The following is a 57,671-nucleotide window of genomic DNA, read 5'->3' as shown; positions in this document are numbered from 1 at the left end:
CAGGCCCGCCCCTAAACTCACCGTTGGCATCCCTGACTTTATACACTTGCCCGAGTACGCTTTCTGCAAAGCCAGTAGCCATGCCCAAAATGGCTATGACCCACATCCAAAATATTGCGCCACTGCCACCTAACGAAATTGCTACGGCAACGCCTGCAAGGTTTCCTGTGCCTACTCGTGCAGAAAGGCCAGTACATAAAGCTTGAAATGAACTGATTGAGTTTTTATCGGTGCTGCTACTCGACTTTAACAAGCTAAACATATGGCGAAACTTAACCAATTGAATTGCTTTTAAGCGTACCGAAAACCAAATTCCAGCAAACAGAAGAATATAGATAAGAATTTGGCCTTCTCCCCAAAGAAGACCATTTATTGTCGATACCGCAGTGTTAAACATGGCAAGCCTTTATTGTTCTTTTAGATAAAAAATCACAAAAAGTGAATAGCTAACCACTTTAACTTTATTTACGAATATCTCAAGTAGGCAATGGGATTAATTAACTGTGCATGCTACCGACTAATTTAGCAGTTGCTGCTGTAAAAAGGCACGACCTGCCGCTAAGCCTAATTTGTGATCAAAGCGCAGATCTGAATCTGTACTACCCAGCAACTTACTGCGTAGTTTATCACCTGCAAAAATTTGCGTGATCCGCGCATCACTTGGTGGGTTAGCGATAAAGTCGAGTTCGTCTTGATAAGCTTGTTCATGCTGAACTAAGTAATCGATTGTTTTAGGGCAATAGCCAGAAACGCGAACAAATGATTTAAATTTATTCACCCACTCCGACTGAATTTGAAAATCTTGGTCAACGGTACGAATTACTACAATGTCCCGTGCACCACGATTATAAGCTTCTTTAACTGGCAAAGGTGCTGCTAAGCCGCCATCTAAATACATATCATGAACTAAATCAGTATTCGAACTTTGAATAATAGCATCATTAGCCGCTTTGGTTGTCATCCAAGGCGTTAAGTTCACACCATCTTTATACAAAAACGGTAAAGCGCTTGATGCCTTTAACAGAGCTAACCATTGCGTATCTTCTCCATTTGGGCTCAAGTAATACGGTTTACGATCTGCTGCATTTGTGGTTGTGATCAACAGTTCGCGATTACCTAAACTTTGAGTCGCGGTTTTAAAATCAAGGGCACGGTTTACTTCTTTGGTTTTTTCAAAATACCAATCAAGATCAACGATGCTTTTTCCGATAAGACCTCGGCCAAGTTGAAAGAAACGCTTATGGCGCGAAAGACCTCTAATTAAACGCTTTGCGTAGCCTTTTTGACGCGCTAAATAACTCGTTAAATTTTGTGAACCAGCTGATGTACCAATGAATAAATCGAATGGATCGTAATTATTTTCTAACCATGCATCGAGTACACCTGCGGTAAAAATCCCACGTTGCCCACCACCCTCAGCGATTAATGCTGTTTTTGTTTGTGGCTCTACTGCGGCAATTGTTTGAGATTTCACGGTGCACCTTCCTAGGGTTATGATTAATAAATGTATTGTATTAAGTTAAATCCAATCCTTAAAACGGAATAATTAAATCAATTCAATCTAAAAAACCGTTTATTAAATAAGTAACAAGTTTTTATAAAGGCGCGTAATCGACTAATCACGCGCTCAAGTAGTGCAATGGCTGTTTATTTCATAATACTTGCTAGTATTTCCAGCGCATGCTGCCTGTCACTCAATTCATACAGGTCATTAGTAAAAATAAACTCATCAACCTGTAGCGTTTGTTTAATCATACTCAACTTATGCTTAACGCTCGCTTGACCGCCAACAACTGAAAGCCCTAAAAAGCTCTCTACTTGCATTTTTTCTTGTGCTGTCCATAACCCTTCCATAGTTTGAACTGGCTCTTTTAGCCAAAGTGGCTTGCCACGCATAAGTGCCAAAATACGTTGTTTTGCTGTGGTTGCTAAAAGCTGTGCTTGTTCGTCTGTGTCTGCTGCAACAACAGGTAAGCCAAGCATCACATATGGCTTATCTAACACGTCAGATGGTTGAAATTCTCTGCGATATAATGCAATGGCCTCTTCAACAAAGCGCGGTGCAAAATGCCCTGCAAATGCATATGGCAAGCCTTTTTTAGCTGCAAGCTGTGCACTATAAAGGCTTGAGCCTAGTAACCAGATAGGTATATTAGTGTCTTCACCTGGGATTGCGCGTACTGGAGAGTCACCTTTATATGGGCCAAGTAAACCTTGCAGCTCTGTCACTTCATTTGCAAAGTGTTCTGCCCTTTGCTCGCCTCTGCGCAGTGCGCGGCTGGTAATTGGATCACTACCAGGAGCACGGCCTAGACCTAAATCAATCCTTCCTGGATATAAGCTTTCAAGGGTGCCAAATTGCTCAGCGACCACCAGCGGTGGATGGTTAGGTAGCATCACCCCACCCGCACCTACGCGGATATTCTGAGTTTTACCTGCTATATGACCGATCAGTACTGAGGTGGCTGCACACACAATACCACGCATATTATGGTGCTCTGCCATCCAAAACCGATTAAAACCAAGCTTATCGGCTGTTTGCGCATAGGTAACACTGTTAGCGAGTGTTTGCGAAACTGTTTCGTGCTCTTTCATTGGGCTTAATTCAAGCAATGAAAAAGGTGTATTTGTAAGGTCTGACATCCGCTCTCCAAAATTTAACTCTTTATAGTTAGTTAATGAGAGCGAATAGCTATTTTTCAAATGCTAATTAGGCACGGCTTTGTTGCTGTTTTTCCACCTTTAGGCCATCGGCATCAATACCACGCTTCCAATAGGCAGATGCAACAATGTGCTCACGGTTAATTTCAAAACTGCTTGTTACTAAACGGCGAATTGCTTTTACCAAGCTTGCTTCTAGTGCCATAAACACCATTGGTTGCGTGTTATAACCTGCACATAAGCGTGTTGCTTGGTCGAGTAAATCTGTTTCTGGCTCATCTGTAACTAGCCATTCAACACTATGTTGAGTGTGTTCTTTAATTTGTTCAAGCTCAATAATGTCAGCTTTATCAGCAACATGAATAATGACATCGACAGTGGCATCTTGCGGCAGCGCTTGTAAATAGCCATTGATTGCATTTACAGAGGTTAAATCTGCCAGCATTAAATAATGTGTTTGCGTGAAGTCTGTGAGTTTTTTAGGGCCCGGGCCTGCAATACCCACCTCGTCGCCAACTCTCGCATTTTGTGCCCAGTTAGTTGCCACACCTTGATGTTGGTTAACCACAAAGTCGAGGGTAATTGCACCGTTAGCAGGGTTAATTTCGCGAATAGTGTAAGAGCGCATTAATGCTGGGTGTTCAGCGTGTAAATCAAGTTCAACCTTAGATTCACCGGCATGAGGAAGTAGTACCTTTACGTACGCACCTTTTGCGTCTTGTGGAAAATCGGCAAACTCGTCTGAGCCAACGACAATCCTTTGTAGATGTGGGGAAATACGTGTAGTACTTATTACGTTTGCACGACGAACTTTTCTAGCCATGTTGGTCTCCTAGCTGGTTAAATTGCACAACGCCCCAATAGTTGATATAGTCAACTATACACTTTTGATTGACTTTGTCAACTAACTCCACCAACTGAACTTAGGTGAACCATGCCACAAACCTCGCTTTCTTCTGCTTTATTTACACTGGCACAAAGTTACCGTGTTACTGTGCGCGAAGCCATTAACGCCAACGAGCTTGGCCTTAATGCGCTGCATGTACGCTGTTTACATATTATTGCCGAAACACAGCACTGTACCGCGAATGATATTGTTGCCAAAACGGGTCGTGATAAAGCACAAATAGCACGCTTATTAAAAGAGCTTATAAAACTTGAACTGGTGTCTAAATGTGCTGACGAAAATGATAAGCGCTGTTTAATTTTATCGTTTACTGAACAAGGTAACGCTCTGTTCTCGCGCTTAGAAGTTGCTGAGCAAGAGGTTGATGCCAAACTTTGCCAAGGTTTAACTGATCAGCAAGTACGTGATTTTATCGATATAGCCACAACCATGATCAAAAATATCAATAACAACACCCCGTGATCTTATTGGCAAGATAGCCACAAACCACTATACTGTACAAATATACAGTAAAGTGGTTTTATTATGCGCGTTATTCCTATTTATATCGAAGCTGGCGTGTGTGGTTTTGAATCACCAGCAGCACAATACAAAGAGCTTGGCCTATCATTAGATCAGCTGTTGATTAAACACCCTGATGCAACCTTTATTGGTATTGCCTCTGGCGAATCAATGCAAGGTGTGGGGATTTTTGATGGCGACTTATTACTGGTTGATCGCGCCGAAGACGTTAAAAATGGCGATGTCATCGTGGCGAATCTAAATGGTTTATTTGTTTGTAAACTACTAGATAAACACAATGCACAGTTATTATCAGCCTCGCCTAAATACCCTGCAGTGCAACTACGTCAATCTGATGAATTTCAATTAGAAGGCGTGGTCACCCGCTCAATTCGCTTACATCGCAGTAGTAAAGAGCTATTAGCATGTACGCCTTAGTCGATGCGGTGGCCTTTTATGCCAGTGCCGAAAAAGTATTTGATCCAGCTATTCGCAGTAAACCTGTAGTGGTACTCACCAACAATGATGGCTGTATTTGTGCTGTGTGTCCTATTGCACGAAAGCTTGCTATTCCAAAGTTTCAACCCTATTTTCAGGTAAAACAGTTACTCGAAGATAACCAGGTGGTGATCCGCTCATCTAACTATGAGCTGTATGCGGATTTAAGCGAACGGATGATGAACGTGATTGGCCGCTTTTGCGATAATCAGCACATATACTCTATTGATGAGTCGTTTTTAAACTTTACAGGTTTCAACAAGCTTGTTAATGATTGGCATAGTTATGGTCATCATATTCGCCGTACCGTATGGCGCGAAACAAAACTGCCTGTTGGAGTAGGTTTTGGCCCAACGGCAACCCTTGCCAAAGCCGCCAATCATGCAGCAAAAAAATTATCGGGCTTTGATGGCGTAGCAGTGATTGATTCAGAAGCGTCACGAATAGCCATTTTAAAAGCCATGGACGTACAAGATGTTTGGGGCGTTGGTCGACGCTTAGCTAAAAAACTCAAAGCAATGAATATAAATACAGCCTTTGATTTAGCTGAGCAAGACCCACGAAAAATGAAACGCCTGTTCAGTATTGTACTCGAGCGTACAGTAAACGAGTTACGCGGTAAAAGCTGTTTAGCCTGGGATGAAGTACGCCAAGACAAAAAAGAGATTTTTTCGACCCGTAGTTTTGGGGAACGTATCACCGATGCCACAGCGCTAAAAACCGCACTTATTAATCACGCCGTTATTGTTGCCCGTAAGTTACGCACACAAGGGTCACTCACACAACGTTTATTAATGTTTGTCGCCAGCTCACCTCATCAAGATGGCTATTATAAAAAGTCCTATATTTATGAGTTTAGTGTTGCCACAGCCGACAGCCGTGTATTTGCTAACGCTATCAGCGAAGTCTTTAAACACTTATATAAACCCGGCGTACCCTTTTACAAATGTGGTGTCGGTGCGCTAGAGTTATCGAGCCAAATGTTTCAGCAACCTGATTTATTTCAAGCACCTATCGATAACCCAAGCCTAATGAAATGTTTAGACAAAATAAATGCTCGTTACGGTGTTGGTACGCTTGCCCTTGCAAGCGAAACCACAACCACTCGTTGGCATATGAAGCGAGAGTATTTATCACCGCACTACACTACTCGCTGGCATAACCTACCAAAAATACACTGCTAAAAGTAATGGAAAAGCTGCAATTTAAATTGCTGTTCAGAACGTTGCCAATCTTGATAAATAGCTGAGCTTCTAAGCCCCCAATTCTGAGCCAACGCTATTTGCCAATGAGCAGAAAACGTTAGCTGATAATCAACACTTGGTTCATTCATCAGCCAAAAAGCCTGACCACTCAAAGCAAGCTTTTGTGAATCGGTAACTTGCCAAATAACACCTGCTTCGCTTCCTAGCCCAAACGACACAGAATCTATCAAATCACCTGATTGAACAACTGATGAGCCAAGCAAATAGCTTTGCAAGTGTGATGCATCACCAAAAGACTTGCCATAGCCCCCTTGTAAAAACAGACGACCTTCTCGCTTCGTCTGTGTTGGTTGACGGTCAAACCCAGCACGAACATTCCATGACCAAGAATTAAATAAGCCATTGTCAGGTGCTAATGACATTGCATCAATTAAAAGCAAACGCTCGAGATGAAGATTCTCGTTACTATTTTGGTTTACCTCTAAGTCAAAAAAACTAATTTGCGCACCAGGAATAAAACCACCGGGATTATCAAGTAAATCATGATAAGCAACACGATATGTTAAACCGAACCGACTAGCGGTATGCTGATAATCATTAAATATTACACCAACACGACTAGAGCCATGACCATTATCAGGACTCACTCGAGGCTTTGGCGCAGGCTTGAAAGGCGAAACCACATGGAATTGACTGCGTTGATGCAACAGCTTTGTTAATCGAGGAGCAATTGCATCACGTGCTAATCCTTGATCATAATATTGGTAATTTAACCACTCATACGCCATCTCAAGGACAGGCACAGCCTGCTCAGGTGCGAGCGATAATTCATCTAGCGCTACTCCATCACGCAGTAAACGAGCAAGGAAAACCTGCTGCTCTGTGAGTTGGCTTTCATAATTGATCAATTTAGTGCCCGATGCAGCACGGTATCGAGGCGGCTGTAATAATCCATGTTGCTTAAGAGCTGCAACCGTATCTGATGGGATCGCATGCGAAGAAAATGGAGCAGTTAAAGACAAATCATCTCGTGCAAGTTGCAGTAATGCTAACAGCTGATACGAGCAGTTTTCATCAACAAAAAAATAATCAAACGTGGCCCACTGCATTTCCCATAAATGTAATAACACACGCTGAATTTCTTGTTCAGATAATGAGAGTTTATATTCCCATATATCACGAGATTCTAAGTCATTATATTCACGGACTTTGCGATAATACGGCATTAAAGTGAACTTACCTGGATATTGACCAATAATACCTTTTAAAGCATATAAAGCGGCATTATCAGTAACATCAGGCTCTGCAGCAAAGTTAACAGCAAAAGCAATGAGCTCTCTACTGCGAGTTTGGTCCTTCGCATCAATACGTAATAGAGTATGACCAAACATCGAGGACGGATCATTCATAAACGCGGTCGGGAAGACTAGAGTCATACCTTTTGGGTTGATAAGCTGTTGCCATGTTTCAATTTCAGGGCAAGAAAGTGCAGGCCAATTTGTAAAGAAATGTTCTTTTAGCCAGTTATAGCGAGCAGGAAAACGGCACTTTGCTTGGTTATCATCATCGCTTTTAAACGCCGCTATAGTCGCTAAAAGCTCTGCATGAGGGTCTGTTTTCCCCACCTCAGAAAAGAAAAATTCTGAGCTATCCACTTCACTTTCATACATAGAAAGAAAAGGTTGATTATAATGACCGAGCTTAAGCCAATAAGGATGATGAGCTATTTCGAGTGTCGGTGTTGTTGAATATGCTAAACAGCTGAATAACAAACAAGAAGAAAGTAAAATACCACGCATAATAGAATAAAAGCCCATTAAGGGCTTTATATTTAAAAAGTACACGCTAGATTAAGATAGTGTGTAAGTAGCAAGTTGCGCATCGCTAGCAACAAGCGTATTAAGGTTCTCTAAAACTAATTGAGATGTCACATTTTCTGATGTGAATACGTTAGTAAACTGTGTTTGTACTAACTTATTGAATGCTGCTTTATCTTGCGCTTGAACGCCCCATACTTCAGCCAGCGTATCAAGAGTTTCACCTTCGCCACGTGACATATCACGTGCAAGTTGTTCCATATTGCCATCAATGAATGTCGCAACTTTAGTTGAAGCTGTCACTGTACCATTACCGTTACAGCCTAAAGTACCAAATGTAATACCAAATGTTTGGTTACCTGAAATACCATTTGTCGTTGCACCAAGAACTTTAACAACTTTACCTTGTTGACCAGCAAATAACATTGAACCTAAACCACAACCGATGTCTTGATCAGCCATTGCATTTGAAAGTGGAAGTAGAGAAAGTGCAGAAATAGCAATAATTTTTTTCATATCCTGAATCCTTTAAGATAAATCGTTATTCGAATTAATAACGCATTATTAGCTTAGCTAGATTCAGATTAAGGACAAACTCTTTTTTAAAAAAAAGTAAAATTAGTTACATTAAATGTTCAAAAATCAACCAATCTAGCATTTAATAGACTACACAAGTCATGGGGCTTAAGCGCAATTTCAAGGCCTCGCTTACCGGCTGAGACATAGATAGTATCGAAATTTATTGCAGATTGATGAATAAAAGTAGGTAAACGCTTCTTTTGGCCAAGCGGACTGACTCCCCCCAAAATATAACCAGTTGTGTTTTCTACTTTCTGCTGAGGGGCCATAGTTACTTTCTTTACTTTTGCTGCCTTAGCAAGCATCTTCATATTTACCTGTTGACTCACAGGGACTACTGCAACCAAAAGCTGTTGTTCGGCATCTTCAAGGACTAAAGTTTTAAACACTTGCTCAGCGGGCAAGTTAAGCTTTTCAACCGCTTCAAGGCCAAATTGGGTATGTGCAGGATCGTGATGATAACTCAGCACATCATAAAAAATACCTTTGTTTTTTAATAAATTGATTGCAGGTGTCATTAAAAGTTCCTTTAACAAAAAAGCGCCTGAACTTTATCAAAGTTTTGGGCACTTGGCATAGTAAGACAATACAGGCTTTGCATAGTAAATATCCCGAAAAACCACACTGATAAGCTACACTAAAAGTATGAGCAATAGATAAAGCGTGGCAACTATGTCAAAACACATTAGTCTCTATTTGGCGAAACAATGTTTTATCATCATCACACTCTTGTATTCAATTAATTTTGTTTGCAATGAATACGTAGCATGGACCGCGTTTATAGATTGCCAAAGTAAATGCAAAACACTAGGAATAGAAAAAGGTCAGATCCAAGAAACAACCTTTAAGGACGATGTCATATTATGCCGATGCCTAGCCGAAAATGATTACTACGTAGTACTAAACTGAATCTGAAAATACCCACTAGGAATTAAAAAAATATAACGTATTATGAATTCAGTATTAGTTAAGGAAAGGAAACTACATGTTTTTAGACTACTTTGCACTAGCCATGCTAGTGTTTGTGACCGTCGTAATATTTTATGGTGTGATAGCCATTCACGATATTCCCTACGAAATTGCCAAAAAACGTAATCACCCCCACCAAGATGCCATCCATTATGCAGGCTGGGTTAGCCTATTTACCCTACACGTACTATGGCCATTTTTATGGGTTTGGGCCACCTTGTGGCGTGATGACCGCGGCTGGGGTTTTAACCAAATTCAAAAGGAACAAGAAGACTTAGCTGAGAAAGTGACTAGCCTGACAGCCACAGTGGCAGCACTACAAGCACAAATTAATGCTCAATCGAATAATAAAGAGAAATAGAATATGGATTTGTTATTAATACTTACATATACCGCATTGTGCATTGGCATCTTCAAACTCTTTAAAATCCCCCTTAACAAATGGACAGTACCAACCGCTGTTCTTGGTGGTGTAGTACTGATCGGCGCATTAATTCTATTAATGAACTATAACCACCCACATTCAAATATGGCGAGTAGTGCGTATGTTACAACGCCGATTGTGCCAAATGTGCGTGGTACAGTAGAAGAAGTTGCGGTAAAGCCGAATCAACCAGTTAAAAAGGGCGACTTATTGTTTCGCCTAGACGACACCTTATATCGAGCAAAACTAAATCAGGCTATTGCAGCTTTACAAGATGCAAAACAATCGGTACTTGGTTTAGAAGCTGCCTATAAATCAGCACAAGCCAGTGCGCTGATGGCTAAAGCTGAATATGACCGTAGTAAGAAAGAATACGAACGCTATGAAAAAGGCGCAAAAAGCGGCGCCTATTCAAAAGGCCAAGTTGATAATAAATTAGGAGTGTATTTAGCGGCAAAAGCAAGTTACGAAGCAGCACAAGCCGAAGAGTTACGTCAGAAACTAGCATTTGAGTCAGAAATTAACGGCGAACAAACAAAAATAGCCGCTGCTCGCGCTAATTTAGAGCAAGCCCAATTTAACTTAGACAGCACTAGCGTGCATGCACCCACCGACGGCTATGTCACACAACTGACATTACGTCCGGGGATGATTGCCGTGCCTATGCCACTGCGACCAGTGATGACCTTTGTGCATAAAGAAGACACTGTTTATGTTGCGGCATTTCGACAAAATTCATTATTAAGACTCGAACCTGGTTATAAAGCTGACTTTATCTTTAAAGCGATTCCAGGCAAAACCTTCGCTGGCGAAGTAATCGATGTGTTACCCGCAATTGGTGAGGGACAAGTACAAGCACAAGGAACACTGATGGGCACTGAATTTTTTGCCCGTCAAGGCCGCGCAATTGTTACTTTAAAAATCACTGACGATATGAGTGAATATCATCTGCCACAAGGAACAAGCACTGAAGTAGCTGTTTATTCAGAACATTTTGAACATGTTTCTGTGATGCGCAAGGTGTTGATCAGAATGAAAAGCTGGCAAAACTACTTATTCTTAGATCACTAAACTCAAAATTGAAGCGTAAAAAAAGGCGCTGAATAGCGCCTTTTTACTATCTAACTCAAGTTACTTAACTAGGAGTTACTTAGTTAGATCATCGAAGAATTTCTTCACACCGTCAAAGAAACCTTTTTCTTTTGGACGGTTTTTAGAGCCATCTTTACCCATGCTTTGCTCAAGCTCTTCAAGCAATTCACGTTGACGGTCATTTAAGTTCACCGGTGTTTCAATAACCACTTTACAGATTAAGTCGCCTTGTGCGCCGCTACGAACAGACTTAACACCTTTACCGCGCATACGGAACATTTTGCCTGTTTGGCTTTCTGAAGGGATCTTCAGTTTTGCGCGACCATCCAAAGTTGGTACTTCAATTTCGCCACCTAGTGCAGCTGTTGTAAAGCCAATAGGTACTTCACAGTACAGATTGTTACCATCACGTTGGAAGATTGGGTGCTCACGTACTGACACTTGTACATATAAGTCACCTGCCGGTGCGCCATGCATCCCCGCTTCACCTTCACCTGATAAGCGAATACGGTCACCTGTATCAACACCTGCTGGGATCTTCACTGATAAGGTCTTCGTTTTTTCTACGCGACCTTGGCCATGACAGCTGTCACATGGGTCAGAAATAATTTGACCGGTGCCCTGACACGTAGGACATGTTTGCTGAACCGCGAAGAAACCTTGGCGCATTTGTACTTGGCCAGCACCGTGACACGTAGTACAGGTTTTTGGCTTAGAGCCCGCTTTTGCACCGCTACCGTCACATGGTTTACAGCTAACCCAGGTTGGCACTTTAATTTCAACATCTTTACCACGAACCGCCTCTTCCAGGCTTAAGTCCATGTTGTAACGTAAGTCAGACCCACGCTGTTGGCGCGATTGTCGACGACCACCACCACCAAAGATATCTCCAAACACATCACCAAAAATATCGCCAAAATCACCATGACCGCCGCCGAAGCCACCGCCATGACCACCACCACCTTGTTCAAAGGCTGCATGGCCGTATTGATCATACATCTGACGTTTTTGTGGATCAGTTAGTACTTCATAGGCATCTTTTACTTCCTTGAATTTAGTTTCAAGGTCTTTATCCCCTGCGGTACGGTCTGGATGATATTTCATCGCTAAGCGCTTATACGCTTTTTTTATGTCTCGTTCGCTGGCATCTTTGCTCACGCCGAGAACTTCATAATAATCGCTTTTTGACATATCTATCACACTACTCTTTTTACTGCAGTTACACTGCGTAAGGTAAGTCGAACGACTTTACCGTTCATATACATGCAAAAGGCGCGTCAAGCGAAATCGCTGGCGCGCCTCAATCATTTCATCCTAACTTAATTGGCTAAACAAAGCAGCCATTATCGCGTTAGGCAGAAGCGAAACGAGCAATTACTTGTCGTCTTTCACTTCTTCGAACTCTGCATCAACAACATCGTCGTCTTGTTTTGCAGAAGATTGCTGTGCACCTGCATCAGCACTACCTTGCTGTTGTGCTTTCGCTTGCGCAATTTCCATTAGGTTTTGTGATTTTTCAGCAAGAGCTTGTGTTTTCGCTTCAATCTCTTCTTTCTTATCACTCTTAATCGCCGCTTCTAGCTCAGTAAGCGCAGCTTCGATTGCTTCTTTATCTTCTGCTGGTAATGCATCACCCGCTTCTTCGATTTGCTTACGTGTACCGTGAACCATTGCATCAGCTTGGTTACGTGTAGCTACTAGCTCTTCGAATTTTTTATCTTCTTCAGCGTGTGCTTCAGCATCACGAACCATTTTTTCTACTTCTTCATCACTTAGACCTGAAGAAGCTTGAATCGTGATCTTCTGCTCTTTACCTGTATCTTTATCTTTAGCAGATACGTGTAAGATACCATCCGCGTCTACGTCGAATGTTACTTCGATTTGTGGTGTACCACGTTGCGCTGGGCGGATACCTTCTAGGTTAAATTGACCTAGAGATTTGTTATCGCTTGCACGCTTACGCTCACCTTGTAGTACGTGAATCGTTACCGCTGATTGGTTATCTTCAGCTGTTGAGAATACTTGCGATTTCTTAGTAGGAATCGTCGTGTTTTTCTCAATTAGTGCTGTCATTACTTGACCCATAGTCTCGATACCTAGTGATAACGGAGATACGTCAAGTAGTAGTACGTCTTTAACGTCACCAGCTAGTACACCACCTTGAATCGCTGCACCTACTGCAACGGCTTCATCTGGGTTAACATCTTTACGTGGCTCTTTACCAAAGAACTCAGCAACTGTTTTTTGTACTAGAGGCATACGTGTTTGACCACCAACAAGGATGATGTCATTTACGTCGCTTACTGATAAATCAGCATCAGCTAGTGCGCGCTTAAGTGGCTCGATTGACTTAGTTACTAAGTCTTCAACAAGAGACTCAAGTTTTGCACGAGTAACTTTAACGTTCATGTGCTTAGGACCAGTTGCGTCAGCAGTCACGTACGGTAAGTTAACTTCTGTTTGCTGTGCAGAAGAAAGTTCAATCTTCGCTTTTTCAGCAGCTTCTTTAACACGTTGCATTGCAAGTGGGTCGTTCTTAAGGTCGATACCTTGATCTTTCTTGAACTCTTCAACTAAGTAGTTGATAACACGGTTATCGAAGTCTTCACCACCTAAGTGAGTGTCACCGTTAGTTGCAAGAACTTCAAACGTGTGCTCGCCTTCTACTTCATCAATCTCGATGATAGAGATATCGAAAGTACCACCACCTAAGTCGTAAACAGCAACAACGTTTTCACCTTTGTTTTTGTCCATACCGTATGCAAGTGCAGCGGCTGTTGGCTCATTGATGATACGTTTAACTTCAAGACCAGCAATACGACCAGCATCTTTAGTAGCTTGACGTTGTGAGTCATTGAAATAAGCAGGTACTGTGATTACTGCTTCTGTTACTGGCTCACCTAAGAAGTCTTCTGCTGTTTTCTTCATTTTCTTCAGCACTTCTGCTGAAATTTGTGGTGCAGCACGTTTTTCGCCACGCGCTTCAACCCATGCATCACCGTTATCAGCTTTTACAATTTTAAAAGGCATGATACCGATATCGCGTTGTACTTCTTCGTCTTCAAAACGACGACCAATTAGACGCTTGATGGCAAATAATGTGTTAGTTGGGTTAGTTACTGCTTGGCGTTTTGCAGGTTGACCAACTAATGTTTCACCGTCTTGCGTGTATGCAATGATCGATGGTGTTGTGCGATCGCCTTCCGCGTTTTCGATAACGCGTGCTTTATCACCGTCTAGTACTGCTACACAAGAGTTAGTAGTACCCAAATCGATTCCAATAATTCTACCCATGAATCTTCTCCAACTTCAAAATTCGTTAAAACGTTCGATGACTAGTAAATAGGGGTGCAGGAAACTGAATTCAACTGTAAAAATGAAAAAAATTTACTTTTTTTTGAAATATTTTCCAAATGAGTATTTTTTCCTCAAAAAGAGGGGTTTTTTAACACTTCTAGTAATACAAACAAACTGGTCTGATGACTTTGGCTGTGCTATAACCTTGTCCATAGCAATAAATGTTAAGGAAAATTATGCATTTTGATCAATTACTCGCCATGGCAACAGAACTTGGCAAAGACAAAACAAAAGTAATGCAGTTTCCAGAAAACTGGTGCCAAGGTCGCACTGCGTTTGGTGGTTTATCAGCAGCTTTATTATATCAAGCAATTCGTCAACATATCGACAACTCTCGTCGTTTACTATCTTTAAGCACTAACTTTGTTGGTCCGTTAATCGCTGACTGCGACTTTTCAATTGATGTTGAAGTTTTGCGCGAAGGTAAAAACAGTGCGCAAGTACTTGCTAAAGTAATTCAAAATGGCGATGTTTGTGTTATCACACAAGCCTGTTTTGGCGCTAACCGAGAATCAGCAGTACGCGTAGATGTGTCAAAAAGCATGCTGCTTAAACCAGTAGACGAACGTTTTACTCTGCCTTATAAAGAAGGTTTAATGCCGGCATTTTTCCAGCACGTCGCGCTATGCTTACAAGACGGAAATATGCCATTTTCTGGCGCTGACACATCACATTTAGGCGGCTGGATGAAATTTAAACATAAACCAGAACACATGAGCGAAGCGCATATCATTGCCCTTACGGATGCATGGCCGCCTACCTTATTACAAATGTATAAACAGCCAGCCCCAGCCAGTAGCATGTCGTGGTATATCGAGTTTGTTGAAGAGCCAAACATCGCTGATGATGCTTGGATTGGCTATGAAGCTGTTACACATCATAGTAAAGATGGTTACGGTCTTGAAGATGGCTGTATTTGGAGTGATGATGGCAAGCTCATCGCACTAAGCCGCCAAACTGTTGCTTTATTTGCGTAATTCATTGCTGCTTATTTGCGCATATTCAGTGCCATCAAGGCGAATTATCGCTTGATATTCGCCAGATTCTACAATTTGGCCTAGACCTGTATTAAAGGTATCCTTTAAAACTTCACTATTGAAAAATGCAGGTCGAGGTGCTTCATTAAATATTGGATGCACAACGAAAGGTTTTATTTCGGCTGTCTGCTTATATTGCTCAAGATAATATAAAAAAACACGTCTTTCGAGAATGATAACGTCAACCCATCCCTTCATTAAATGGTCAACTTGTGCTTCTTGGTTTACTACCTCATCATAAGAACGAAGTATACGTGTCACCGATTTGAAAGGTGCTTCAATAAAATTGGTCGCATTTTGAAAACCCAGCACACTTTTACCAGCTAAATCATAAATGCTGTCTATTTTTAAATTTTGTTCAGCCAAACTTATCGCTACATTTTGATAGCGTAATAGTGGTTCACTTTGGTAAATATTTGTACTCGCTCCAGAAGCGAAATTTAAAGCTATATCAACTTTTCCTTGCAGCAACTGCTGCTCTACACGCTTGTTAGGCATGTATTGCACAACAATGTTACTGATCCCTTGAGATTTAAACGCTGCTTTTAATATTTCTAATTGAATACCACTATCGTTATCTTTAATAACATAAGGAGGGAGATAAGAACTGGCTGCAACAACAATAGGGTCTTCTCCAGCTTGATCTGATAAACATAGCCCCTTACAACTTACAAACAACAAAAGGATAAAAAAATGTTTCACTACACACCTTAATAGACAGTTGCATAGTTAATCTATGCGCCTTTGCGTAAATTCTAGCCTATTTTAGGAAAGGGTGCATTTGAATTTATCGAGTTATTGATGCAAACTAAACTAAGTTCTTGTTTATGAGACCCTAAGTTTGCAAACAGCCTGTCCTAGCTGCGACCTTGTCGTTGAGATCCCACATTTAAGTGCGAAACAAGTAGCGGTTTGTCCTCATTGCAAAACCAAACTGTCTTCTTCGCAAGCAAATCAAGATAGTGCTGTCGTAGCGCTGAGCTTAAGTGCGATCTTAATGCTGTTAAGTAGCATGTTTTACCCTTTTTTATCTTTTTCAAGCAGTGGCATCACCCAAACTATAACCTTACCTGATGCGGCACGTATTCTGTTTAACTACGACAATGACTTTTTAGGATTATTCATAGATATCAGCATCATAGGCTTACCTATGTTACTGCTTGTGCTGATAATCCCATTACATTTAGGGTTACTTAAGATACTCCCTTATCAATGGGGGAAAAGGCTCTTAAAAACAACATTTGCACTGCAGCCTTGGATTATGTCAGAAATATTTTTAATTGGTGTCATGGTCAGTATGGTAAAAATAATGTCGATGGCTGATATTGAATTCGGTGTGAGCTTTTGGGCTTATGGCGCATTTGTTATTAGTTATATTGCCACTACTGCTAAGCTCAATAAACAAAATCTATGGTATCAACTCAAAGAGCCTGTTTTTATAGAGCAAATCAAGCCGAATACTCGTGCAATCGACCAAGGCCTTAGGGCTTGTCATGTATGTGGTCAACTATGCGACAGTGAAATCTGTTCTCGTTGTGAATCTAAAACATACACTCGTAACCCTTTTAGTGTACAAAAAGCGGCAGCATGGCTGATCACTTCCGTTGCCTGCTATATACCTGCAAATATTTACCCAATCATGTACACCACTAGCCTAGGTGATGAAACCCCCTCTACCATAATTGGTGGGGTGATGATCTTGTGGAATAGTGGTTCTTATCCTATCGCAATGATCATCTTTTTAGCGAGTGTTGTCGTACCACTTGCAAAAGCTCTCATTTTGAGTTTTTTATGCTTTATGGTGATGCAGCCGGCAAACAGACAAACCAAAAGCTACACACGAATTTATCAATTGACTGAATTTATTGGAAAATGGTCAATGATCGATGTATTTGTTGTGGCAATTTTAGTAGCCTTAGTACAGTTAGGAAATTTGATGTCAGTAACGCCTGGTATAGGTACTATATTCTTTACAACAATGGTGATTTGCCAGATGCTGGCAGCCCATGCATTTGATCCACGTTTATTGTGGGATTCCCCTAATAACTTAAATAAAGTAAAACAAGAGACCTTGGCATGAGCGAAAAAGCAAATATAAAAACAGCGCCAAACATATCGGCAATCTGGATTATTCCTGTAATCGCTTTATTAATCGGCGCATGGATGCTGTATCAATACCAAGCAAATAAAGGTACAACAATCTTTATCAAAATGCCCCATGCTGAAGGTATTATCGCAGGCAAAACAGAAATAAAGGTACGCAGTGTAAAAATTGGTCAAATTGACCATGTAAGACTCTCAGATGAACAAGATAGTGTAATTGCACGAGCACAAATAGATAAACACTATGAAGACCTTTTAACGGATGATGCGAAAATTTGGGTTGTTAAACCTCGCATTGATGATACCGGTATTAGTGGGATGAGTACCCTATTGTCGGGTGTTTATCTGGAGTTTGCTCCAGGCGAAAGTAAAGAAACATCCGAGCGATTTGAACTACAAGATGAACCTGCGCTAATTGCCAATGATGTAAAAGGAGGTCGCTTTATCCTCCATGGCTATAACGCTGAAGTGCTCGATGTGAGTACAGGTATCTATTTTAAGGATTACAAAATCGGGCAAATAGAAACGGCTACTTTTGATTGGAAAAATCAAGCCATGAAATATGGTATTTTCATTAATGAGCCTTATCAAAACCTGATCACGCTTAATTCTATCTTTTGGGTTAACTCAGGTATACAAATTGATTTGTCTGCTGATGGTATTAATGTCAATACGGGCTCTTTGAGTAAGTTACTTAAAGGAGGGATTTCTGTTGGTATTCCTGAGCAACAGAAACCAGGGGAAATTGCCACAAATGGCTATAGCTTCTCACTAAGTAATAGCTACAAAGCTGCTCTTGAAGAGCGATTTTATGACTTTGATTATTATCTAATTGACTTTGAACAATCAATTCGTGGATTACGTCCTGGTGCGCCAGTTGAATATCGAGGGATGCGCATCGGTACTGTTGTTGAAGCACCTGCAAATGTCATTATAAATGGCAAACCAGCCCACTTTAGGGTCGATAACACTGCAGTGCCAGCGCTGATTAAAATTGAGTATGGAAGACTCTACCATGACAATGTTGCAGCCAGAGAGTTCTGGCAGTCAAGTTTAGATGGCTGGATTAAAAGTGGTTTAAGAGCCTCATTAAAGCCAGGAAACTTATTAACAGGTGCAGTGTATGTGGACTTGGACATTTATGATAATGCTGAACCTGCAGAATTAACAACTATTGCTGACTATACAGTATTCCCGAGTGTTTCAAGTGGAATTACCGTCATTGCTGATCAAGTCTCTGATGTATTAAATAAAGTCAATAATCTCAAAATCGAAGACAGTTTGGCACAAATGCAAACGACCTTTGCAGAATACCAAGCACTTGCACATGACATGCGTGAATTGCTTAATAAACAAGATACTCAAGACTTACCGGGTGATATTAATCGCAACTTTGCTGAGATGACCAAAAGCATGCAACAGTTCGATAAGACAATGAAGCAATTTGAAAAAACTATGGCAAGTTACGAACAAGGATCAACATTCCATGAGCAATTACAAACAACCTTGTCTGAATTTAAACGTTTAAGTGAAGAGCTACAACCACTTACACGTGGTTTAAACCAGCAACCGAATATGTTGATCTTTGATAAAGAGCTACCTGCAGATCCAACGCCGAGGAAACAATAATGAACTTTAAACTCTGTGCTTCAATTGCATCAGTGCTGTTACTTTCGGCCTGTAGCCAAACTTCATTCTCAACCATTGAGTATTATCAATTTTCGCAGCCGATAGTGGCAATGCAACGCTTAGCGGAGAATACCCAAGCTCAGCTCAGAATTAACACAGTAAAGTTACGTGGTGCGCTAAATAATCGTGGTATCGCCATGGTGCTTGATAACAACAGAGTGAATGCTGCTAACTATCATTTATGGAGTGAATCTCCTGATTTGATGTTAACTGCCAGTGCTCATCAACAACTTTACACTGAGCTTGATAATTGGATGGTTATAAAAGGCTTACCTGTGATCACCGATTTAGACCAGCAAAGCTTTTATGAATTAGAGTATGAGCTACATCACTTTAACGGTGATGAGCAAGGTAATGCCAATATTGCAGGGCTTTGGCGCTTGTACTATACAACTCCTGAATCTGGCAGAAAGTTGAAGGCGGTCAATTACTTCAATGAGCTTACACCTTTACAAGCAAGTGATTACGAGGGACTTGTAGCCACCCTTGAGTCAACTTGGCTAAAGGTTAACAAACAAGTTGCAAACGAAGTGTCAAAGCTTGCTATTTAGTAAGAGTTTAAGTGGCTGATTGTCATCGTTAATGATGACATCGCCTATAAACTCAAAGCCTAGTTTTTGTAGTACCTTTTGCGAGCCAATATTTGTTTGCGAGGTTATTGCTGCAAGCACCCCAAGATCTAATACGTGTTTTTTGGCCATCAACAACCTAGCTGCCGATGTAATAATGCCCTTACCTTCATAGTTGGCTAACAACGCGAACCCTAAATCAGGAATAGCTAATGCATCACGCTGAAACAGCCCCACCATACCAACCGGTGTACCATTAGCTAAACAGACAATATAACTACCAAAGCCATATTGCTGGTGACTATTTATAAAGGTTTGTTGAATATAATGCTCTGCTTGTGCTGGTGTATTTATATTTTTATTTCCGATATGCTCTAAAAATGTTACTTGGTTCAAAAGCTCAACAATAAATGCCGCATCATCAGGCAGGCCAGCACGTAAATATATATTCGTCATATATTAAAATACCTTACTTACCACATCATTGGTAAAATTAAGACAATCTAAAACACGCTCTTTTTGCACTGCTGAGAGCTCATCAATGGCGAAATAAGCATACTCAGTATGCTCATTACTCAACACTATCTGGGCATCATTAGGCAGATATGCTCGAAAAATAAACGCATGAGAATTAAATGCAGTGTGATAATAAACACCACTTAAATAAGCGATATCTACCTCACTATTAAGCTCTTCTTGGCATTCGCGAAGTAACGCTTGATGAATTGTTTCGCCTTTATCTAAAGCGCCGCCAGGTAATCCCCAACTTTTTTGACCATAATTAGCTTTAAGTAATAGCACTTGACCTTGGTTGTTAGTTATAACCGCGTGACTACTGAGTCTGTATGTATCTGAAAATGCCATAAACCCTTGCTTAATTAAATTAAAAAAGTAACACCGTTGAAGAGTGTAAAATAATTATCATCGCAATAAAAATTCTTATTGACTAAATTTATATTCAAGATTATTTTTCTTTCGATGTTTTGGGCAAAACAAAAGCAGTATACCCTCTATACTGTCTGGCGCCAGCCAACGCAGGCACTTTCCCTACAGGGTCCATAAAAGTGTGTTCGCGTAAAGCAGTTACTTGAGTCGATAGACTTCGGATTTCTGTAAGCAATCTCGCATTGCTTAACTGTGTGAAAAATATAATGCAAGAACCTTCTGCGTTAAGTTTACTACCGCCAGTATTGGTGGTTGTTTTGGCCGTGTTTTTACGCCGCCCTATTTTATCTTTACTTGTTGGAGCTTTGTTTGGTTTAGCCATGCTTGGGCCAACAGCTATACTGTCAAACTTTGCTGATATATCGTTAAAAGTGATGCAGGATGAAACCATTGCCTGGCTAATTTTAGTCTGTGGCGGGTTTGGTGCCTTGATTGCCTTATTGGTAAGAACCGGTGGAGCAAGTGCATTTGCTGAATTAGCGTTAAAGTTTGCCAAAGGTCAACGCTCATCTTTGCTAATGACCTTTGTGTTAGGTGTGATTATTTTTATCGATGATTACCTCAATGCATTAACGGTTGGTGAAACCATGAAGCGTATCACCGATAAGTTTAAAATTAGCCGCGAAATGCTAGCTTATGTTGTTGACTCAACTGCCGCACCTATCTGTGTTCTTGTACCACTCTCTACATGGGCGGTATTTTTTGGTGGCCTATTAGTCGATAACAATGTTGCAGCAGAAGGCCAAGGTATTGCCGTATACATCGAAGCAATCCCTTATATGTTGTACGCATGGTTTGCAGTACTTGTTGTATTGCTTGTCAGCTTAAATGTGATCCCTGCTTTTGGGCCGATGAAAAAGGCACAACTACGTGCAATGAATAATCAAATCGAGATCTCAAATAGCCAATACACCGATGTACAAACAGCGGATGAATACGCTGTTAAAGCCGCAGAAGAGAACTTTGAAACAGCAGCATCCAATGGCAAACTCTATAACTTTTTAGTGCCGATTATTTTACTTGTTGCGTTTACTGTTTATTTCGACATTGACGTATATAAAGGATTGCTTGCAACCTTTGCTGTGGTGTTACCGTTCTATATGTTGCAAAAACTAATGACATTGTCAGAACTAGTGGAGCGTATGTTAGATGGTTTTAAAAGTATGATCCCAGCAATTGGTACTGTCGTTGCGGCCTTTATATTTAAAGATGTGTGTGACCAATTAATGCTTCCGCAATATGTCATTAATACTTTAAGCCCTTATATGACAGCACAATACCTACCTGCCGTGGTGTTTTTAGCAATGGCAGTACTTGCTTTTGCAACGGGTTCTAGCTGGGGGATTTTCGCAGTAACTATTCCAATTGTGATGCCACTGGCTTATGCAATTGATGCCAACATTCCTCTAGTAATTGGTGCTTTGTTGTCGGCGTCATCGTTTGGTAGTCAAGCATGCTTTTATTCTGACTCCACAGTACTTGCTGCACAAGGCTCAGGGTGTGACTTAGTCAGCCATGTGGTTACTCAATTACCTTACACCTTACTGGCGGCAACCGCTGCATTTATAGGGTTTTTGTTCATCGCCTAAATTAAAAAGCCCAAGCAATTGCTTGGGCTTTTGTTTATCAACTAATAAGTTACTTTTGGAATTTAATTCCTTTGTAATAAGTTTCTAAGTTTTCAACTTTTGTTTGATTTTTAAGATCTGCAAATGGCTTATCAGCGAACTTGCTACCACGCATTTGAATGTTCAAGCGTGGTGCTTCACTGTTCAGCATGGTTTTCTTGTAATAATCTTTCAAATCAGCCAAGGTTACTTTTTCAACTTCAGCAATAAGCTTTTCTTTAGAGTCAAAGTTAAAGTTTTCACGATACCAATCTGTGATAAGTGGTGACATTTCATCACTTAGATTCTTAGGTTGCTCTTTTAAAGATACCAGCGTTGCATTTTTAAGTTGTGAAAATGTTTCTTCTGTCATGTTATCAAGCTCTACTGCGTATTGCTTTTTAAACTCATCAAAGCGTGCTTGCATTTCTTTAGGGCCTTTAACTGGTGTTTGGATATAAAGACCTAGTGCAGAGTAATCTTCAATCGGACGGGCTAACGCACCAACAGCATAAGCAAGCTGCTCTTCGGTACGAAGCTTATCAAAAGCAATCGTTCTGAAGTGGCTTTGTAACACTTGCGCTTGAGCCTTTTGCTTGTAACCCGGTGTTGGATGAACAACCATATCGATAATCGCTACATCAGCTACATCAATATCCTTTTGCAATACAATACGTTCACCTATTTGTGGCAACCAGGCTTTGCTGCGAGCAAACTCAGTAGATTTATGAGCCTTAGGTAATATAGCTGTTAGCTTATTAGCAATAGATTCAACATCATTTTGGTTGTAGTTACCAAACGTGAATACACGTAAATCATTTGCAGCAAGAGTTGATTTCTTAATAGCAATAAAATCATCAAGAGTTAGCGTATCTGCCGCCGCAATTAAGGTTTCGGTATCAAATTTACCACTTCGTGTTAGCTTAGAATATTCACCAAATGCTTGATAGAAAGGAAATTGCTTTTGTTGATTTAGTAAATCACGCTTATAACGGTCAATCGCTTGTGCAAAACCATCTTCTGATACATTTAAAGTCAGATTTTCAAGCGCCTGAGCCAATAATACGTCCTGCTTATCAGTAAAACCACTCAGTGATAATATAAGACCATTGCTTGGCTGTAACCCCAAACTCATACCTGCTACAGCCGCTTCAGTGCTTAATTTACTTTGCTCTAAGTTATACAGATCAGCCCAAATTGAGTAAAGCACCTGTGCTTTTACATCAACTAATGCATCAGGTGTGTTAATGTAAACTTCAACAAGCCCTTTAGGTTGCTCAGCAAATTGCTGACTTGCTTGGCGCCAAACTTTGACACCTTGCTTATCAAAGACCAGTTTAGGATGTGCTTGCTGTTTAAATTCCGCGGTCTTAATAGCAAAACTTTCTGGCAGTAACCGGTTTACAGTAGGTAAAGCTAAAGGGTATTCGCTCGGTTTATTCCAGCTTGCAACTTCTTCGTCGCTGATATCTTCAATACGATATTTACCATCGTAAAAATGTAGCTGCGAGTCTGTCTCTTCTTGCTTTGAAATATACCAAATACGTAGCGTCTCTTCGTTTAACTGTGAAAGCACGTTTTGCACAGCGTCAGCATCAAACTTTGCATAATAGTAAGGTGCATTAATTGCGTTGTTCACTGGGAACTTTTGCATACTATCAGTAAGGTTACTTACATAGCCAAACTCATCACCTTTTTCAAGAAATTGAAACTCATTGTTTAACGAAGTACGAATTTCATTAAAATACTTGCTATCAACACCCTGCTCTTTAATTAACGCAATATACTGCATTACCATAGCAACAATTTCTTCACGGTTTTGCATGCCGGCGTCAGTTAGTTCAATACTTACTGTTAAGCTGCCGTAGTTACCATATTGTGTAGGTGCATCAGAAGCAGATAAACGTGATACCCAGCCTTTATCACGTAATATTTGTGCCGGGCTGCCTTGCATTTCATTACTTAACAAGTAAGACACAAAGCGATTAGGTTTAACTGCAAACTGTGAACTGTTATCGGTGATCGTAAATTCAAGTTGTAATTGTTTTACGTCTTCATTTGGTGAATAGTAAACACGTTTGCCACCGGCTTTATCAAAATCAAGTTTATCTGTTACTGTTGGTTTTTCGATATGTTTATTTTCGATATCTGCAAAATACTGTTTAGCTTTTGCTTCCATTTCAGCTAGCGGACGGTTAGAAATCATCGCCACTTTCATGATATTAGATGAATAGTATTTATTATAAAAAGCAACCGTTTCTTTATGTAAATCACTGCCTTCTTTATCACCTAGCGTTTCTAGGTTACCAATTAAGAAACGGTTTGCAGGATGGTCTCCCATCATCTTGCGTGCTAATTTAAATTGTCCAAAAAAGTCCATTTCACGGCGCATTGACCATTCAGCATTAACCGCATTTTTTTCTTTATCAGTGTATTCAGGGTAAAGCTTAGGTGCTTTAAAAAAGTCAGAAAAGCGGTCTAAAGCTTCATCATAGGCATCGTTATTCACTTTAAACATATAATTAGTGATATCTAACCAAGTGTAAGCGTTGTGCGCACCACCGTTTTTGGTCATAAAATCACTATAACCTTTGGTATCAGGATAGCGGTCTGTACCTAGGAAAAGCATATGTTCTAGATAATGTGCCATACCTTGTTGCGACATAGGGTCGTGTAGTAAACCGACACCAACACTAAGTGCAGCTGCTGACTTTTCTACACTCGGATCTGAGATTAAAATAACATCAATCTCATTATCTAGTTTTAGTGTTTTATATTCTCGGGCATCATTTGGACTGACAACCAAAGAATCAGGTATAAGGCTGCTATTAGCTGTAGATGAAGTCATAGTAGATGTTGAAGAACACCCAGCTAATACAGCAAATGCGATTGCACTAAGGCCCATTATTTTTTTCATTATTATGTATCCATTAGATATTGAATCAATTTTTATTTATGATGAATTTTCATCAGCCGCAATTCAATGCTTTTTAACAGACTAACACTAAAAGTTTGTAACACATTGTGAAAAAGCAATGCAAAAGGCTAATAATCATAATAATTACAATATAAAAGGATGAGTTATGGAAAAGTGGCTAATCGTAGCGATGTTTACTCAGGTATTACTTACATTCATAGTAATGTACATTATGGGCAAGCGCCGCTTTAGCGCGGCTAAGAAAAAAACCATAGAAATGAAAGACTTTCTTACAATGGATTTAGAAAAAGCAGGTGCGCACGTGCGTGTTGCAGATCGTAACTTTATAAATCAGTTCGAAATGCCTGTACTGTTTTTTATTGCGTGTTTAACTGCACTACAACTAAATGCTGTAGGTACTGTTTTTGTTGGCTTTGCTTGGGCTTATGTCGTTTTGCGCATAATCCATAGCTTTATACATTTAACCTCTAATACGTTAAAGGCTAGATATTATAGCTTTGTTATCAGTAGCTTTATTATGCTGATTATGTGGGTACTGATATTAATAACAATCTTTTAATACTCAGTAATACTAAGAAATAAGGCGCTTTTAAGCGCCTTATATATACCCAAGCCACCTCAAGATGCAGAATTCAGCGTTTCACAGGAGCTTAATATCAAGGCGTTACTTTGCAAGAATGGCATCCCCTTTTAAGAAGTAACAACGATGAGAGTAAGTGCCTGTGAAGCGCCCAAAGGGTTGGTTTAAAAGCGATTTATACTGCGTTATTGATTTTAACAATAGAACCACTATTACTTGCAATCAATGCATTGCCTAAATCGCTTTTAATTCCAACTGAAACTCGCATCTTGAGGTGGTTTGGGTATACTTTGTTGGTTGGAATTATTTACGACGACAAAAGCCAAACAAAGCTAGTAAAGACAGCATCCACGCCATACTACCACCTGAGCCACTGTCTAAATCACCTGAAGGCTTATCTTGTTTGATCAGCGTGTTTTCTTTTGGTTTTAATAATTGAGAAGAGTTCGGATCATCGTCAAGAATTACCACACTATTAATAGTTACTAAATTCTCACCATTAAAGCCTGAGGTATCTGTTGGACATTGATCGTTATTCAAACCAACAACAGGAATATCACCACAGTGTGTGAGTTCAGTGATTTTATCTAACACCATTTGGCTTTCAGCTGTAATTTGGCCGAACACAGTAAAACCACCATTTTGAAGATCTAAATTAGCGCTATTGTCTTTTAAATTGAAAAACCATTGGCTAGTTGCACTATTTGCATTACCACCTTGCTTAGCCATCGCAATGGTGCCTTTCACATTAGATAGTTTAGGCTCATTTTTTATCGCATCATTTGTTTCAATAGCTTTAAAATCAGAATCAAATTTAAATCCTCCGCCTTGTAAAACAAAATTCTCAACAGAGCGATGAATGACACTACTATTATAAGTGCCCTCTTCTACATAGTTTAAAAAGTTTTCTACAGTTATTGGGGTGTGTTGATCAAATAGATTAACTGTAATCGTGCCTTGGTTAGTTTGCATTTCAATGATAGTTGAGTTGGCGCTGTAGCTTGCTGCACAAAGTACAGAGGCAATTAAATATTTTTTCATTTTTATCTTTCCTGATATTTTTATTCTAAAACTGCAGCAAGACTAAACAAAAACGCTAGGCGCTTAAATAGCAAACAAAATAGTTACACAAAACGCGCCAAATCAATTACAAGTTAGTTACATTTATTTACACTGCGTATTCATTATGGTTATAAAAAATATAAATCTTAAATCAAAATCGTCTTATCAAATAGACTGAGTTTGTTAGTATTTGCATGACAACAAAGAACACACAGGAATAAACCATGGCGAATGAAGAAAACGCAATATGCGATTTTGGCTTACACCAAGGTGAGCCGTATAGTAAATTACCAGCGAGCTTCTTAAACTGGATGGTTGGTAATAACCATCAAAAATCACATTATGCAGAACAAGAGTTAATTCGTAGGCAACTCGCTGCGACTGGACAATTGAATACCGAAAATAGCAATAAAAATCTATAAAAGACATTTAATTTAAATATAAGTCGTTTAAACTAAGCGCTTAATTAACTACTGCTTTTAACAGGCAAACAATTATGCGCTTTTTTTTATCTTCTTTTTTACTGCTTACCTTAGCGGCTTGCAGCTCTTCTACTCACACTGATTCAGTACAATACCTCACATTACTCCATACAAACGATAACCATGGTCGCTTTTGGCACAATGAGCAAGGTGAGTATGGTATGGCAGCTCGTAAGACCTTAATTGATCAATTAAGAGCTGATGCTAAAGCAAAAGGTCATGCAGTATTATTACTCTCAGGTGGCGACATCAATACAGGCATTCCTGAGTCTGACTTACAGCATGCAGAGCCTGACTTTAAAGGTATGTCTATCATTGGTTATGATGCCATGGCTATAGGTAATCATGAATTTGATAATCCACTGGCAGTACTTGATCAACAACAAAAATGGTCTAACTTCCCATTTTTATCTGCCAATATTATAGATAAGGCAACTGGCGAGACACGTTATCAAGGATATAAGATCTTTGAGAAGAATGGCCTAAAAATAGCCGTAATCGGTTTAACAACCACAGATACAGCTAAAATAGGTAACCCTCAATATATTGGCAACCTTGAGTTTAAAGACCCAACAGCAGTTACAGCAAAGCTAGCTCCTGAAATCGATAAACAATACAACCCTGATATCACTATTGCAGTTACACACATGGGCCATTATGTTGATGCAAACTTTGGCATTAATGCACCGGGTGATGTAACAATGGCTCGTAACCTACCAAAGGGTACACTTGACATAATTGTTGGTGGACATTCACAAGAACCGGTATGTATGAAAGAGGCCAACGTCGCAGATGAGAGTTTTATACCAGGCAAAGAGTGTAAGCCAGATCAACAAAATGGTACTTGGATCATGCAAGCACATGAGTGGGGTAAATATGTTGGTAAAGCTGAATTCAAATTAGAAAATGGTCAACTAACACTACTTAATTACGCGCTTATTCCGGTAAACCTTTATATCAATGATGAAAACGGCAATAAAAAGTTGGCAGCTGATTACATCGAACCAAACAAAAACTTACAAGATGTACTTGCTGTTTATCAAGCAAAAGGGGCAGCGCAAATTGCTGGAAAGATTGGTGCAGTTGATGAAAAGCTAGAGGGTGACCGTAACAAAGTTCGTTACGAGCAAGTAAACCTAGCACGGGTAATAATTGCTGCACAAATGCAATCTGTTGGTGCTGATTTTGGTATAATAAGTGGCGGTGGTATTCGTGATAGCATTCAAGCTGGCGATGTGAGCTATAAAGACATTTTAAAAGTTCACCCTTTTAAAAACCGTATCACCTATATTGATATGACCGGGAAAGCATTATTTGATTACCTATCTGTTGTGACTTCTTTCCCACCTGATTCAGGTGCTTACTTACAATATTATAAATTAAGCTTTAAGCGTGAAAACGACACATTAGCTGATGTTAAAATTGCTGGTAAACCACTTGATATGACTAAAACATATCGTATGAGTATTAACAGCTACAACGCCTCAGGTGGTGATGGCTACCCTACTCTTACAAACAAAGAAGGCTTTGTCAGTACAGATGATACTGACGCACAGGCATTAAAACGTTTCTTTGAGCAAAATAGTCCTGTTAAAGCGGCCGATTTCGCGCCTAAATAAACAAATTAAAAGTAAAAAGGGAAGTCAATGACTTCCCTTTTTTAGTTTTACTTACCTATCACTTCAATATTTTCTAACGTTATGTTCTTTAATCCATAATGATGTAAACGTGAACGCGAACCTTCACCATGCGCTTTCGGTGGGTAATAAACATCTTTAACTTCTGGTTGATCTTGCCAAACATCATCAAGCGCAGCGCGGATTTCACTCAAGGTTTTTTCTAAACTATTGGTAAAATTTGGTCTTTTACGGACTGTATGACCTAATTCAACTAACCGGTAAAAATACTTATTAGCAAGTGTAAGTAACTCTTCAGGAACATCCTTATTCTGATTGAGCACTACATCAGGATTTTCAGTACAAAACTCAACCAAAGCCAAATAAAAACATAACGGCTTATTGGCTAATGCAACAGGTTTATCAGGGCTACAATTCGCTGCCAATGTTTTATTTTGAAGATCGACAATCAAAATAGGTTTTGTTTTACTATTCGGTTCAGGTTCGGGAAGTTGTTTTGCAACTTGTAATTTTGTGCGTTCATTTAAGAAGACTAAATAACTAATCGCAAGTGAAAACAAACATACCAAAATAAATACTGCAATATCATTTTTATTTAAAATATTGTTATTAATAACAAAACTAATAGTAAAAACTTTTTGTGGTGTTTGAAGTTGCTTTTCAATCAGATCAGCTCTTGCTGGAAACTCTGTAATTCCTTCGATGGAATAAACAAAAATCGGGGTTTCTTTGAGCTGCGAATTAAGCTTAGCAAGGTAGTCAATAACAGCCTCTTTACTACCAGAATGCTTTAAAAAGTCATCAGGAAGGTTTAAATGCGTTAAATCTAAGGCGATTCGCTTCTCTATATTTGCCAAGCTTAATTGATTATTCTCTGTTGACTTAACCGCTTTTGCAATAATATAGCTACCAAATAAGACCAGACAAATAACGAAGAATAAACAACCATAAATTAGCTTTACTCTAATTGGTAGCATTGTTTACCTCAGCATTTATTCGCATCGAGTGTTGCGTTTTACAGTTAAAGAATGATTGAACGTGATTGAAATAATGAGAATTTTGTTCATGCGCTAAATCAATTAAACGTTTTTGAACAGCACAGAGAAGATCTGTGTTTTCGTCTTGCATTTTAAGGTACCAACGGCTGCCACTAATGTTGTCACTGATGGGAGTAATATAATTGATTGAAAAACGTTGCTGGTCTATGTCTTGCCAATAAGAAGAAATTAGATCAACTTTACCGCTTGCTAGTAATTCTCTCAGCTCTGAATGAGAGCCAGCATAGATAATGTCTAAGTTCTCTAAATTTATATCTAACTTTTTGAACAACTGTTTTGGCAAAATATGACCAGAACGGCTTGTAGGGTAATCTAAAAGTCCAATTCGTTTGTCAAGAAAATAACTTTTATCTAGCCGCGGCTTTTCTTTGCTTGAAATAAAGTAGGCGGTGTAATCAGGAAAACCAACAACGGCTTTATAGTTGTAAGTTGATTCTGCCATAAAAGCGTTAATTAAGTTTTCTTTTGCAAGGATCAAATCTGCTAATCCTTTACCCAAAAACTCAACTGTATCAGATGTCTTGTAACCCCAATAAGAGGTAACCTTGCCATATTGCTTACTGATAGTGTCGTCTTGACATAATGAAAACGCGACATCTTCAGCTAGCCGTTTACCAGATGAATATACGACAAGTTCATTAAGATTAACCTCAGATTTAGTATCACATTGAAAAGAAGTTTCAATAAACGTATCGATATCAGATATAGGCTTATTTGCTTGTAAAATTCCCACAAAACAAAACAAGCCAAACGACAGAAACAAAAATGTAACAATCAAAGATTTTTTTATTAGTATTGTTCTTAAATTCAATTTTTATAGCCAACAACGCACCCTTGCCTCTATTTGAACAATTATTCTTACTTATTACAACAGGTAATTTTACCTGAAATAAATAACCCATTGTTTTTAAACATATATGAACAAGAAATTATGAATCTTATTGAGTCCTTTCTATTTGTTTTAAAATTCAGGAGAATTAGCACTAAGTAATCGTGCTTCAGGGCACATTCATTTTTGGACACTGAGTCAATGTTACAAAAAACAATAAAGATGTTGCTGTTATCGACACCTGTTATTTCAGCGGTGTTAAGTACTCCGGCTAATGCATGGGGACAAAATGGTCATCGTATTGTTGGTGAAATTGCATCTAAGCATATTACTGACACCACGAGGCAAGCATTAATTCCTTTACTTGATGGCGAGTCACTCCCTCAAATTGCCACTTGGGCCGATGAAATGCGCTCTGCCCCTGAGCAATTTTGGCAAAAAAAGTCATCTCGCTGGCATTACATCAATTTCAAAGAGGGTGATGCTGATCCCCATTTCGACTCTCATGCCCACCACAATAAAGACACAGTGTCTGACATCCTTGAAGGGATGGAATATTCAATTTCAGTTTTACAAAACCAAAAAGCATCCCTTGCAGAAAAACAGTTTGCTTTACGCTTTTTAGTTCATCTTGTTGGTGATAGTCACCAACCATTCCATGCAGGTCGCAGTGAAGATCGTGGCGGCAACAATATTTCTGTCACATTCTTCGGGCAAGATACCAATTTACATAGCCTATGGGACTCAAAACTCATTGAAAATGAAAATTTGTCCTATACTGAATTTGCGCAATTTATAAATACAACAAATCAAGCGTTGATAATGGACTACCTTACCAGTTCACCAAGCGATTGGTTAATCGAATCACATAATATTGCAAATTCAATCTATAAAGAAAATGAAACAAACGTAAGTTATAGTTATATCTATAAAAACTTACCAATTGTTAAAACTCGCCTACAGCAAGGCGGGATAAGATTGGCCGGTTTATTAAATAGTTTATTTGATAAATCAGCAAAACCGTTAGTAAAGGCACTTAAGATGCCAACTGACAGCAAACTATAAATGAAACATAACCTCTAACACGGGAAATAACATAATGAAAATCCAACTCCGCAAAACAGCTCTATCACTTGCTATTGCAGCATGTGTTGGTGTGAGTGGTGCAGCGTTAGCAAATGAAACAACATCTGCTATCAAGGGTCAAATCAAAGGTCCTAGCGGCAACCCTGCTGCTGGCACTAAGATTACTATCGTTCACTTACCTTCAGGTTCAACTAAAGAAACTGAAACGAACGATGCGGGTTACTTCACAGCTAAAGGCCTACGCGTAGGTGGTCCTTACCGCGTTGTTGTTGATTCTGACGTATTTGCAGATCAAACTTTCAACAACATTAACCTACAAGTTGGTGCTGACTACCCTGTTAATGTTACGTTAGAGCCGCAATCAGACATCGAACAAATCGTTGTTACAGGTCGTCCTATCAGCCGTATGTCTGGTGGTACAGGTCCTGCTGCGACTTTCACACTTGAAGATTTAGAAAACCAACCAGCTATCAACCGTGACTTAAAAGATATCATTCGTATCGACCCACGTGTAACAATCGATGATAGCCGTGGTTCAATCAACTGTGGTGGTGGTAACCCACGTTTCAACAGCTTAACGCTAGACGGCGTTCGTATGAACGATAACTTCGGTCTAAGCTCAAACGGTTACCCAACAATCGGTGCTCCTTTCTCTTTCGATTCAATCGAACAAGTAGCTGTTGAACTAGCGCCTTTTGATGTTCAATATGGTGGTTTCACATCATGTAATATCAATGCTGTTACTAAATCTGGTGGTAACGAAGTACACGGTGGTGTTTTCTTCGATTACACAAATGATTCAATGAAAGGCGATAAAATCGAAGGTGAAGACTACGATAACGGTGATTATACTGAAAAACGTTACGGCTTCAACGTTGGTTTACCACTAATCAAAGATAACCTTTTCTTATTCACATCTTATGAGAAAGTTGAAGGTGTTAAACAGTACGAATACGGCGGTTTAAATACAGGTAGTGTTTCAGCTGCAGACGTAGCTCGTGTACAACAAATTGCTCAAGATGTTTACGGTTATGACGCAGGTGGCATGCCATCAAGCGCACCAGTTGAAGATGAAAAAATCTTAGTTAAGTTAGACTGGAACATCAACGACGATCACCGTGCAAACATAATCTATAACTATAATGATGCTTTCACGCTATCTCAATCAGATGCATACAGCGATACAGTAGCTTTAGAAAACCATTTCTTCAAGCAAGGTGCTGAGTTTACATCAATCATCGGTTCACTTTACTCAGATTGGTCAGACAACTTCTCTACTGAAGTTCGTATTGGTAAATCAGAGCTAGATGCAACAGTACAGTCTTTAGATGCAGCGAGCAGCTTTGGTGAAATGCAAATTGATGCTGCTGGTGGTGGTACTATCTATATCGGTCCAGATGACTCTCGTCAATCAAACGACCTAGACTATGAAACAACAACTGTAAAAGTTGCTGGTACATATTACCTTGATCAACATACGATTACTGGTGGTTATGAGTACGAAAAGCTAGACGTATTTAACCAATTCGTACAGCAAACTCAAGGTGAGTGGCGTTTTGATTCTGTAGATGATTTTGAAGCTGGTCAAGCTGCACGTATTTACTATAACAATGCTGCTGGTACTAACAACCCAACTGATGCTGCTGCAAGCTTCTCATATGCTCAACACACTTTCTATGTTCAAGATGAGTACAGCTTCACAGATTTAGATGCGACATTAACATTTGGTCTTCGTTACGACAAATACACAAGTGACGACAATCCTAACTACAATGAAAACTTCACTAATCGTTATGGTTTTAGTAACCAAGCAACATTCGACGGTATCGATTTAATTCAACCACGTGTTGGTTTTGAATGGTATGCAACAGATGCATTAGAAGTACGTGCAGGTGTTGGCCTATTCTCTGGTGGTAACCCGAATGTTTGGTTATCTAACTCATACTCTAACGACGGTATCACAAACATTGGTACTTACCGTGAAGATGTTGATTTATTCAATACACCGACAGTGAATGGTGGTACACCAGGTTACGAAGTGCCACAAGATATGTTTGATGAAGTTGCTAATACAACAATTGGCGCGGGTGACTCATCTGTAAATGCTGTTGACCCTGACTTCGATATGCCTTCAGAGTGGAAATACTCAGTAGGTGCAACATACACAACTGAAGATGAGTATGTATTCTCTCTAGATTACTTATTCACTAAACGTAAAGATGCTGCAATTATCCAAGACATCGCGTTGCAAGATTCTGGCAACACAACGTTTGATGGTCGTCCAATTCTTAAGTCTAAAGAAGGCCGTAGCGGGGACTTATTACTTACTAATGTGAGTGGCGACAGTGGTGAGTCTCATATCATTTCTGCTGCAATGAGCAAGCGTTTTGATAACGGTATTAGCGTACAACTAGCTTACGCTTACACAGATTCGACAGATGTTAACCCAATGACTAGCTCTGTAGCTAGCTCTAACTACGGTAACATGGCGACATACGATCCAACTAACCCGGGTGCACGCACATCTGATTACGAGATCCCACATCGCTTTACTATGACATTAGGTTACACAACTGAGTTGTTTGATGGTTACAGCACACGTTTCAACCTATTCAGTGAAACGTACAAAGGTCTACCTTACAGCTACACATATAACGGTAGTGACAAAGTTTGGGGTGATAGCAACTCAAACCGTAGCCGTCAGCTAATGTATATCCCTGAAGTAAATGACCCTAACGTTGTTTATGATATGACTGCTGATGAAATTAATGAGTTTAACGAGTGGATTTCTGCTCAAGGCCTTGAGCGCGGTGAAATCGTTGGCCGTAACAGCCAAAACGCTGATTGGTTCACGAAAGTTAACTTCAAGATGACTCAAGAGTTACCTGGTTTCATGCCTGGTCACAAAGGTGAAGTATTCTTCGTTATCGATAACTTAACTAACATGTTAAACGATGACTGGGGTGTACTTAAGAAAGGTAACTTTGTTGGTAACCGTATGATTAAAACATCAATCGATGACCAAGGTCGTTACGTTTACTCAAACTTTAGCCCTAACAATGGTAAAACTGCAACACAAAGCAACGCATCAGTTTGGGAAATGCGTGTAGGTGTACGTTACACATTCTAATAACGAGTTAACCTTGTTATAAAGCAAAAGCCCGCCCCTACTGGCGGGCTTTTTACGTTTTGATGAAAGTTTGCAAGAGTAAAGCTACTAGGGGAAAGTGAGCAAGGGTAAAGTTAGAAAGTTACTAGTAGCAGCGATTTTACATCGCGTCATTGTAACTAAAGCCTAGAACCTAATACCTGATAAATTCTTTCGTAGGACTGGCTTTAGCCGGGAATAGTTGTAGGTATGAGTTACGAGTTTCAAGAGTAAAGTTAGCAAGTTAAGAAGTCGCAGCGATTTTACATCGCGTCTGAGGGCTGACAGCTGAAAGCTTTCTGAAAAATGCAGGCCAATTTGACCTGCACACAAAGTTTTATTTAAGCAGCGTAAACCGCAAGTGGATGGGTTGTATTGATTGAAACATGCACAGCATCACCCGGGCGCACTATCACTTCATGGCTCACACGGCTTGTCACCACAGTATCGCATGCCAGTTTAACAGCGCATAATCGGCTGCCCCCCTCATAACGTACCCAGGTCACTTCACCGTTATTTGTATTAGCATTATTAATTAGATGCACATCATCAGGGCGCAACAATACATCAACCTTTGCTGCATCATGATCTATTTTGATTGCTGGTGCATTGCCTATATCTGTTGTGGCTGTATCACCTACACAATTACCGGCAATGAAACTTGCCTCACCTAAAAAGCGTGCCACAAAACGATTACTTGGCAAGCTAAAGCAACGCTCAGGAGTATCAATTTGCTGAATTATCCCCTCTTTAAGCACCCCTACACGGTCACCGACAGATAAGGCTTCCTCTTGGTCATGGGTCACCCAAATAGCGGGAACACCTGCAGCCTTTAAAGCATTTCTAATATCCCATCGAAGAGTATCTTTTAGAGCTGCATCTAGGTTAGATAATGGTTCATCAAGTAAAACAAAGTCTGGTTCATGAGCAAGAGTTCGAGCGAGTGCGACACGCTGCTTTTGACCACCAGATAAGGTTGCCGGCTTTTTATTTCGAAATGCTTCAAGACCTAATAGCTTTATCCAATGATCGGCTTTAGAAGTATCGTTAAGTCTAAAGCAAATATTCTGTTCAACAGTTAAATGTGGAAAAAGGGCAAAATCTTGAAACACCATTCCAACTTTACGTTTTTCAGGGGGAACTTTTAGTTTTGGCGTAGCTCGCCATGAACCTAAATTTATTTCGCCTTCGCTAATAGGAATAAGCCCAGCTAGCGCTTGTAAAATTGTACTTTTACCACAGCCAGTTGGACCAACTAGCATGAGGATCTCACTTTCCCCAAGTGATAAGTTAAGTTCACTTACCACACGATTGCTACCATAATCGATAGACAGCTTACTAACTGATAGCATTAAACTGATCCTTAATGTTCTAATTGACTGCGCTTTTCACCAGAGAGCATTATAGCCAAGCCGCATGCTGATATCACTACCAACAATAAACCAGGAATAGCAGCACGGCCAAAGTAACCGGCTTCATAAACACGCCACAAATATGTTGAAAGGGTTTCAAAACCCGTTGGGCCAAGTAAAAGTGTTGCTTCAAGTTCACGCATTGATTCTAAAAATACCAAAGCAGCACCTGCGATAATACCGCGCATAGTTAAGGGTAAAGTAATTCGCATAAATGCTTCACGAGGGCTGGCACCCAGTACTCGTGCTGACTTTATTAAACTTGAATCTAGATGCTCAGTACTGGTTCTTACAGAGCCAACTGCAAGCGGCAAAAAGCGCAGCACATAAGCAATTACTAATAGAGCTAAGGTTTGATAAAAGAGTGGCAACTGTAGACCGCCATATACCAATGCCGTTCCCATCACAATACCCGGAATACCAAATCCAAAATAAGTTACACGCTCCATAATACGCCCTGCTTTACCGCTTAAGGCAGCATGAGCAACAGGTACAGCAACAACAACAGCAACGATAGCAGCAATACCCGATGCATAGGCTGAATGCCAAGCAATACTGAAGTCAAAATCTGCAACTCCATCACGGGCAAGCCAAAGTGAAAAAATTGCCAAAGGTAAACAAATCGCAAGTAGCAATACTGGTAAAAATGTCAGTAACATCGCAACTTTTTGACCATTCGATGGAAATAACATCAATGAACGGCCATGGCGTTCTGAAGCTGTTTTAATTTGTGACTCGATAAACAATAAAAATCCGACGATAACCATCAGTTGTAGCGATAACATTGCCGCACGACTCAAACCAAAAGCGTTGTATTCTACATAAATAACCCGAGTGAACGTATCTAAACGCATCATCGCCGGTGTACCAAAGTCTGATAAGGTATAAAGCGCAACCAGTAAAGAGCCTGCCGCTATACCATTGATAACCCGAGGTAAAATAACTTTAAATACACTCATTGTCATCGACATACCTAAAGTACGTGCAGCATTAACCATGCTGGCATCTAAGCTAAGTAAAGATGATCGAGTTGTTAGCATTACAAAAGGAAACGTATACAGGGTCATTACAATGGCAGCGCCTGTTAGCCCATACATAGGCGGCGTTTCGAAGCCGAGCAGCTGATTTATCTCACCACCAGGGCCAAATGCAGCATACAAGGTAAACGCACCAATATAACTTGGGATTGCCAGAGGAGCAGCAAACAGAACAAGCCAAAGCTTTTTAAAAGGAAGTTGAACATAGGCACTAATAAACGCCAGTGGTACGCCAATTAAAATAGAGCCTATTACCGTTAACACCATAAGTGATAAGGTGTTACCAAGAATTTTTAAGTTATGACTATCAAATACAGCAGTCGCATCACTTGCTAAAGTGATCAGAATATAAACTGGCACTAACGCCAAAAGCGCTGCAAGCAGCGCCATGGGATAAGAAGCAGGTATACGCATTATAAAACACCGCTACTGCGCATAAGGTCGAGTGTTGGCCTTAAATCTGCCAATTGAGTTAAATCGATTTTCGGCGGTGACACATCCGTTAATGCTGGTAAGCCAGCTGGTTGTTCAATGCCTTGGATCAGTGGAATTTCATAGGCTTCACGGGCTAAGTAACCTTGTACTTCAGAACTTAGTAAGTAACGCATAAAATTCATCGCATTAGGGTTATCTGTTAACGATAAAACACCTGATGCATTAACTAAACAACCGGCATCTTGATTAGTAAAAGCAAGGTCAAGATTAGCATCTGGTTTACCTGACTTAAGTCGTAATGTGTAATAGTGGTTTGCAAAGCCAATATCGACTTCACCACGTTCAACTGCCATTACTACACCAAGCTCACCAGCGTAGGTTTTCGAACGTTTTTGAACTTTTTTAAGCCACTTAGCGGTTTTATCTTCACCTTCAAGAATACGCATAGCCGTTACGAATGATTGAAAAGATGCGTAAGCAGGTGCCCAACCTATTGATAAATCGCTGTCAGCAATCGCCATGATACTGTCGGGGATATCATCTTTGCTCAGACGCTTGGTGTTATAAGGTAGAGTTCGAATACGCCCGGTAACCGGTGCCCAACCAGGGTAACGGAATTGTGGCTGTAACTGTGCTGCTAAATCACTTGGTAATGGTTTAGCCAAACCCGCGTCGGTAATTAAACCAATCGCACCTGAGTCAACAGCCCAAAATAAATCAGCACGTTTAACTCCTGCTTTCGCTTCAGCGACAATCATATTGCCAAGCGCAGCAGTTGGACCACGGCGAATTGATAAATTCAATTTTGGATTATTCTTTTCGATCGACTGCAGTACGTTTTCGTACAAGCCGCCTTCGCCGCGGCCTAAATATAATGTTAAGTCACCCTCAAGGGCGGGTAAGTCTTTTACAGAAACGGGGCTTGCAGCACTGGCTGCGAAGGCACGAGAAAGAGGTAGTGGCATTGCGCCTACTACCCCGAACGCAGCAAGTCCTTGAATAAAGGTTCTACGCTTCACTAAAATACATCCTTACGAGCTTTTTCGGCTTCTTCTAATAACACCTTAGCGCGATCTAGCTTTTCTTGCATATCAACAACCACTGCACGTACTTGGTCAACAGACCCTTTATCAGAAATCGCTTTTGGCAGGGTTACATTAAAATCTTTTTCGAGCACTTCGACTAACTTCGCATCTTTTTCGATAAGTGTACCTTCAACACCCTCGAATAAATGCAAGTAAGTATCATGTACGATTTGTGTTGCTTCATCGCTTAAACGCTCTGCGTACTTTGCAACAACACGGTCTAATTTGTGTTTGATTTCATCGATGGTAGCACTTTGCGTCATTTCTTCTGAAGCAGTCGCTTTTACAGCTTTTAACAAGCCTTTTTGCTGGAAATCCGCGGCAAGTTTAACAGCTCCTAAACCTTGCCACAAGGCGGCATTCAACGCCTTTTGATGAGTGCGAACCTCAGCTGCAGGTTTTTTATCATCAATAGCCATTTTGATGCCATAAATACTTTGCCAAATTGATGCATAAACCGGTACATAGTTTGTTTCAATTGCACTATGGAACTTTACTGATTCCCAGTATTCGATTAGGTCATCACTTTTTACAGCTTTAGCACCTTTGATTTCGTAATCACTCACCATGACATCGACTTTGTTGATCATCCATTCAACGTCATCAGAGTAATCTTTTAAATTTTCTTTTAGATGATTAACGTGCTCACCAATTGGGCCATTTGCCAATACAGGTTGGGCAATAAAAGTAGATGCTAATACTAGGCTTAAACCTAGTGTCTTCACGGTGTTTAACGCTAATTTCATAACAGGAGACATCCAAATTGCTAATTGTAAATGATAGCCATTATCATATACGTATCGATTCCCTAAATCAATTGCTATAATGCATTGATTACAGATTTACACATTTTTATTTAAGTAATTGGAAAGCTTACTAAGAGTGTTCATAAATTGTTTAATTTCTTGGCTATCTAATTCACTCACTAAACTTGCTTGCCATTCGTTTGCTAACGGAACAATTTGTTTATGAAAACCTACTCCTGCCTCTGATAACGATAACAAGTTTGCGCGTTTATCAGTTGGGTTCGCTTTTGCTGCGATAAGGTTTCTTGTTAATAACGACTTTACTGCACGGGACACCGTTGATTTATCCATTTGTGCCATATCACACAACTGTTTAGCAGTGCATTCACCGTATTGAGCTAGGTTCGCGATTACTCGCCATTGTGGCACGGTTAAATCAAACTGCTTTTGATATAGCTCACTAAATTGCTCACTCATCTGCATTGCAATATTGGTTAATGAGTAAGGTAAGAACTGCTGTAAATCGAGCGTTGGATGTTTCTTTGTTGTCATTGCTTCACTACTGTCAAAAATTATTTACACAAGTAAATTCAGTGCAGTTTGAATTTAGTCTCACATGAGAGTATCTTACCTAAAACCTTTCAGGAGTCTAGTGATGAATAACGAATTACAATATATGACAGGCTTTGGTAATGAGTTCGAAACCGAAGCATTACCCGGTGCATTACCTATCGGTCAATTCAGCCCTCAAAAAGTAAAATACGATTTATATGCTGAACAGTTCAGCACAACAGCATTTACAGCGCCGCGTGCTGATAACCGCCGTACTTGGTTTTATCGTATTCGCCCGTCAGTAGTACAAGGTGATTATACACCTATAGACAATGGCCTTATTCGTACCGCTCCTATCACAGAAGTCCCAACGCCGCCGACAATGCTACGTTGGGATCCAATTGAAATTCCTGAGCAGCCAACAGATTTTATTGATGGTTTAATCACCATGGCAGCTAATGGCAGTGCTAATGCACAAACAGGTATAGGTATTCATATCTATGTAGCCAATAAATCAATGCAACACCGTTACTTTTATAATGCTGATGGTGAAATGCTGTTCGTACCACAACAAGGTGAACTATTACTAAGAACCGAGTGTGGAAAACTAACAGTCCGAGCTGGTGAAATTGCCGTAATTCCTCGCGGGATTAAATTTGCTGTTGATTTATTAACGGACACAGCCCGCGGCTATATTTGTGAAAACTATGGCCATGCCTATATTTTACCAGAGCGCGGCCCTGTAGGAGCTAATGGTTACGCCAATGACCGTGACTTCCACTACCCTGTTGCGGCTTATGAGGATGTAGAAGGTGACTTTGAACTAGTTGCAAAGTTTAATGGCAATATGTTCCGCTGCGATATTGGTCATTCTCCATTAGATGTCGTTGCATGGACAGGTAATAGTGCGCCATACAAGTATGACCTTGCTCGTTTCAATGTTATGAATACCGTGAGTTATGATCACCCGGATCCTTCAATCTTCACCGTACTAACGTCACCATCGGGTACAGAAGGTGTCGCAAATATCGACTTTGCTATCTTCCCTCCTCGTTGGATGGTGGCTGAAAACACATTCCGTCCACCTTATTACCACCGTAATATTATGAGTGAATTCATGGGGCTTATCGAAGGCGTATACGATGCAAAAGAGCATGGTTTTGTGCCTGGGGGTTCAAGTTTACATAATTGCATGTCGCCACATGGTCCAGAAGCAGATGTATTTGAAAAAGCATCAAATGCCGAACTTAAACCACAACGCTACGAAAACACCTTGGCATTTATGTTCGAATCGCGTTACGTTATTTCACCAACTAAATATGCTCTTGAAGGTAAAGAGCGTCAGCCTAACTATACTGACTGTTGGCGCACTATTAAAAAACATTTCACAGGTAAACAGGACGCATAATGAAACTTTATAGCTATTTTCGTTCATCAGCCGCTTACAGAGTTCGCATTGCTCTTAATTTAAAGAACATTGATCACGAGTTGGTCACTGTTAATTTATTAAAATCAGAGCAGCAAAGTGATCAGTACCTAGCAAAAAACCCACAAGGATTATTACCGGCACTTGAAACTGATCAAGGTGTGCTTGCACAATCGCTAGCTATTTTAGAGTGGCTTGAAGAAACGCACCCAGAAACACCGCTTTTAATAGGTGATGCATGGCAAAAAGCCCAGATCCGCAATTTATGTTATGCCGTAGCGTGCGATATCCACCCTATCGATAATTTGCGAGTATTAAAGTACTTAGCTAATGATCTTGGTGTTGATGAAGAAGCAAAAACGACCTGGTATAAGCATTGGGTAGAAGTTGGCTTTGAGAGTATCGAAAAGTTACTTGATGAAGCGAACACTTTTTGCGTTGGCGACAAACCAACACTTGCTGATGTCTGTTTAGTGCCGCAAGTATTTAATGCCTTACGCTTTAACGTTGATATGAGTAAGTACCCAAAAATCGCCACAGTTTATGAGCATTGTAATAAGCTAGATGCCTTTATTGATGCGGCTCCTCAGAACCAACCTGACGCAATCTAATTCGTTGTTATTAAAACTAAAGGCCCAATCATTTTGGGCCTTTTTATTATCTAATTTTTATCTCAGTGCGGAATTAATAACACTCACGTGATTGATCAAATCTAGCCCTAAATCCGTTAAATAGCCGCCATCAGGGCTATCAGTAATGCCTTTGTCATAAAGACGTTTTGCAGCATTTTTTACTGTTTCTTCTGCATCAGAGTGGATTTTAATGCCTTGCATTTGTGAGTCGCGGGGAAACTTAGCAAGCAGGGTTAATTCGTCAATCATATTTTTATTAAATTGCATGTGTTCACCTTTTTATTATCACGTCATTGTGCTTTTATAGAATACAGTCATAAGCTTAGTGTAGATACAAAAAACTGCACAATGAGAGGTGTATTTTGTTTAGAAAGATTTTAATCTTAACTACCTTGTTTATTTTATTGTTTTCACAGTTCGTTTTAGCAAAGGATAAAGCATTAGTTGTGCTAGATGGCCAAGAAGCACTTAACAACCACAAAGTGTGTTGGTATGAAAATAAGCGTTACACCGAAGGCGCTTATATTGCTGTTGGCGATATAACGTTAATTTGTGCAGCCAAACAGCCAAATTTTTCAAACAGCGACTTAGCGTGGTTAAGACTGGATAAAAACGGCGATATTGTCTATCCAAAACGAGACAAGAGTATAAACGTCAATTAGCTTAAAGACGCTAGATACGTTACTATTACTCTGTTTAGAAATAACCAAAGATTAAGCATGGACAATCAACCAAATAACCCTTTGCACGGTATCAAGCTTGCCGACATCGTAACCCAACTTGAAGAAAAACTTGGCTGGGAAGGCCTAGCTGAACATGTTGATGTGCGCTGTTTTCAAAATGACCCAAGTGTTAAATCAAGCTTAAAATTTTTACGTAAAACACCTTGGGCCCGTGAAAAAGTTGAACAACTATACATTGATACTTTCTCCTATCAAAAGGCCGATGATGACGCACCTTTTGAATGGAAAAGTATTAAAAAATAACTGTTAGGTTTCGGCCATTATCACCGAAAGTGACTTCGGTGATACCTCTACCACCAGCTTTTCTGCTGTTTTAACCTCACCATCAATTACATAACTAATGTCTTTTTCTGCACTTACAGAAACTCGTTTAGCATTTGTATGATGGCTATTAATGGCAAAGCTTGTTTGCGTTATGCTTGAAAATACTAATTCAGCAATACTTAACGTACTGGCTTTCGCCTCTGAGTTAGGCGTTAACCAATTAACATCAAGTAAACCATCATTATGATCTGGCTGACCTGCTGATTGAGCCAACAATGTAGTAAACGGCGCTGCATTTGCAATGATTAAACTATTGGTATTTATAGACTGAGGTTCATTGTCGTCTAATGTAACTGTATAATCTTGCGCTTCATGTTCGCTTAGTGCCTGCCAAAATCCTTGTAAATAAGCTAGTTGGCCGGACTCATTTTTAGCATCTCGATGCGCCTTTTCAATCATTTTCTGCTCAAACCCAATTCCTGCTAATAACAGCATTCGCTCGCCATTACACAAAGCGGTATCGATCCGACTTGCCTGTCCCTCAATAATAAGTTCACAAGCTTGTTCGACTGGGATTAACTTAGATTGGATCCCCATTAATACATGAGCTAATGCATTAGCAGTGCCTAAAGGGATAATGCCTAACTTACAGTCGGTATTGACTAACACACTGGCTACTTCTGTCACTGTACCGTCACCACCACATGCGATAACAACATCGGGATTTGTTTCTATAGCCTCTTTAGCTAATTGAATGCCGTCCACTTCTTCTGTTGTAGTGTGTACAGTTAAATCATAGTATTCACTTAACCTTGCGGTTATCTGCTTTTTCTTTTCTTGCCACAGCTTTGTACCAGAGACTGGATTAGCAATTAATACAGCTTTGTTTTTAATTAGTAAATCGCCTCGACGATGACGTTTTATTAAGTGACGAAGTTGGCGCTTGTTTAAATTAGCAGTTTCTCGAGTTTCTTTGATTTGCTCCAAAACAGTATGAACATCTGCATCTTTATCTTGGCTTAGTAAGTATGCAGCCATAACAAACACTGAACGTCCGCGACCTAATGCGCAATGCACAACAACACGTCTATCAGCCTTTACTTGATGGTGGATCCAGTTAATTGCTTGATGTAATTGCGCACGAGTTGGCACACTGTGGTCTAAAACGGGGATATTCAAATAGCGAATATTTTCTTGGGTCGATGACCATTCAAGGCCATCAAACTCACAGGTAACATCTAAGATTGCTGTAATCCCTAACTCTTTCATGGTGTCAATATCTGATGGAAAGAGCCTGCAAGCTAAAAACAGATGTTCATTTATTTGTTGTAAAGGAGGCACTTTATCATGCTTACGAGACCAAGCATTGTATATTTGAGCCCCTAGTAAAAAGGGAATAAACGCCCAACGAATGTAAATTGGTATTACACCGTTTTCACGCTTTCTGAAAATTCGCGCAATATTAAAAAAATAAGCGCCACTGACTAGTAGTAGCGACAATGCAGCCCAATAAAAAAATAGCGCAAAATAAACGAGCTCAACCCGAATAGCCACGATTATAAAAATAATTGCCAGCGCAAGATAGCTAATTGCTGCCCACATAGTCACTCCTTGTTATTTTAATCATATACATTAATGCAAGTTTCTTTCCACACAACAGATAAGCCCTAAACAGGCACTTTAGATGAAAAAATAAGCTCTTAACTTTATTTCCTATCAATAAGTTTAGGACATTTTTTCATTATGCTATGAATAACTTACACATTTTTGTACTTAACTTGATTTTCTGAGCTTGAGAAAACAGATTTCTATTTAAAGTGCTATATGTTGAACTTGCAAACACAACTAGTTGGTCAAAAATGATTAAATATTAACGCGGATTGGTATCAATGTGATGAAAGTGAATGCGTAATAAAAAACTTCACCGAATCACTTTACTGAACAGAAGTAAGGGAATAAATTACCTTGCAGAGCTTAATCTATTCCCTTATCAAATGGTAATAGAAGCGTTTTCATCGCTGGACGAAGTGCTTTTAAAAGCTCACTAATGTTTAAAGAAGGATTAAGCATTTTACGTAGTAGTAAGCCCCCCATCACAGAAAACATCACTTCAATACGGGCATTCACTTCTTCAAGTGCGGTACCTTGTAACGGCCCTCTTTCACCCACTAATAATTCGCGCATAGAATCACGGGCGTGGCTATCTGACTCACGCAGTAAGTTAGCGACTTTTTCATTACGTGCAGCTTCTGCGAGCATTTCTAAATCAAGCGCACCTTGATTTAAATCGGTATGGCGCTCAACACCTCTATCGAGTCCATCTAGCAACACGGTGACACGATCGCCCGGCTTATCTGCAAACTCTTTAAAGATTGAGAACATTTCTTCCATATCACGTTCAACAATCGATTCTATAATCGCTTCTTTACTAGCGAAATAATTATAGATATGGCCTGCGCTCATGCCTGCTGTTTTAGAAATTTCAGCCATTCCCGCGCCATGATAGCCCTTACGTCGAAAACAATCCGCTGCAGCACAAAGCACTTGATTACGTCTTGCCTCAGCAAGCGCAGGGTCATTGTGTCTTTTCGTTTTTTGCGTCATGGTTTCTCCAAGCTCTTTTGAAATGGTTAACTTTTACTTAAACAAGGTTTACAGGATCTTAATATCACAGGAGAGTCAAAACAACTAAGATCCTGCAAAACCTTAAATAAATTATGCTTTTGCTGTTTTAATGCACATTTTTTTGCGCATTCCAGCCACCACCAAGTGCTTTATACAAATTAATTTGGCTAGCAAGATACGCTTGTTTACCCAAAATTAACTGTTGCCCAGCACTGTACCAATTTCGTTGCGCATCCAACACTTGCAAGTAACTGTCTGCTCCTTTTTGAAAACGCGCATCTGATAAAGTAAAAGATAACTCATTACTTTGGTACAAATCGTTGAGTGCATCTAGCTGATGCATATAACCTTCTCGATCAGCAAGGGCATCAGATACTTCTTTAAATGCTTGTTGTATGGTTTGCTCATAGCTAGTAAGCGCCATTTCTTGTTGTGCCTTTGCAACATCAAGATTGGCTTGATTACGACCCATATTAAAGATAGGTAAGTTAATCGATGGTACAAAACTCCATGTACCTGAGCCCGAATCAAAAAGATTACTCAAATCAGCAGAGGCCGTTCCAGCATTGGCGGTTAAACTTATACTCGGATAGAATGCCGCTTTTGCCACACCAATATTTGCATTAGCTGCCAGTAAATCATGCTCAGCGGCCTTAATGTCTGGTCGTTGCGTCAGTAACTCTGACGGCAACCCCACAGGCACATCCGGTAAGTTCAGTACATCATCTATATTTTGATTTGGTAGTAAATCAGCAGTGACGGTTTTACCCACTAGAAAATCGAGAGCATTTTTATCACGCTTTAGTAAGCGCTGATAGTTTGCAATATCGACCTTAGCGGTTGCTACTGTACTTTCCAGTTGCGATAGCGTTAACTGAGACGCAGCACCAAGAGCAAATGTTTTACGGGTTAGTTCTAAAGACTCCTGCTGAGACTTTAACGTCTCGTTTGCAAGCGCCAATAGCTCTTTATCCGTCGCATAGTTAAGCCACGCATTCACTAATTCCGAAATCAAGCTAATGCGCACACTGGTTAAACTGTATTCAGCGGCATAGAGGTTTTGTAAAGCTTGCTCTGATTGGTTGCGCACTTTGCCCCAAAGATCAATTTCATAAGCAGTTAAGCCAACAGTCGCTGAATAGTTTTCAGAAATAGTCGCTTGACCAGTACCAGATAAATCTGCCGGAACACGCTGACGGGTTCCCGATGCATTTAAATCAATGCTTGGGTAAAGCGCAGAATCTTCAATCTGATACATCGCTCTTACCTGCTGCACATTAAGTGCAGCAGTTTTAATGTCTTTGTTGTTTTCAAGTGTTAGCGCAATCAGCTGTTGCAGCTGAGTATTAGTGAAAAATGACTGCCAATTAAGTTCATTGATATCACCTGCAGTACCTTGAACATCATAGTTTTGAGCAACGGGTAATTCACGTTGCTCCATATCTGGCGCCATATTACAGGCAGATAACATAAGTGCAGCAACAGACACTGAGATAAGTTTAGCTTTCATTATGCCAGCTCCTCTTTGGTTGACTTTGTTTTGCCAGGGAATACACGGCGCACCAATACAAAGAACAATGGCACAAACAACACAACGATGGTCGATGACGCAAGAGTACCGCCAATAACAGCAATACCTAGTGCGTTTTGTGCACCCGAACCCGCACTTGATGCAATTGCAAGTGGTAGTACACCACACACAAATGCCATTGATGTCATAAAGATTGGACGTAAACGAAGGCGAATAGCAGCAACAGCAGCATCGACAAGTTTCATACCCTCGTCCATTTTATGAATCGCAAACTCTACAATTAAGATGGCATTTTTTGATGCCAGACCAATAGTGGTTAATAGACCCACTTGTAGATAAATATCGTTTGATAAATTAAATACAAATGAGGCAATCGATGCACCAAATACCCCAAGCGGTACAATTAGCATAACCGCCGCAGGCACTGACCAGCTCTCGTATAACGCCGCTAAACAAAGGAATACAACTAACAATGAAAGTGCATAAAGTAATGGTGCTTGACCACCGCTTAAACGCTCTTCATATGAAATACCTGTCCATTCGAACGCCACACCTGGCGGTAACTTCTTAACCATTTTCTCAACTTCGGCCATCGCTTGACCTGTACTATAACCCGGTGCAGCAGCACCTTGGATTTCCATCGCTGAAAAGCCGTTATAACGCTCAAGACGTGGTGAGCCATAAGTCCAATAAGATTGAGCAAACGCAGTGAATGGAACCATATCGCCATTGGCATTGCGCACGTACCACTTGTCTAAATCTTCTGGCACCATGCGTGATTCAGGCGTACCTTGTAAATACACTTTTTTAACACGACCACGGTCAATAAAGTCATTTACATAGCGACTACCCCAAGCCGTTGATAACGTATTATTGATATCTGCTTGAGTCAGACCTAATGCTTCAGCTTTGGCTAAGTCAATATCAAGCTCCAGCTCTGGTTTATCTTCTTGACCATTTGGGCGCACACCCGATAACACAGGGTTTTGTGCCGCCATACCTAAAAACATGTTTCGAGCTTCAAGTAGTTTGTCATGCCCTAAACCAACACGGTCTTGTAGGTATAAAGTGAAACCATTTGCAGTACCAAGCTCAACAACCGCAGGCGGTGGGAAAGCAAACACAAATGCTTCTTTAATGGTTGAGAAGTATCCCATGGCTTTACCAGCAACAGCGCCTACTGATAAATCAGGGCGTTGACGTTCATCCCAGTGTTTCAAGCCAACAAAGCCGATTGCTGCGTTTTGCCCAGAACCTGCAAAGCTGAAACCTGTTACCGTAAAGATAGATTTAACCGCTTCTGATTGATCTTCTAAGAAGTGGTGTTCCATCTTTTCAACAACTTTTAAGGTTTGTTCTGTTGTTGCTCCAGCAGGTAGGCTTACTTGGTTAAACAAAATCCCTTGGTCTTCATCTGGTAAGAATGCCGATGGTAATTGTGAGAAAATAAACACCATGCCACCCACGATTAAACCGTAAATAAGTAAATAGCGTTTACTGTGTTTGATCATACGAGACACAAAACCTTGTGTACCCGAGTTTGTTTTATCAAAACCACGGTTAAAACCAAGGAAGAAACGACCAAATAAAGACTTATCATTATGAACATGACTTGGTTTTAGCATTGTTGCACAAAGGGCCGGTGTTAGAATTAACGCAACCAGCACTGATAAACTCATTGCCGTTACCAAGGTGATTGAGAACTGACGATAAATAACACCTGTAGAGCCCGGGAAGAACGCCATAGGCACAAATACAGCCGAAAGCACCATGGCAATACCCACAAGCGCGCCTTTGATTTCATCCATTGATTTACGTGTCGCTTCAAGAGGAGACAAGTTCTCTTCTGTCATAACACGTTCAACGTTTTCAACAACAACGATCGCATCATCAACCAGTAGACCAATGGCAAGGACCATAGCAAACATGGTGAGAGTATTAATTGAGAAGCCAAACACTTGTAAGATGGCAAACGTACCTAGCAATACAACAGGTACTGCAATAGTCGGAATAAGTGTTGCTCTGAAGTTCTGTAAGAATAAGTACATGACCAAGAACACCAGCACAACAGCTTCGATTAAAGTGCTTACTACTTTCTCAATCGAAAGTGATACGAATGGCGTCGTATCGTAAGGAACAACCGTTGTTAAACCTTCAGGGAAGAAAGGCTCAAGCTCAGCAAGGGCGGCTTTTACGCCATCTGCTGTATCAAGTGCATTAGCACCACTGGCAAGCTTAACACCTAAACCTGATGCCGGTTTGCCGTTAAAACGCGCAACAACACCATAGTTTTCACCACCTAATTCAACATCGGCAACGTCACTTAAACGAACAACAGAGCCATCAGCATTGGTTTTTACAAAGATATTTCTAAATTGCTCAGGTGTTTGTAAGCGGCTTTGCGCAGTCACTGTTGCATTCAGTTGTTGGCCACTCACTGCTGGCAAGGCACCAAGTTGACCTGCCGACACCTGTGCATTTTGGGCACTGATTGCAGCGCTAATATCAGCAGGAGTTAATGAGTACTTAAGTAATTTAGCTGGATCTAACCAAATACGCATTGCATATTGAGAGCCAAAAAGTTGTACTTCACCCACCCCGTTAACACGAGAAATAATATCAAGTACGTTAGATGAAACATAGTCACCGATATCGATGTTGTTCATGCTACCGTCTTCAGATACAAAGCCTACAACCATTAAGAAGTTACGAGCCGATTTTGCAACCGAGACACCTTGACGTTGTACTTCTTCTGGTAATAAAGGTGTTGCAAGCGACAATTTGTTTTGCACTTGAACCTGTGCGATATCAGGGTCGGTATCTGCACTAAAGGTTAACGTTAAAGTCGCAGAGCCGTTCGATTCAGAGGTTGACGACATGTAGAGCAAGCCATCGAGCCCTTTCATTTTTTGTTCAATAACCTGTGTAACCGTATCTTCTAAAGTACGGGCCGACGCACCAGGGTATGAGGCTTGAATACTAATTGCAGGCGGTGCAATTGATGGATACTGCGCAACCGGCAAACTTCTAATTGCTAAAATACCTGCCAGCATAACAACGATAGCAAGTACCCATGCAAATATGGGCCGATCAATAAAAAATCGTGACATTAAGTTTCTCCGTTACTGGCTGTTAGCTACTGATTCTGCTGGCATTGCGTTTACTGGGGCACCTGGGCGGATTTTCTGTAAACCTTCAACAATCAGCTTATCGCCATTATTTAGGCCATCTGTCACTAACCAGTTTGAGCCTACAGTACGGTCAGTTTTCAGCACACGTGCTTCAACGGTGTTATCTTTACTTACGACCATGGCAGTAGGTTCACCTTTGGTGTTTCTGCTCACACCACGTTGTGGTGCTAAAATCGCATCACTTTTCACACCTTCAACAATCACTGCGCGAACATACATACCCGGTAGAAGTAATTTTTCAGGATTAGGAAATTCAGCACGTAAAGTCACAGAGCCTGTACTTGGATCAACGGTTACTTCAGAAAATTGTAATGTGCCTTTGTGTTGATAAGTGCTGCCATCTTCCATTATTAATTCAACTTTTGAATGTAAAGCGGCATCTTTATCAAGCTCACCTGCGGCGATAGCTTTTTTCAAACGTGTTAGTTCACTGCTTGACTGTGTTAAATCAACATAGATTGGGTCAAGCTGAGTGATAGTAGCTAATGCTGTTGCTTGATTAGCGCTAACAAGGGCACCGGCAGTGACATCCGATTTACCAATTTGACCACTAATTGGTGCTAACACTTTGCTGTAGTTTAAATTAATTTCAGCGGTTTTAAGCTGTGCTTGAGCAGTCAATAAGTCGGCTTTTGCACTTTTGTATGCCGCATCCGCTTCATCATAATCTTGCTGACTGACAGCTTTGATATTCAATAGCTCTTTATAGCGTTCAGCTTTTGCTTTGGCATTAGCAATACTTGCTTGAGCTTTAGTAATAGCGGCTTTGCTGGTAGCGACCTCTGCTTCAAATGTAGATGGGTCAATTTGATATAAGGCTTGGCCCTTCTCCACTTCAGCACCTTCAACGAACATACGAGACTGAATAATACCGTTAACCTGTGGACGAATTTGCGCGATACGTGAAGCAGCCACACGACCTGGCAATTCTTTAGTTAGCGTAAGTGGTTTGCTTTGCATCTCAATAACACCAACAGGTACAGCTTGAGCTGCCTGCGATTGCCCTTGAGCCGATTCTGATTGGCCGCAGCCTGATAATAAAACAGCACCAGCCAAAGCTGACACTGCAAAAAATGGAATGCGAGAGCGCTGCATGTGTAGTTCCTTAATTTAGAATGAACGATCATTCTAAACTAAAAAAGGCACAGATCAACCACCTTTAAGTATCTTTACATTAAATATTTTGCTTGCTTTGCAGTGTGTTTTTTGTGCAACAAATAAGTTGCTAAATGAATAATTTAGCAGCTAGTTAAGAAAATCATTTTAAAACTATCAGTTAGAACTGCTTATTAGTCACCTAAGCACATACCCATTGCGCGGGCACTGCTTATTAATGAATGCTCTAAAGGGATAACACGATATTCAGAAGTTGCGGCTTTTAAACTGATTGGTTTAATTTCACCCTCTTTACTTACGGGGATAAAACCAAACTGGCCTTTCTTAACAAGTTCGAATGCTTGCACCCCAAACTCTGCTGCAAGCACCCTATCAAACGCATTGGGTGTGCCACCACGTTGAATATGCCCCAACACAGTGACTCTTACATCAAGGTCAAGTGCAATACGGATCTGTGAGGCTAGCTGCTCAGCAATTCCACCTAGCACTGGGTTTTCGTAGCCAAACTCACTTGATTGTTTACTTACAACACTTCCTGCAACAGGTTTAGCTCCCTCTGAAATAACGATATTTGCAAATCCATGGCCATTATCAAAACGTGATTTAAGTTTTGCTTTAATCGCTTCAATATCGTAGGGAATTTCAGGAATAAGTGCTACTTCAGCGCCTGCTGCAATTGCTGAATGTAAACAAATCCAACCCGCATCACGACCCATAACTTCCGTCACAATCACGCGATTATGACTTTGCGCAGTTGGTATTAATCGATCAATGGCTTCTGTTGCAGTGTCAACGGCAGTTTGAAAACCAATTGTGTAATCAGTGCCATATAAATCATTATCAATGGTTTTTGGCACGCCTACGATATTTAAGCCATGCTCAAATAAATGCTGAGAAATTCTGTGAGAACCATCGCCCCCGATATTAATGACTGCATCAAAACCCAATTGTTTAACAATACTTATTAACTCATCTGAACGGTCAATAAATACTTGCTCGCCTGCTATCTCTGCAGGAAATGCGGTAGGATTCCCTTTATTAACTGTTTCTAGAATTGTGCCGCCACGAACATGAATACCGGCCACTACTTCACTAGTTAAGTGAATAATATCATTTGGCTTTTCAAGAACACCACAGTAAGCTCTTCGGCTTCCATATACCTGCCAATTGCCATCATGTTCGGCTGCTTTAACCACAGCTCTGATCACCCCATTTAGCCCAGGGCAATCACCCCCACTTGTTAATAGCAGTAATTTTTTCATTCTATGACCAACTTCGTTCACTGATTAATTAGAGATTAGCTTATATGTTGAACTTTCGCGTATGACTTACATCAACTAAAGTTCGGTTTTTTATGATTAGAAAACAGCGCCACAAAAATTATTAATAATAGATACTTAGGCAAACTTGCAAGCAAAGTCGTATTATCAAAAATTGCAGAAAAGGTATTAAAAGCAAAATATAAATGCAGTGCTAAAAAAGGTATCAGTAATATAAAATATGAATACGCTTTGTCTTTTAGGTAGAGCCATTTACTTAATAATAAGAACACAAAAAGTAATGCTATTAGTGGGATACCTAACGTAACAATATCAATCACTGTTAAAGCAAATTTAGGTGACAAATCATAAAGAGGTGTAAGAATTTCGCTAGGGATCGCTAAAGCTGAGCCAACCCCAACTACTGGAATAGATAAATAAGCAAACAAACAGCCAAAAATAAATAAAAGTAGTAGATTATATTTCATTAACTCATTCCATGATTTGTTCGTTATTAGTGTTACGCTAACTAATAACGAACAAATAATCTACTACTTTTTCAGTAATTTATAGTGTTAAAAGGATTTAACACTAAAGGCTAGATTCTCTACAGCACAGCCCGTACTACTTTTATTAACACGGTAGTAATGCGTAACTTCAGTAGCATTTAAATCGAGTAGAAACTCATCATGCTGGGCTACAGCTTGTTGTTCTTGAGTTAAACACATAGCTTGCACAAGCGAGCGCAATTTAGCATCAGAGAAAATAGTGCCAAAACGCTGCATCGGTAATCGCGGAATTTTAATACTAGGCAGTGCATTATCAACAGTTCGCTTCGCAAGACTAAAACCATCCTTTGTTACATCAATAACCGTCCCTGCAGGCCAATAACTGATTGCTCCTTTGTTTTTAGCGTCTGATTGAACATGTACTACACCACTTTTACCAATCACCGTCATTAATGCGGTTTCACCTGCTCGAATTGATACAAGCGCCGTAGTTTCATCAATGCCAAAACCATGTTTTTGCCCTGAATCTGCCAGTAGTCTAGCCAAGCGCATGGTTCTGTTGCGCTCGCTAAAATGAGTATCTAGAACCCCGTAAGTAAAGCTACCTAAACCGCCTTGTTTTTCATAGGTTAATGAATCTGCTGAAAGGCTATTATCACATTTATTTTTACAGCGCTCACTCGGTGGTGAAACAGCAAATGCTCCAGCTCTTAATGCTGCTAAACTAGTCCCATTAGAAATCATAGGCACCGAACCATAGGCATTCTTACCACCACTTTGCACCGCTGTTCCTGCGCTAGTACCTACAAGTAATGGCCTTTGTAAAATTGCACGAGTCCAAGGGTATTGCTTGCCGTTATCATCAAAAAGCACCTGTCTGGTTAAGCTCTGATCACCACCGTTAAACATAATGCCCGTTGCGTTTTCAATCAGTTTAACTAAATGCTCTACCCCTTGATCACAAAGCGCTTTTTCGGCCTTAATTCGGTCAGGATAAATAGTCCCACGGTTAAAAACAGCCATTGTCTCAGTACGTAAAGCATCTAAACTCTCACATTGCTTACTGGTAATCGCTCTTGCTAAAGCGGGTGTTAAAGGTAACCACTTCGATTCGACACCATTAAAGCTTAATAATCCTTCATAAAAATCTGCTGATTCATAAGGGTCTCTGCTTGAAGCTGTAACCGCTAAAATGGTTGGTGATTCATCCGTTGTTTTTAACGAAGCAGACACAAAGTCTAAAATATCACTTGCTGCACTTTCATTGTTATCCGGTACACTAACTTGCTCTTTTTGTCTTGTAGAATCGGCTGTTAATACAGGAACTTCGAGAGTATCTAGCACGAAGTTATACTCTTTATCTGTTAACGTGTTCAATAACGTATTATCTAAATCACGCCATGCCCATAAAATATCACTTTTAGTGTTCACCTCAGGCTGTTGACGTGCAATCTGTGCTAATACCTTAAGCGTTTGCTGGCGATTTTTTTCATTATTTGTTGGCCAGTTTGTCTTTATTGCAGATAAAGCATCATTATTTAATCGAAATTGATTAGTTTGTTTACCACTGATCTGTTTATTAGAAAGGCAATTTTTAGGGCTCATACTTGAGCAGGTTGTCAATGCCCCACCAATTAAAACTAACGTTTGCTGTTGCTCACTTGCATTAACTTTACTGCCAAATGACGCGAAAACAACACTAAATACCCCAAAAATAAACCCAATGTGGTATTTAGCACTTTGCTCCTTAAAGATGTTCATATTGTTACACTCTTGTAAAAAAATATTAGAAAATTACTTGCACAGCTTTTTGTTGCTTGCTATAAAAAAAAGGAACATTTAAAACGCGAGTAAGCTAGCACTGTATTACTAGCTTTGTCAAAAGACCTTACGGATTGGAATTATGTTGAAAAACGCATTATCGCTTTGTACATATTTCTACTCTCCACACTACCTTTCGGAGTGGTTTGACGAGTAGCCACACCTCACTTCCTGTGAGGGGCTAGTTGTGTCTATAACCCACTGCCCTGTCTAAAAAAATTATAAAAATTATTTAAAATGTCACGGTTTTGCCGTGGGTATTTAATACCAATTCGCTTAATTAAGCATTTTTGCGGATTGGTATAAGACAAAGGTAAATCAATATGTTTCGTCAGTTATCAATTGCTGTAGCAATCAGCGCTGTGCTGTGCCCAGTTCATGCTGTGTATGCTCAAAACGACCAACAATCAGAAAAAATTGAACGAGTAGAAGTAACAGGATCACGAATTAAAGGGGTTGATCTAGAAGGAACCATCCCGCTTACCGTGCTTGACCAAGATGCAATCAAGCGCTCAGGAGCGAACACCATTCATGAGTTATTAAAAGATTTATCTGTATTCAAAGGCGGATCAGGTACCTTTTCGACGTCTGAAAGCGGCGGTACATCAACCTCAACGCCAGCGGGCCAATCTGCTGCCAGCCTTCGTGGTATGGGGCCCTCAGCTACATTAACACTGATTAATGGCCGTCGTGTCGCGCCGAGCTCGTTCGCAGCAGGCACTGAAAACTTTGTTGATGTGAACTCAATTCCACTTGCCGCAATCGAGCGCATTGATATTCTCGCCACTGGTGCATCGGCAATATATGGGGCTGATGCTGTTGCTGGTGTTATTAACTATATTCTTAAAGATGACTTTCAAGGAGCTGAAGTAAACACTTCTTACACTAATAGTTTTGACAGTCATGACGAAGGTAAGAAACAACTTAACTTAGTTTACGGCACGAATATAGGTGAGAGTAACTTAACGGTATTTGCCGATATTTACGATCGCAATGCCTTTAAAGCGACCGACAGAAGCTATACCGCAACCCCAAATTTAGTGAATGGTTACTCATACTTACCCAAACTTGAGAACTCGCCGAACATTTATTACTACAGTAGTCGAGATGGCAATGAACTACCAGCGCCAAACTGTAAAACAGAGCTTGTCACGACTGAGTATGGTGAGCAAATTTGTGCTTACTATGCAAACCAAGATGATTACCTAGAAACCCCATTTGAAAGCCTTTCAACTGGCTTTATGTTTAACAGCACCTTAGGTGATTTAGATTGGCATACCGATTTCTTCTATAGCCAAACTAAATCAAAAGCCTATTCATCACCTGCATCAATCAATCAAATAAACGACGATGATGGTCCGTTTATCATAGAAGATGCGCTATTCATTTATGATAACGCTGATGGCAGTAACGACTTAATGGACCAGCTTTATATTGATCCATTTACCACTCAAGCGGGTCGAGAAGTGTATGGCTTTGCATTTGATGCGCGCTTTAATTCACCACGAACGGTTGAAGTCGAAACCAAAAACTTTCGCTTAGTCAGTAGCCTTGCCGGTTACATTGGTGATTGGAGTTGGGAGTCGGGAGTAACCTTCTCTCGCTCTAAGTCAGAGCAACAAGCAATTGATGGTATTTATAACCGCTATCAATTTCATGCAGCTATCACTGGTGAATTATGCTCTGACGGATCATTAGCTACATACGATGGAACACAGCTCAATTGTGCACAAGGTCAGTTAATGCCGTTCTACAACCCGTTTTTACAGGGGGATAGTAATAACGATGCAGTGCTTGATCTTGCAAAGGCAAACCCAAGTAGAAGCGGTGAAAGTACAGTATACGGTTGGGATTTAAACTTTAATGGCGATTTATTTACGTTTAATGAGTTACCCATTTATGCTGCATTTGGTATTGAAGCTCGACGAGAAGAATTAAAAGATATTCCATCGTTAGACTCACAAGCCCGTCCTGAAAATGGTTATTTGGTAGATGTATTTGGTTTCGGCTCTAGCTTGTCTGAGGCCGATCGTACTCAGTACGCTGCATTTTTAGAGTTGAATGTGCCACTCACTGAGCAGCTAGAACTGCAAGTCGCTGGTCGCTACGATCATTACGATGATTTTGGAGGAACGTTTAACCCTAAAGTTGGTTTAAGCTATCGTCCTTCAGATTCTCTTATCATTAGAAGTTCTTGGTCAACGTCGTTTAGGGCACCTTCATTAACTCAAGCAGGCGTAAAATTACGTACCACACAATCACGCTTCGATTGCGGTGCTAATCAGGCTGTTGCAGATTTATATTGTATGGGTGATGGCACCGAGGTCAGTGTTAACAGCCTAGAACTCGGTAATCAAGCACTCAAAGCCGAAGAGTCTGAAGCGCTCAGCATTGGCTTTGCATGGAGCCCATCTATAAATACTAACTTAACGGTTGATTATTGGCATTTTGATCACGAACAAGTTATCGATACCAATATGACTGCAGTGCTAGATAGAGCCTGTCTC

50 protein-coding genes (1 of these 50 running past the window's edge) are annotated in these 57,671 nt (G+C 40.3%); 20 read left to right on the top strand and 30 right to left on the bottom strand.

What is annotated here, in order from left to right; genetic code table 11:
* From L1264_RS10460 to L1264_RS10445, 4 genes are all read right to left on the bottom strand, one after another.
* Positions 1-397 carry the 5' end (the start) of an alanine/glycine:cation symporter family protein gene (locus L1264_RS10460; protein WP_199526155.1) on the bottom strand. It extends 1,013 nt beyond the left edge of the window, so only the first 397 of its 1,410 coding nucleotides appear in the window; its start codon is at positions 395-397; the stop codon falls past the left edge of the window.
* Between the two features lie 120 nt (positions 398-517).
* Entirely contained in the window at positions 518-1,474 is a 957-nt protein-coding gene (locus tag L1264_RS10455) for a patatin-like phospholipase family protein (RefSeq protein ID WP_135926606.1), read from the bottom strand.
* Between the two features lie 173 nt (positions 1,475-1,647).
* Entirely contained in the window at positions 1,648-2,643 is a 996-nt protein-coding gene (locus L1264_RS10450) for an LLM class flavin-dependent oxidoreductase (RefSeq protein ID WP_235403973.1), read from the bottom strand.
* Between the two features lie 67 nt (positions 2,644-2,710).
* Positions 2,711-3,484 carry a siderophore-interacting protein gene (locus L1264_RS10445; RefSeq protein ID WP_235403971.1) on the bottom strand — a complete coding sequence of 258 codons (774 nt, stop codon included), beginning with the start codon at positions 3,482-3,484 and terminating at the stop codon, positions 2,711-2,713.
* 111 nt (positions 3,485-3,595) lie between these two features.
* Between L1264_RS10445 and L1264_RS10440 the strand changes: the two genes are divergently transcribed.
* The 3 genes from L1264_RS10440 to L1264_RS10430 all read left to right on the top strand — a co-directional run bounded on the left by L1264_RS10440 (position 3,596) and on the right by L1264_RS10430 (position 5,751).
* A complete protein-coding gene (locus L1264_RS10440) occupies positions 3,596-4,030 on the top strand; it encodes a MarR family winged helix-turn-helix transcriptional regulator (protein WP_199526159.1) in 435 nt (144 codons plus the stop codon).
* 63 nt (positions 4,031-4,093) lie between these two features.
* Complete coding sequence (locus L1264_RS10435; protein ID WP_054552219.1) at positions 4,094-4,507, top strand: LexA family protein; 414 nt, start codon at positions 4,094-4,096, stop codon at positions 4,505-4,507.
* On the top strand, positions 4,495-5,751 hold the full coding sequence (locus tag L1264_RS10430) for a Y-family DNA polymerase (protein ID WP_199526160.1): 1,257 nt from the start codon (positions 4,495-4,497) through the stop codon (positions 5,749-5,751). The genes L1264_RS10435 and L1264_RS10430 overlap by 13 nt, the downstream gene beginning before the upstream one ends.
* On the opposite strand, the gene L1264_RS10425 is transcribed toward L1264_RS10430, so the two are convergent.
* The 3 genes from L1264_RS10425 to ybaK form a co-directional block, all read right to left on the bottom strand.
* Complete coding sequence (locus L1264_RS10425) at positions 5,748-7,589, bottom strand: Lnb N-terminal periplasmic domain-containing protein (protein WP_235403969.1); 1,842 nt, start codon at positions 7,587-7,589, stop codon at positions 5,748-5,750. The two genes, L1264_RS10430 and L1264_RS10425, sit on opposite strands and share 4 nt — an antisense overlap.
* A 33-nt stretch (positions 7,590-7,622) precedes the next feature.
* Positions 7,623-8,105 (bottom strand): DUF3015 domain-containing protein, encoded by a 483-nt coding sequence (locus L1264_RS10420; RefSeq protein WP_135926601.1) that lies wholly within the window; start codon positions 8,103-8,105, stop codon positions 7,623-7,625.
* 119 nt (positions 8,106-8,224) lie between these two features.
* Positions 8,225-8,686: a Cys-tRNA(Pro) deacylase gene (gene ybaK, locus L1264_RS10415; RefSeq protein ID WP_199526161.1), complete on the bottom strand. Its 462-nt coding sequence runs from the start codon at positions 8,684-8,686 to the stop codon at positions 8,225-8,227.
* 467 nt (positions 8,687-9,153) lie between these two features.
* On the opposite strand from ybaK, the gene L1264_RS10410 reads away from it, so the two are divergent.
* Together L1264_RS10410 and L1264_RS10405 are read left to right on the top strand one after the other, a co-directional pair.
* Complete coding sequence (locus L1264_RS10410; RefSeq protein ID WP_235403967.1) at positions 9,154-9,498, top strand: DUF3302 domain-containing protein; 345 nt, start codon at positions 9,154-9,156, stop codon at positions 9,496-9,498.
* A 3-nt stretch (positions 9,499-9,501) separates the two neighbouring features.
* Positions 9,502-10,632, top strand: a complete 1,131-nt coding sequence (locus L1264_RS10405; protein ID WP_138556544.1) for an HlyD family secretion protein — start codon at positions 9,502-9,504, stop codon at positions 10,630-10,632.
* 75 nt (positions 10,633-10,707) lie between these two features.
* Here L1264_RS10405 and dnaJ read toward each other — a convergent pair whose 3' ends face one another.
* Both dnaJ and dnaK read right to left on the bottom strand, forming a co-directional pair.
* Positions 10,708-11,844 carry a molecular chaperone DnaJ gene (gene dnaJ / locus L1264_RS10400; protein WP_135926597.1) on the bottom strand — a complete coding sequence of 379 codons (1,137 nt, stop codon included), beginning with the start codon at positions 11,842-11,844 and terminating at the stop codon, positions 10,708-10,710.
* A 183-nt stretch (positions 11,845-12,027) separates the two neighbouring features.
* Positions 12,028-13,947, bottom strand: coding sequence for a molecular chaperone DnaK (gene dnaK / locus L1264_RS10395; protein ID WP_199526163.1), 1,920 nt, complete (start codon positions 13,945-13,947; stop codon positions 12,028-12,030).
* A gap of 239 nt (positions 13,948-14,186) precedes the next feature.
* Between dnaK and L1264_RS10390 the strand changes: the two genes are divergently transcribed.
* On the top strand, positions 14,187-14,987 hold the full coding sequence (locus L1264_RS10390; RefSeq protein WP_199526164.1) for a thioesterase family protein: 801 nt from the start codon (positions 14,187-14,189) through the stop codon (positions 14,985-14,987).
* Here L1264_RS10390 and L1264_RS10385 read toward each other — a convergent pair.
* Positions 14,976-15,749, bottom strand: coding sequence for a substrate-binding periplasmic protein (locus L1264_RS10385; protein WP_235403965.1), 774 nt, complete (start codon positions 15,747-15,749; stop codon positions 14,976-14,978). The genes L1264_RS10390 and L1264_RS10385 overlap by 12 nt on opposite strands.
* A gap of 139 nt (positions 15,750-15,888) precedes the next feature.
* On the opposite strand from L1264_RS10385, the gene L1264_RS10380 reads away from it, so the two are divergent.
* Genes L1264_RS10380 through L1264_RS10370 form a run of 3 tightly spaced genes read left to right on the top strand, consistent with a single transcriptional unit; the run spans position 15,889 to position 19,390 of the window.
* The gene (locus tag L1264_RS10380; RefSeq protein WP_135926594.1) at positions 15,889-17,127 is read left to right on the top strand and encodes a paraquat-inducible protein A; all 1,239 of its coding nucleotides are present in this window, start codon (positions 15,889-15,891) and stop codon (positions 17,125-17,127) included.
* Positions 17,124-18,779 (top strand): intermembrane transport protein PqiB, encoded by a 1,656-nt coding sequence (gene pqiB, locus L1264_RS10375; RefSeq protein ID WP_235403963.1) that lies wholly within the window; start codon positions 17,124-17,126, stop codon positions 18,777-18,779. Before L1264_RS10380 ends, pqiB begins: the two co-directional genes overlap by 4 nt.
* The gene (locus L1264_RS10370; protein ID WP_135926592.1) at positions 18,779-19,390 is read left to right on the top strand and encodes a PqiC family protein; all 612 of its coding nucleotides are present in this window, start codon (positions 18,779-18,781) and stop codon (positions 19,388-19,390) included. Before pqiB ends, L1264_RS10370 begins: the two co-directional genes overlap by 1 nt.
* Here the strand turns inward: L1264_RS10370 and L1264_RS10365 are convergent.
* Together L1264_RS10365 and L1264_RS10360 are read right to left on the bottom strand one after the other, a co-directional pair.
* Complete coding sequence (locus L1264_RS10365; RefSeq protein WP_199526166.1) at positions 19,373-19,864, bottom strand: GNAT family N-acetyltransferase; 492 nt, start codon at positions 19,862-19,864, stop codon at positions 19,373-19,375. The genes L1264_RS10370 and L1264_RS10365 overlap by 18 nt on opposite strands.
* A gap of 3 nt (positions 19,865-19,867) precedes the next feature.
* On the bottom strand, positions 19,868-20,272 hold the full coding sequence (locus L1264_RS10360) for an NUDIX hydrolase (RefSeq protein ID WP_199526167.1): 405 nt from the start codon (positions 20,270-20,272) through the stop codon (positions 19,868-19,870).
* Positions 20,273-20,559: 287 nt separating this feature from the next.
* Here L1264_RS10360 and L1264_RS10355 point away from each other — a divergent pair, with 287 nt between their 5' ends.
* The gene (locus L1264_RS10355; RefSeq protein WP_199526168.1) at positions 20,560-21,942 is read left to right on the top strand and encodes a Na+/H+ antiporter NhaC family protein; all 1,383 of its coding nucleotides are present in this window, start codon (positions 20,560-20,562) and stop codon (positions 21,940-21,942) included.
* Between the two features lie 49 nt (positions 21,943-21,991).
* On the opposite strand, the gene L1264_RS10350 is transcribed toward L1264_RS10355, so the two are convergent.
* Positions 21,992-24,877, bottom strand: a complete 2,886-nt coding sequence (locus L1264_RS10350; protein WP_199526169.1) for an insulinase family protein — start codon at positions 24,875-24,877, stop codon at positions 21,992-21,994.
* Positions 24,878-25,043: 166 nt separating this feature from the next.
* Here L1264_RS10350 and L1264_RS10345 point away from each other — a divergent pair, with 166 nt between their 5' ends.
* A complete protein-coding gene (locus L1264_RS10345) occupies positions 25,044-25,457 on the top strand; it encodes an MAPEG family protein (RefSeq protein ID WP_135926587.1) in 414 nt (137 codons plus the stop codon).
* Between the two features lie 324 nt (positions 25,458-25,781).
* On the opposite strand, the gene L1264_RS10340 is transcribed toward L1264_RS10345, so the two are convergent.
* Positions 25,782-26,519, bottom strand: coding sequence for a peptidylprolyl isomerase (locus tag L1264_RS10340; RefSeq protein WP_135926586.1), 738 nt, complete (start codon positions 26,517-26,519; stop codon positions 25,782-25,784).
* Between the two features lie 245 nt (positions 26,520-26,764).
* Between L1264_RS10340 and L1264_RS10335 the strand changes: the two genes are divergently transcribed.
* Positions 26,765-26,962 (top strand): hypothetical protein, encoded by a 198-nt coding sequence (locus L1264_RS10335; protein ID WP_135926585.1) that lies wholly within the window; start codon positions 26,765-26,767, stop codon positions 26,960-26,962.
* 74 nt (positions 26,963-27,036) lie between these two features.
* Entirely contained in the window at positions 27,037-28,641 is a 1,605-nt protein-coding gene (gene ushA / locus L1264_RS10330) for a bifunctional UDP-sugar hydrolase/5'-nucleotidase UshA (protein WP_199526882.1), read from the top strand.
* A 47-nt stretch (positions 28,642-28,688) separates the two neighbouring features.
* Here the strand turns inward: ushA and L1264_RS10325 are convergent, their stop codons facing one another.
* Both L1264_RS10325 and L1264_RS10320 read right to left on the bottom strand, forming a co-directional pair.
* A complete protein-coding gene (locus tag L1264_RS10325) occupies positions 28,689-29,516 on the bottom strand; it encodes a hypothetical protein (protein WP_235403961.1) in 828 nt (275 codons plus the stop codon).
* 106 nt (positions 29,517-29,622) lie between these two features.
* The gene (locus L1264_RS10320) at positions 29,623-30,528 is read right to left on the bottom strand and encodes a hypothetical protein (protein WP_199526883.1); all 906 of its coding nucleotides are present in this window, start codon (positions 30,526-30,528) and stop codon (positions 29,623-29,625) included.
* Between the two features lie 219 nt (positions 30,529-30,747).
* Here L1264_RS10320 and L1264_RS10315 point away from each other — a divergent pair, with 219 nt between their 5' ends.
* Together L1264_RS10315 and L1264_RS10310 are read left to right on the top strand one after the other, a co-directional pair.
* Entirely contained in the window at positions 30,748-31,611 is an 864-nt protein-coding gene (locus tag L1264_RS10315; RefSeq protein WP_199526884.1) for a S1/P1 nuclease, read from the top strand.
* A 34-nt stretch (positions 31,612-31,645) separates the two neighbouring features.
* Positions 31,646-34,762, top strand: coding sequence for a TonB-dependent receptor (locus tag L1264_RS10310; protein ID WP_199526885.1), 3,117 nt, complete (start codon positions 31,646-31,648; stop codon positions 34,760-34,762).
* 359 nt (positions 34,763-35,121) lie between these two features.
* Here the strand turns inward: L1264_RS10310 and L1264_RS10305 are convergent, their stop codons facing one another.
* From L1264_RS10305 to L1264_RS10285, 5 genes are all read right to left on the bottom strand, one after another.
* Positions 35,122-36,132 (bottom strand): ABC transporter ATP-binding protein, encoded by a 1,011-nt coding sequence (locus L1264_RS10305; RefSeq protein ID WP_199526886.1) that lies wholly within the window; start codon positions 36,130-36,132, stop codon positions 35,122-35,124.
* 11 nt (positions 36,133-36,143) lie between these two features.
* Positions 36,144-37,643: an ABC transporter permease gene (locus L1264_RS10300; protein ID WP_199526887.1), complete on the bottom strand. Its 1,500-nt coding sequence runs from the start codon at positions 37,641-37,643 to the stop codon at positions 36,144-36,146.
* Positions 37,643-38,683: an extracellular solute-binding protein gene (locus L1264_RS10295; protein ID WP_199526888.1), complete on the bottom strand. Its 1,041-nt coding sequence runs from the start codon at positions 38,681-38,683 to the stop codon at positions 37,643-37,645. Before L1264_RS10295 ends, L1264_RS10300 begins: the two co-directional genes overlap by 1 nt.
* Entirely contained in the window at positions 38,683-39,495 is an 813-nt protein-coding gene (locus L1264_RS10290; RefSeq protein ID WP_199526889.1) for a hypothetical protein, read from the bottom strand. The genes L1264_RS10295 and L1264_RS10290 overlap by 1 nt, the downstream gene beginning before the upstream one ends.
* Positions 39,496-39,591: 96 nt before the next feature.
* On the bottom strand, positions 39,592-40,047 hold the full coding sequence (locus L1264_RS10285) for a MarR family winged helix-turn-helix transcriptional regulator (RefSeq protein WP_199526890.1): 456 nt from the start codon (positions 40,045-40,047) through the stop codon (positions 39,592-39,594).
* 103 nt (positions 40,048-40,150) lie between these two features.
* Between L1264_RS10285 and hmgA the strand changes: the two genes are divergently transcribed.
* Both hmgA and maiA read left to right on the top strand, forming a co-directional pair.
* Entirely contained in the window at positions 40,151-41,455 is a 1,305-nt protein-coding gene (hmgA, locus tag L1264_RS10280) for a homogentisate 1,2-dioxygenase (RefSeq protein WP_105180292.1), read from the top strand.
* Positions 41,455-42,084, top strand: a complete 630-nt coding sequence (gene maiA / locus L1264_RS10275; RefSeq protein ID WP_199526891.1) for a maleylacetoacetate isomerase — start codon at positions 41,455-41,457, stop codon at positions 42,082-42,084. Before hmgA ends, maiA begins: the two co-directional genes overlap by 1 nt.
* Positions 42,085-42,141: 57 nt before the next feature.
* Here the strand turns inward: maiA and L1264_RS10270 are convergent, their stop codons facing one another.
* Positions 42,142-42,372 (bottom strand): TIGR02647 family protein, encoded by a 231-nt coding sequence (locus tag L1264_RS10270; RefSeq protein ID WP_105180290.1) that lies wholly within the window; start codon positions 42,370-42,372, stop codon positions 42,142-42,144.
* A 95-nt stretch (positions 42,373-42,467) separates the two neighbouring features.
* Between L1264_RS10270 and L1264_RS10265 the strand changes: the two genes are divergently transcribed.
* Both L1264_RS10265 and L1264_RS10260 read left to right on the top strand, forming a co-directional pair.
* Positions 42,468-42,767, top strand: coding sequence for a DUF1496 domain-containing protein (locus L1264_RS10265; RefSeq protein ID WP_105180289.1), 300 nt, complete (start codon positions 42,468-42,470; stop codon positions 42,765-42,767).
* A gap of 57 nt (positions 42,768-42,824) precedes the next feature.
* The gene (locus L1264_RS10260; RefSeq protein WP_199526892.1) at positions 42,825-43,091 is read left to right on the top strand and encodes a VF530 family DNA-binding protein; all 267 of its coding nucleotides are present in this window, start codon (positions 42,825-42,827) and stop codon (positions 43,089-43,091) included.
* A gap of 3 nt (positions 43,092-43,094) precedes the next feature.
* Here the strand turns inward: L1264_RS10260 and L1264_RS10255 are convergent, their stop codons facing one another.
* The 8 genes from L1264_RS10255 to L1264_RS10220 all read right to left on the bottom strand — a co-directional run bounded on the left by L1264_RS10255 (position 43,095) and on the right by L1264_RS10220 (position 55,104).
* A complete protein-coding gene (locus L1264_RS10255; RefSeq protein WP_199526893.1) occupies positions 43,095-44,714 on the bottom strand; it encodes a diacylglycerol kinase family protein in 1,620 nt (539 codons plus the stop codon).
* A gap of 372 nt (positions 44,715-45,086) precedes the next feature.
* Positions 45,087-45,716 carry a TetR/AcrR family transcriptional regulator gene (locus L1264_RS10250; RefSeq protein WP_199526894.1) on the bottom strand — a complete coding sequence of 210 codons (630 nt, stop codon included), beginning with the start codon at positions 45,714-45,716 and terminating at the stop codon, positions 45,087-45,089.
* A 127-nt stretch (positions 45,717-45,843) separates the two neighbouring features.
* Positions 45,844-47,247 carry an efflux transporter outer membrane subunit gene (locus L1264_RS10245; RefSeq protein ID WP_199526895.1) on the bottom strand — a complete coding sequence of 468 codons (1,404 nt, stop codon included), beginning with the start codon at positions 47,245-47,247 and terminating at the stop codon, positions 45,844-45,846.
* Positions 47,247-50,378 (bottom strand): efflux RND transporter permease subunit, encoded by a 3,132-nt coding sequence (locus tag L1264_RS10240; RefSeq protein WP_199526896.1) that lies wholly within the window; start codon positions 50,376-50,378, stop codon positions 47,247-47,249. The genes L1264_RS10245 and L1264_RS10240 overlap by 1 nt, the downstream gene beginning before the upstream one ends.
* A gap of 12 nt (positions 50,379-50,390) precedes the next feature.
* Positions 50,391-51,554, bottom strand: coding sequence for an efflux RND transporter periplasmic adaptor subunit (locus L1264_RS10235; RefSeq protein ID WP_135926564.1), 1,164 nt, complete (start codon positions 51,552-51,554; stop codon positions 50,391-50,393).
* Between the two features lie 194 nt (positions 51,555-51,748).
* Positions 51,749-52,837: a 6-phosphofructokinase gene (locus tag L1264_RS10230; protein ID WP_135926563.1), complete on the bottom strand. Its 1,089-nt coding sequence runs from the start codon at positions 52,835-52,837 to the stop codon at positions 51,749-51,751.
* A gap of 71 nt (positions 52,838-52,908) precedes the next feature.
* Positions 52,909-53,322, bottom strand: coding sequence for a hypothetical protein (locus L1264_RS10225; protein WP_199526897.1), 414 nt, complete (start codon positions 53,320-53,322; stop codon positions 52,909-52,911).
* A gap of 87 nt (positions 53,323-53,409) precedes the next feature.
* A complete protein-coding gene (locus L1264_RS10220; protein WP_235403959.1) occupies positions 53,410-55,104 on the bottom strand; it encodes a cyanophycinase in 1,695 nt (564 codons plus the stop codon).
* Positions 55,105-55,487: 383 nt separating this feature from the next.
* Between L1264_RS10220 and L1264_RS10215 the strand changes: the two genes are divergently transcribed.
* Positions 55,488-57,671, top strand: a 2,184-nt coding sequence (locus tag L1264_RS10215; protein ID WP_235403957.1) for a TonB-dependent receptor plug domain-containing protein, incomplete at its 3' end; no start/stop codon positions are given.

Source organism: Pseudoalteromonas sp. APAL1 (genome assembly GCF_021532475.1).
GTDB classification, from domain to species: Bacteria; Pseudomonadota; Gammaproteobacteria; order Enterobacterales; family Alteromonadaceae; genus Pseudoalteromonas; species Pseudoalteromonas lipolytica_C.
The sequence above is the reverse complement of the archived record's forward strand: the minus strand, read 5'-3'. Positions and strand labels throughout refer to the sequence as shown.

What these genes read in the sequence shown, in the direction of transcription:
- L1264_RS10450 (WP_235403973.1), bottom strand. Translation starts at nt 2,643, where the DNA reads ATGTCAGACCTTACAAATACACCTTTTTCATTGCTTGAATTAAGCCCA.
- L1264_RS10445 (WP_235403971.1), bottom strand. Translation starts at nt 3,484, where the DNA reads ATGGCTAGAAAAGTTCGTCGTGCAAACGTAATAAGTACTACACGTATT.
- L1264_RS10440 (WP_199526159.1), top strand. Translation starts at nt 3,596, where the DNA reads ATGCCACAAACCTCGCTTTCTTCTGCTTTATTTACACTGGCACAAAGT.
- L1264_RS10435 (WP_054552219.1), top strand. Translation starts at nt 4,094, where the DNA reads ATGCGCGTTATTCCTATTTATATCGAAGCTGGCGTGTGTGGTTTTGAA.
- L1264_RS10430 (WP_199526160.1), top strand. Translation starts at nt 4,495, where the DNA reads ATGTACGCCTTAGTCGATGCGGTGGCCTTTTATGCCAGTGCCGAAAAA.
- L1264_RS10425 (WP_235403969.1), bottom strand. Translation starts at nt 7,589, where the DNA reads ATGGGCTTTTATTCTATTATGCGTGGTATTTTACTTTCTTCTTGTTTG.
- L1264_RS10420 (WP_135926601.1), bottom strand. Translation starts at nt 8,105, where the DNA reads ATGAAAAAAATTATTGCTATTTCTGCACTTTCTCTACTTCCACTTTCA.
- ybaK (WP_199526161.1), bottom strand. Translation starts at nt 8,686, where the DNA reads ATGACACCTGCAATCAATTTATTAAAAAACAAAGGTATTTTTTATGAT.
- L1264_RS10410 (WP_235403967.1), top strand. Translation starts at nt 9,154, where the DNA reads ATGTTTTTAGACTACTTTGCACTAGCCATGCTAGTGTTTGTGACCGTC.
- L1264_RS10405 (WP_138556544.1), top strand. Translation starts at nt 9,502, where the DNA reads ATGGATTTGTTATTAATACTTACATATACCGCATTGTGCATTGGCATC.
- dnaJ (WP_135926597.1), bottom strand. Translation starts at nt 11,844, where the DNA reads ATGTCAAAAAGCGATTATTATGAAGTTCTCGGCGTGAGCAAAGATGCC.
- dnaK (WP_199526163.1), bottom strand. Translation starts at nt 13,947, where the DNA reads ATGGGTAGAATTATTGGAATCGATTTGGGTACTACTAACTCTTGTGTA.
- L1264_RS10390 (WP_199526164.1), top strand. Translation starts at nt 14,187, where the DNA reads ATGCATTTTGATCAATTACTCGCCATGGCAACAGAACTTGGCAAAGAC.
- pqiB (WP_235403963.1), top strand. Translation starts at nt 17,124, where the DNA reads ATGAGCGAAAAAGCAAATATAAAAACAGCGCCAAACATATCGGCAATC.
- L1264_RS10370 (WP_135926592.1), top strand. Translation starts at nt 18,779, where the DNA reads ATGAACTTTAAACTCTGTGCTTCAATTGCATCAGTGCTGTTACTTTCG.
- L1264_RS10365 (WP_199526166.1), bottom strand. Translation starts at nt 19,864, where the DNA reads ATGACGAATATATATTTACGTGCTGGCCTGCCTGATGATGCGGCATTT.
- L1264_RS10360 (WP_199526167.1), bottom strand. Translation starts at nt 20,272, where the DNA reads ATGGCATTTTCAGATACATACAGACTCAGTAGTCACGCGGTTATAACT.
- L1264_RS10355 (WP_199526168.1), top strand. Translation starts at nt 20,560, where the DNA reads ATGCAAGAACCTTCTGCGTTAAGTTTACTACCGCCAGTATTGGTGGTT.
- L1264_RS10350 (WP_199526169.1), bottom strand. Translation starts at nt 24,877, where the DNA reads ATGAAAAAAATAATGGGCCTTAGTGCAATCGCATTTGCTGTATTAGCT.
- L1264_RS10345 (WP_135926587.1), top strand. Translation starts at nt 25,044, where the DNA reads ATGGAAAAGTGGCTAATCGTAGCGATGTTTACTCAGGTATTACTTACA.
- L1264_RS10340 (WP_135926586.1), bottom strand. Translation starts at nt 26,519, where the DNA reads ATGAAAAAATATTTAATTGCCTCTGTACTTTGTGCAGCAAGCTACAGC.
- L1264_RS10335 (WP_135926585.1), top strand. Translation starts at nt 26,765, where the DNA reads ATGGCGAATGAAGAAAACGCAATATGCGATTTTGGCTTACACCAAGGT.
- ushA (WP_199526882.1), top strand. Translation starts at nt 27,037, where the DNA reads ATGCGCTTTTTTTTATCTTCTTTTTTACTGCTTACCTTAGCGGCTTGC.
- L1264_RS10315 (WP_199526884.1), top strand. Translation starts at nt 30,748, where the DNA reads ATGTTACAAAAAACAATAAAGATGTTGCTGTTATCGACACCTGTTATT.
- L1264_RS10310 (WP_199526885.1), top strand. Translation starts at nt 31,646, where the DNA reads ATGAAAATCCAACTCCGCAAAACAGCTCTATCACTTGCTATTGCAGCA.
- L1264_RS10305 (WP_199526886.1), bottom strand. Translation starts at nt 36,132, where the DNA reads ATGCTATCAGTTAGTAAGCTGTCTATCGATTATGGTAGCAATCGTGTG.
- L1264_RS10300 (WP_199526887.1), bottom strand. Translation starts at nt 37,643, where the DNA reads ATGCGTATACCTGCTTCTTATCCCATGGCGCTGCTTGCAGCGCTTTTG.
- L1264_RS10290 (WP_199526889.1), bottom strand. Translation starts at nt 39,495, where the DNA reads ATGAAATTAGCGTTAAACACCGTGAAGACACTAGGTTTAAGCCTAGTA.
- L1264_RS10285 (WP_199526890.1), bottom strand. Translation starts at nt 40,047, where the DNA reads ATGACAACAAAGAAACATCCAACGCTCGATTTACAGCAGTTCTTACCT.
- hmgA (WP_105180292.1), top strand. Translation starts at nt 40,151, where the DNA reads ATGAATAACGAATTACAATATATGACAGGCTTTGGTAATGAGTTCGAA.
- maiA (WP_199526891.1), top strand. Translation starts at nt 41,455, where the DNA reads ATGAAACTTTATAGCTATTTTCGTTCATCAGCCGCTTACAGAGTTCGC.
- L1264_RS10270 (WP_105180290.1), bottom strand. Translation starts at nt 42,372, where the DNA reads ATGCAATTTAATAAAAATATGATTGACGAATTAACCCTGCTTGCTAAG.
- L1264_RS10260 (WP_199526892.1), top strand. Translation starts at nt 42,825, where the DNA reads ATGGACAATCAACCAAATAACCCTTTGCACGGTATCAAGCTTGCCGAC.
- L1264_RS10255 (WP_199526893.1), bottom strand. Translation starts at nt 44,714, where the DNA reads ATGTGGGCAGCAATTAGCTATCTTGCGCTGGCAATTATTTTTATAATC.
- L1264_RS10250 (WP_199526894.1), bottom strand. Translation starts at nt 45,716, where the DNA reads ATGACGCAAAAAACGAAAAGACACAATGACCCTGCGCTTGCTGAGGCA.
- L1264_RS10245 (WP_199526895.1), bottom strand. Translation starts at nt 47,247, where the DNA reads ATGAAAGCTAAACTTATCTCAGTGTCTGTTGCTGCACTTATGTTATCT.
- L1264_RS10240 (WP_199526896.1), bottom strand. Translation starts at nt 50,378, where the DNA reads ATGTCACGATTTTTTATTGATCGGCCCATATTTGCATGGGTACTTGCT.
- L1264_RS10235 (WP_135926564.1), bottom strand. Translation starts at nt 51,554, where the DNA reads ATGCAGCGCTCTCGCATTCCATTTTTTGCAGTGTCAGCTTTGGCTGGT.
- L1264_RS10230 (WP_135926563.1), bottom strand. Translation starts at nt 52,837, where the DNA reads ATGAAAAAATTACTGCTATTAACAAGTGGGGGTGATTGCCCTGGGCTA.
- L1264_RS10225 (WP_199526897.1), bottom strand. Translation starts at nt 53,322, where the DNA reads ATGAAATATAATCTACTACTTTTATTTATTTTTGGCTGTTTGTTTGCT.
- L1264_RS10220 (WP_235403959.1), bottom strand. Translation starts at nt 55,104, where the DNA reads ATGAACATCTTTAAGGAGCAAAGTGCTAAATACCACATTGGGTTTATT.